Below are 57,671 nucleotides of genomic sequence, written 5' to 3' on the forward strand. Positions count from 1 at the left end.
ATACAGCACTTATCGGTCTCATATATTATGAGGCTCCTGAAGAGGAGAGGAATTTCAACACTCTTGTTGAGATGATCAATTCCATGGAGATAAGGGAAGATGATGAATCATTTAAAAATGCAGTGGATATCTTGTTTGAAAAACTTGCTGAGAAAAATCCGGATCACTTTGCGGTAAGGCAGTATGCAAAATATCGCCTTGCAGCAGGCAAGACCGCGAAATCCATCCTTGTGAGCTGCGGTGCGAGACTTGCTCCTTTTGATATTCCGCAGGTCAGGGAGATTATGGAATATGATGAGCTGGAGCTTGATACGATAGGAGATAAGAAGACAATTCTGTTCCTTATCATGTCAGATACGGACCCAACGTTTAACTTCATGGTGTCGATGATCTATTCACAGCTTTTCAATATCTTATGTGAAAAGGCGGATGACGTATATCATGGAAGATTACCGGTTCATGTCCGCTGCCTTATAGATGAGGCAGCGAATATTGGTCAGATCCCTAACCTGGAGAAACTCATGGCGACTATCAGAAGCCGTGAGATATCAGCAGCGCTGGTACTTCAGGCAAAGTCACAGCTTAAGGCAATATACAAGGATAACGCAGAGACAATCTGTGCTAACTGTGATTCGCAGATATTCCTAGGTGGTACTGAGCAGTCAACTCTTAAGGATCTGAATGCCCTTCTTGGCAAGGAAACCATCGATATGTACAACACCGGTGAATCCCGCGGTACATCGCAGAGCTACAACATGAACTACCAGAAGCTGGGGCATGATCTCATGAGCATAGATGAGCTTGCAGTTATGGATGGTTCCAAATGTATCGTGCAGGTGAGAGGCGTAAGACCTTTCCTGTCAGACAAATACGACCTTACACAGCATCCGAATTTCAAATATACAGCGGATGCAGATAAGAAGAACTGGTTTGATGTTGAGAAATTCTTAGACCACAAGCTGGTTCTGAAGGAAGATGATGAGTATGAAGTCATCGAAGTAGAAGAATAATATTTGGTAAGAGGCTTGCGGAAATGTCAATAAAAGGCATATCCATAGAGCTTTTTATATTGCCCCCAAAATGGGCAGACATGGCCATGTATCCGGAGTCAGTCGACGGGCTTCGGAAAGTAACTATCAACCGGCACCTCAGTAACACGAGAGGTGTCGCTACCTAAAAACAATTATTAGAAAGGAGAAGAATCCGGTTAACGGTATTTAGGTAATAAATACACGATATCAGATTCAAGAGTTATCATGGGATTTTTTCAGAGCTCAGTGAGCACATTAGAGACTATCGTTGTTGCCCTTGGCGCAGGCCTTGGTGTATGGGGAGGTATTAACCTTCTTGAAGGATATGGCAATGACAATCCCGGGGCCAAGTCACAGGGAATGAAGCAGCTGATGGCAGGTGGAGGTGTTGCCCTCATCGGTACAACAGTTGTTCCGCTTCTTGCCAACCTTCTCTAATCAGCACCGGAGAAAATTACAACTTCATATAGTAACCATAAGGGACTGGCATGAGACTTTTTCATGACCAGTCCCTGTTATAACAAAGAGAATAATACAGGAGAAGGATATTGGAAGCAGTACTTGAACAGATTGAGGAGCATTTAAAGGAGCTGATAATTCCGTACCTTATGCAGTGTCTGTCAGAAATGTTTAACTGTGTGAATACCACAGTCGGAGGCATTGCTGCGGATGTTGGGCAGACGCCTTCAGCATTTTCGCCCTCAGTTTTTAGCATGATCAAAACTATATCCGAAACTGTCATAATGCCCATTGCGGGCATAATCCTGACTTTTGTGGCCTGTTATGAACTTGTGCAGCTGATCATCAGCTACAACAACCTGGCAAATTTCGAGACCTGGTTCATATTCAAATGGGTGTTCAAGACAGCAATTGCTGTAGAGCTTATCACCCACACATGGGATTTTTCCATGGCGGTATTTGATGTGGCGCAGCATGTTGTGGCGGGTGCCGGTGGAGTGATCGGTGCTTCAACAGCAATAGATGCATCAGCACTTGCAGGGATGCAGTCAACCATTGAGGCTATGGATATCATGAGCATCCTTGGGTTATTCATCCAGATAGCAATAGTGAACCTGTTTACACAGCTTTCAGCAGAGATCATAAATATCATAGTGATAGCGAGAATGATCGAGATATACATGTATGTTTCAATGGCACCTATTCCGTTTGCAACCTTTGGAAACAAGGAACACGGCAGCATCGGAATACATTATGTAAAGAGTCTGTTTGCGCTTGGTTTCCAGGGATTCCTCATCATGATATGTGTTGGAATTTATGCAGTGCTCATCACATCGGTGGCATTTACAACTGATATCGTCGGATCGATCTGGATGGCACTTGGATACACACTGCTTCTTGGATTTTCATTATTCAAGACAAGCACAGTAAGCAAAGCAATACTTAATGCGATTTAAACAGGCAGGGAAGAAGGGAGACATATGGCAGCTTCATATATCAGTGTCCCGAGGGACTTAACAAAGGTAAAGAGTAAGATCATTTTCAATCTTACAAAACGACAGCTCATATGCTTTTTGGTGGCGGCGCTCATAGGAGTCCCGTCATTTTTTCTTATAAAAAGCGTGGCTGAGGTAAATGTGGCAGTGATGGGGATGATGGTGATAATGATGCCTATCTTCTTCTTTGCCATGTATGAAAAGAACGGACGGCCTTTGGAAGTATACCTGGGGCATTTTATACAGGCTATTTTCATAAGGCCTAAGAAACGTCCGTATAAAACGGATAATTATTATGCAGCCCTGATGAGGCAGGCAGAAGCAGAAAGGAAGGTGGAAGAGATTGTTCGTACTTCCATGGAAAAATAAAAAAGAGACCAGGGAGTTTGACATGCCGGAAGGCCTGTCAAAACGTGAGCAGAAAGAGATAAAGCAGATCATAAAGAACGCGCAGAAAAATGATGGGACGCCAAGGACAGCGCAGCAGACGCTTCCTTTTGAGAGGATGTTCCAGGACGGGATATGCAGAGTCGGAAGTGATTATTACACCAAGACGATACAGTTCCAGGATATCAACTATCAGCTTGCACAGCAGGAGGATAAGACAGAAATCTTCGAGGAGTGGTGCAGCTTTCTGAATTTCTTCGACAGTTCCGTGCATTTCGAGCTTTCATTTATGAATTTTGCAACAGAGATTGGGGATTTTGAAAAGAAGATCCGCATAGAGCATCAGGAGGACAGATTCAATGATGTCCGTGATGAGTATTCGGGTATCCTGCTTAAAAACATGGAAGCGGGTAATAATGGTCTGACCAAGACAAAGTACATTACTTTCGGAATCCATGCTGATTCAATGAAATCTGCAAAGCCAAGACTGGTGCATATCGAGATGGATATCCTTAATAACTTCAAGAGACTGGGTGTCCTGGCACATACCATGAATGGATATGAGAGACTTGAGCTCATGCATAAGCAGCTCCATATTGGGGATAATGCAAAATTCCACTTCGACTGGAAATACCTTGTGAAGTCAGGGCTTTCAGTAAAGGATTTCATAGCACCGAGTTCATTTGAGTTTCCCACCGGCAGGTATTTTAAGATGGGAGATACCTGGTGTGCCATGAGCTTTTTGTCTGTGGATGCATCGGATATCAGTGACAGGATGCTGGCAGATTTCCTGGGAATGGAATCAAGTCAGATCGTTACCATGCACCTTCATTCAGTGGATCAGAATGAAGCGATTAAAACTGTAAAACACACGATCACAGAGCTTGACCGTTCCAAAATTGAGGAGCAGAAGAAGGCAGTAAGAGCAGGTTATGACATGGATGTGCTACCGTCAGACCTTGTGACTTATGGCAGGGATGCAAAGGAACTTCTTAAGGAACTTCAGCAGCAGAACGAGAGAATGTTCCTCATGACTTTCCTTATCATGAATACGGGAAAAACGAAGCAGGAATTGGAAAACAATATATTCCAGACATCATCCATAGCTCAGAAACACAGCTGTAACCTGGTGCGTCTGGACTATCAGCAGGAGCAGGGGCTTGTGAGTACATTGCCTCTTGCCTACAACGAGGTGGATATCCAGCGTGGTATGACAACTTCAAGTACAGCTATCTTCGTGCCATTCACAACGCAGGAGCTTTTCCAGGATCACAGGGGTGCCTTGTATTATGGCTTAAATGCGCTTTCCAACAACCTTATCATGGTTGACAGAAAGCTCCTGAAGAACCCTAATGGCTTGATACTTGGTACACCCGGTTCCGGTAAGTCTTTTGCAGCAAAGAGGGAGATTGCAAACTCATTCATGGTTACGGATGATGACATAATCATCTGTGATCCTGAGTCCGAGTACCGGGCAATGGTGGAATACCTTGGAGGTCAGGTCATCAGAATAAGCCCGACATCGGACCAGTATATAAATCCAATGGATATCAACATGAACTATTCCGAGGATGATAACCCTATCATGCTGAAGGCGGACTTTATCCTGTCGCTTTGCGAGCTCATCATGGGTTCAAAGGATGGACTTAAGCCTGCAGAGAAAACGGTCATCGACAGATGTGTGCGCATTGTCTACAGGAAATATCTTGAGGATCCCTGCGAGGAGAACATTCCTATATTGGAGGATCTCTATAATGAACTCTTAAAGCAGGATGAGCCTGAAGCTAAGTTTGTGGCAACTGCACTTGAAATCTATGTAAGTGGTTCACTCAATGTTTTTAATCACCGCACAAATGTTGATATCAATAACAGAATCGTCTGCTTTGATATCAAGGATCTTGGTAAGCAGCTTAAGAAGATAGGAATGCTTATCGTAGAGGACCAGGTATGGGGCAGAGTTTCCGGAAACAGGGCGATGGGAAGATCCACCAGATATTATATTGATGAGATGCATCTGCTCCTACGTGAAGAACAGACAGCCGCTTATACAGTTGAGATCTGGAAGCGATTCAGAAAGTGGGGCGGTATGCCGACAGGTATAACCCAGAACATCAAGGATCTGCTTGCTTCACGCGAAGTTGAGAATATCTTTGAGAATTCAGATTTTATCCTTATGCTGAACCAGGCGGTGGGTGACAGATCGATACTTGCAAGACAGCTGAACATAAGTCCGCATCAGCTCTCGTATGTAACACATTCGGGAGAAGGTGAAGGGCTTATTTTTTATGGAAACGTGATACTGCCCTTCGTGGACAGATTCCCGAAGGAGAGCATGCTCTATAAGGTCATCAGTACCAAATTCATAGAGAGTGCAGAGAACAAGGCTGATACGGAGAAAGTATCAGCCTGATCAGATGGAGAAGAGCGATGAATGAAAGCATATATGGATCAGGAGATTCCAAGAATACGGGGACAACCCAATACGGAGATGATACCGGCAGAACAAAATCCCTTGGGAGCAAGCTGAAAAACAAGGATACAGCAAGGAAATATTACGGTGAGATGCTCCGGGGAGAGAGAACTACCAAGGAACTGGAACCTGAGGAAGCAAGACGAAGGGCGAAGATACGAGCTAAGCACCATAAAAAAGTGAAGCAGCAGACTGTGAGCGCTGAGAAGGAAAGGCAGACGAACACAGCAAAAAGAGAATCCCAGCAGCAGGATGTGAGGGATACGATCAGAAGTGAAGAACTGAAATCCACAAGGATACAGAATAAGAAAGCGGCTGAGAATTCGGAGTACAGTTTTCGGAATAGCTCAGCGCTATCCGGAGTTGCTGATACGGCAAACGTCATATCCAAAGGTGCCGGTATCGGAGCATACATGACCGGAGTAGCAGGGAATGATCAGGATGAAGGTTATGTTGCTGAGGAAGCACTTGAGACAGGCGGATATGTTGCCAGCGGTGCTGTGAGTTCAGTAACGCAGAAGGTTAAGAGCAGTAAATACGGAAATAAACTCCATCAGAGAGAACTTAGTGGTGGCGGATCCGAGGCAGAGGTTAAGGAAAGACTTCGAAAAGAAATGCAGAAGAGAGCAGCGGCAAAGCGTGCAGCAGCTGCAGAGAATTCAGGCTTTTTTGGAAAACGGCTGACGGATGAATCAACTGACCTTACAGGACTTCTGGCAGAAAGAACCAGGGAGATGGCTGAAGAACATCCCATCATAGCTATAATCATCCTGCTTCTTCTTATAGTAGTGCTCATGTTTGCAGTGCTTGCAGGAACCTTCGGAATGATAGGTGGAAACAACGGAGATATAGCAGTTATCACAACCTACACAGCGGAGGATGAGGAAATACTTGCCGTGGAAGATGACTACAAAGAACTGGAAGCAGGACTTCAGGATAATCTGAATAACTTGGATACTACCGGTTATGATGAGGTCAATTACTATGTTGATGAAGTTGGGCATAATCCATACCAGCTTGCAGCGATACTCACTGTTATGTTTGAGAATTATACCAGGGAAGAGGTTCAGGGTATGCTGCAGACCATCTTCAACCTTCAGTATGAGTTTTACACGGAAGAAGTCGAAGAGACCAGGCAGCATGAAGTCGAGTATTCCGGAGTTACATGGGTCGAGGATTCATCGCACGAGGATGGAGGTTACTGGCAGCCATACAGCTATACCGTAACTGAGGACTATCAGTATTACATCCTGAATGTGTATCTGATAAACCATACCCTTGATGAAGTTGTTGAGGAGCTTGGTTTTACTGAGGACGAGATGATCAGGTACAAGGTTCTCCTTGAGACCTTCGGAAACAAAAAGTATCTTTTCGGTGAGGATGACTATTATAACACTCCCGATGATCATCCAGGCGATGATGACCATTATCATGTCCCAGGAGAATACCTTACCGATGAACAGTTTGCGAGGATGCTCCATGAAGCGGAGAGTCATCTGGGAACTCCTTATGTCTGGGGAGGTTACAGTCCATCAGGATTTGACTGCTCAGGATTTGTAAGCTGGGTAATCAATCACTGCGGTAATGGATGGAATGTCGGAAGACAGACTGCGAACGGCCTTCGAGCCATAACAGATTATGTTTCACCGGCGGATGCAAAGCCCGGAGACCTTATCTTTTTCCATGGAACTTATGATACTGCTGGCTGCAGTCATGTAGGGATTTATGTAGGGAACGGGATGATGATCCATGCAGGTAATCCTGTTAAGTATTCATCCATCAACACACCATACTGGCAGGCACATTTTGATTCGTTTGGAAGGATCAGGTAATGAAGATTATCAGGAGGATTTTATGTTTGAGAGATTGAACCGTTTCAGGGCAGAGCGTGAGAGGATATTGCCCAAATATGAGGAGTACAAAAGGAAGCTTGAGGATGTTGATGCCAGGATCCATGAAGAGGAAGTGACCGAGATCCTTGGAATAGTAAACAGGGTTGAGATGACACCTGAACAGCTTGCAGAATTCCTTGGCGTTAAGGATGACGATAAGAAGCCTGTGCCAAAGAGTAAGAAGGCGGAAGCATCAAAGGATACTAAAGCTGAAAAGGAAGCTGGCGACAGATCAAAGGATGATGCTACGGAGAGCTTATCAGCAGAAAAAGAAAACAAATATACGGAGGATGTGTTAAATGAGATTTTTTAATTCAATAGGTACAAGGGTAAAGGCTCTTGGAATTTCGGTGGCTCTCTGCGGGTCACTTTTTTGTTGCAGTCCTGTGACAGCATTTGCAGGAGGTCCTGACTGTTCATGTGAGACAAAGTGCACGGAGGATCATATTGATCCTGACTGCCCTATCTGCCAGGCGGATTATCGAAACTGCCAGGGCAAAGATCCTGAGGTAGAGGAAAAGTGGGGACCGCTCACACCTGATGGCAACATGGAACTCGTTGATGACTACGGCAGCATCGAAGCTGGTGGTAAGCAGTTCATCACAGTCATGACAAAGAACGGCAACTATTTTTATATCATCATCGACCGTGATGATGATGGCAACGAAAAGGTCCATTTCCTGAATATGGTTGATGAGTCAGATCTGTTATCGCTCATGGATGAGGATCAGGTCAGCGAGTATATCAAAGTAACAGGGATTGGGTCAAAGGAAGAGAAGGTAGAGGAGCCTGCACCGGTTGTGACTCCTGAGTCGGAACCTGTAGAGGAACCTGAACCGGAGCCTGAAGTAGAGGAAAAGAAGCCTGTAAATGTAAATGGGATCATGGCACTTATACTGATCGTTGCACTCGGAGGTGCTGCAGGATTCATGTATTACACATCAACAAAGAATTCAAAGAAGAAAAGCACATTGCCTGACCCTGATGAGGATTACGAGGATGAGGATTATCTGAGCAGCTTTGATGACGACGATGTGGTAAGTCTCGATGATGAAGACGAGGGCATCCGTGAGGAGCTGCCAGTGACAGATAAGGAAGATAAGGAGGAAGTGTGATGGTAAGAAAAGAAGCTTTTTCTAAGGAATCTTTGAAGAAGATCTTAAAAGACCTGTTCGGCCTCATTGAATATGACCAGTGGATGAACGGATTTAGTGATGAGGAGTATGACAAATATCTTGAGGAAGATGATGATGTGATCATCAATGCACTTTCCGACAGATATGTGGATGCCATGTATCCCAAAATCAACAAATGCTGTGAGGAATATATTCCGGATATGGAGGGACACATTGCAGACATGGAGCTTTCCGGAACAGAGCTTTTCTATTGCCCTGCCATAAAAGTGTATGACGATGTCGAGGCTTATTACTACGATAGTGGCATGGAACTCTGGGATATAAACGAAGTATATCTCCTGGCTGACGGGGATGTTGTACTTGTGCAGAGCATAAAAATCGAGATCGGTAACTTCGAGCTGGTCTACAGAAATGAGAGGGCGACTCTGAAAAACAGAGAAGACTTCTATTTTGATGAGGTCAGCTTATTTGAGAATCTGGAAGCTATAGGCGAAGGAACTGTAATGGAGGAGAACGAGTGATGGCACGTAAATCCAGATATATTGCTTATGTGAAAAAGGCAAAGGAAGTAAAGAGAAAGGAGCCTGCAAAGGCTCCTGGAATCCGTAAGGGCGAGGAAAATTGATGAATGAAAATAATAATTCCAGCAGGGAAGATCAGCGAAATATTGCTGAAGAGAAACTAAAGGAGCTGACAGACAAGCTTGAAGATGGTGTCAAGGCAGTCAGGAACAGTGATGAATTCAAAAGCCTTATCACAACCATGGCGAAGTTCCCACACTACTCACTGAACAACTGCATGCTCATAGCTATGCAGAGGCCGGATGCAACTTTATGTCAGAGCTATGGAGCCTGGAAGAAGATGGGGCGTTATGTCCGTAAGGGCGAAAAGGGAATCCGTGTCATAGCACCTGCACCATATACCATTGAGAAGGAAGTGGATAAGCTCGATGCCAATGGAAAGGTGATTCTTGATAAGGATGGCGAACCTGTTAAGGAAAAGAAGGAACTGAACCTTATGAGCTTCAAGGCAGAGAGCACTTTTGATATCTCGCAGACTGAAGGTAAAGACCTTCCGAGGCTCGGAGTTGATGAGCTTGTTGGGGAAGTCGATAAGTATGAAATGCTGATGGGAGTACTGAGGGAGATAAGCCCTGTGCCAATAGGATTTGAAAACATCCAGAGCGGTGCTAAGGGATATTACCATGTGGAGGATAAAAGGATTGCAATCCAGGTAGGAATGAGCGAACTGCAGACACTTAAGACCTGCCTGCATGAAGTTACTCATGCAATGCTCCATGCGGAGGCTGGTAATGATATCAGTAGAAAACGTAAGGAGCTGGAAGCTGAAGGAACAGCAGCAGTAGTCCTGAGTTTCTTTAACTATGATACGAGCGATTACAGTCATCCGTATCTGGCTTCATATACTACTGATGACACATTAAAAGAGTTCAAGGAATCCCTTGGAACAATCAGGAAGACTTCAGCAAAAATCATAAGGGCTGTTGAAGAAAAACTTAAGGAACATGAACAGTCCATGGAAAAGGAACAGCCCGTGGAAAAGATGCAGGAGCAGAATGCTGAGGATATCGTTGCTGATGACTCACAGGAATATGCCAACGTCGGCAGAAGGATACTTGGGACTGTGAGGATACTTCCGGACGGTGAAGGCGGAAGCAGACCATCACTTTTGGATAAGCTCCGGATTGAAAGAGACAGGCTTAGCAAGAGCAGTTTTGGAAATAATGCAGTTAATGAAAAGGGGGTAAGGATCTAAATGGGAATAGCAGATGACGATGGATGGATTAACTCCGAAGATTATGATGGCGATATTCCATTTTTAAGTGATGAGGAAAATGCAGAGAACGCAAGAAAGAGAGCCGAAAAAGCAAAGGAATCAGCTTATAACGATGAGCTTCCATTCCCCTGTGATTTTGAAGATGACGGAGAACCGATCGATGTTCCAAAGACAGCGGATGTGATAGGTGATTGTCCTGTATGTGGCAGCCATATTGTTGACAGAGAGAAAGCATACTCCTGCAGCAATTATGACTGCCGCTTTGCATTATGGAAGGACAACAAGTTTTTCCAGGCAATCGGAAAAGAAATGACAAAGGCCATTGCTGAGGAGCTTCTCACCTGTGGAACAGTGAAGCTTGATCATTGTAAGTCCAGAAAGACAGGTAACTCTTTTAACTGCTATGTGGATATAACGGCAGATGAGGAAGGCAGGGCACAGTATGTAATCCGATTTCCCGAAAGGAAGCGCGGAGGGGAGTGATGATGCTATGGAAAAAGTAACAGGAACACCTATTGAGAAGTGGAATGATGTCACCGGTACGCATGAAAGATTTCCACAGGAACTTGATCCCAATACAGTTGGGAATGTCAGAAGAGGTCTGGAGGATCAGATTGAGCAGAATGATAACAGTCTCGATGGCATCATCAACAATGTAAAAAATGAGGAAAATCATCCTGAGAGGTTTCGTGATGATAACGGTAACGGAATACCAGATGAAGAGGAGAAGAAATCCCTATTGGAAAAGCTCCATGAATGCAAGCCGGAAGAAGAGGAAAGAGTCCGCAGGTTCATCGCTCCGGAGCTGATGCTGTGATATGAAGAAAACTGACACGCAGATCCTGATAAAGATATCAAAAAGCGATAAGGAAAAGATCAGGGAACGAATGGAATCCATGGGAGTAAGGAATCTCAGCGCATTCATGAGGAAGATGGCAATTGATGGATACATCATAAACCTCGACCTTTCGGATGTGAAGGAAGTGGTCCGTCTCCTTAAGATCAACAGCAATAACCTCAACCAGTATGCGAAGAAAGCAAACCAGACCGGGAACATATATCTTGAGAACATAAAGGAACTTCAGAGACAGCAGGATGAAATCTGGGAAGCGGTGAAGGCAATCCTTGTGAGATTATCAAATATTTATTGAGGTATCTATGGCAGCGACAAGACTTATTCCAATGCATATCAGTAAGGGCTGGTCACTAAAGGACAGTATCAAGGCCAAGACTGATTATGCAGAGAATCCTGAAAAAACAAATGACAAAGAATATGTTTCATCATATGCATGTTCTCCTCAGGCAGCAGCCGAGGAATTTCTTTTGTCCTATACGGAATATGAAAAGCATGCCCGGAGAAAATATGACCATGAGGTAATCGCTTATCAGATAAGACAGTCCTTTAAACCTGGTGAGATAACTCCTGAAGAAGCAAACAGGGTTGGATATGAGACTGCCATGAGATTTACAAAAGGCAAACATGCTTTTATTGTTGCAACTCATACTGACAGGGCTCATATCCATAACCATGTGGTGTTCTGCGCATCGGATATCTCAAATACAAAGAAGTTCAAAAACTTTTTCCTCTCAGCATTTGCTCTGCAGAGGGTGAGTGACTTGGTATGCCTGGAGCACGGATTGTCTGTTATAAAACCAAGACCATATAGCGAGAGGGAGAAGCGCACAGTTTATCCTAAAAGAGAATCCTTCAGGGATGACATCCGCATGGCAATAGATGTAGCTCTCTCAAAGAGACCCAAAGATTTTGACGAATTCCTGTTGGAATTACAGAAACAGGGATATGAAATTAAGCGCGGTAAGCATACTGCAGTCAGAGGGAAAAATCAGAAGAGGTTCATAAGGCTTAGGTCTCTTGGAGATGGTTATACAGAAAAATCCATAAGGGAAAAACTTGGCGGTATTGAAAAAGGAAAAGCTCCTTCATATAAGGATGAAGATTTTGATCTTCTCCTGAATCTTCAGGACGTTGTTGCAAAGGGCAAAGGCCCGGGCTATGAGATGTGGGCCAAGAAGTTCAATGTGAAAAACGTCATGAAGGCGATTCTGTTTTTACAGGAAAATGGAGTCAGGTCCTATGAAGAGCTTGCGGAAAAAACTGAGACTGCTGCAAAAAGATTTGATGATATAAATTCGGAGATCAAAGGCGCAGAGAAAAGAATGCAGGAGATCACGGATTTAAGGAATCATATATTCAACTATTCCAAGACCAAAGAGACTTATGTGAACTACCGGAAGAGCGGCTACAGCAAAAAATACTTTGCAGAGCACAGGGAAGATATCATGAAGCATAAGGAGGCAAAGGAAGCATTTGAAAAACTTGGCTCAAAGAAACTTCCGACAGTGCAGGAGTTGAATACAGAATTTCAGGAGCTTCTTACAAAAAAGAAAGCTGCCTATAAAGAATACAATGAAGCAAAGGACAGCATGACGAAGTACCAGATAGCAAAATACGATATCGATAAGATCCTGGGTATCGGAGAAGAAAATCAGAAGGATCATAATAAAGAAAAAACACGATAAGTGTTTAATCCAAACGGGGTACCATTATCAAATAGTGGTGCCCCTCTTTTTTTATTTCTTGGAATTTCTATGCCATATTCTTGGCAACATTTCATTTAGCGCCCGAAGGGTGCGTGGCCAGATTGAAAATCTGTCAAAGGGGGATTGGGGAACGCCCCAACAAGCCGCCTCGGTATATACTGAGGCATTGCTTGCGAACTAGTGAACTCCCCGAAGGGGGATGGGGGGGAAGAAGAACATTGTAAAAAGGGTTTGTGCTATCATGTATTAAAAAATTCAGAAGTTAGACAGAATGTTTTCGGATGATGACAAGGGGAATTGCTTATGATTACTTTTATTATGAATAATTGGCTTCTGTTTCTTGCAGCAGGAACAATCATCCTGCCGGTGTTCACACTTACAGGTGTGCGCTTGAACATGCCAATGTACAGAAAGATCCAATACTATGGAATCATATTTGCAATCTGGGTTATTGTATCTGGGATTGGACTTACAGGTGCGATACTCATTGCAGTAAGGTTCGGAATGAGAAAGCCACTTTTGATTTCGGTGCTGGTTATAGCGGTAACACTTTTTGTGATTATTTGGATTCTTAGTTATGCCAGAAGGAAAAGCGGTCATGAGAATAAAAGCATTTTGAAAAAGGGTATGGAGTCAGGCTGCTTCCAGGAACTGATGATGATGTGCAGTGAAAAGAAAGTAGATAGGGAGTCTGATGCCTTCAAGAAACTGAAACTCACCGAGAAGGAAATCGCATACATTGAAGCACATGGTCCAAGAGTTGTTGAAGCATTTATGGATCTGCAGAGGATGGCGATGCATATGTCAGAAGAGGATATAGCGCATATAAGAGAGCGGAAGAATAAAAAGAAATGATAGATATAAATTACCGGAGAGGTGTGATGAAAATACATCGACCTTTTCGGTTTTTTTGTTTCTTGCATAGGTTTCATGCATATTTTTATTTGTTTATTTGTTTAAAATAGCTGTCATTTTTATGGGACTCGTGATATGGCATTATAGGTTATAGCAGTATAAATAGGATTCAGAAAGTGGCTAAAAAAATATGTACGGCTAATGTACGAATGTTTGCTGAATGTGTAGTACGTGTACGAATTTACGGTTTATAAATTTCACTTTACGGTAGTGATGTTTATGATGGCTAAGATTGAATTAATGTATAAAAAGTTCATCTTTAACTATCTAAAGATGAACGTGACTATGACTTGTGCTAGTGATATAATGAAACTCGGCATGAAATTGAACTAAAGTTCGGATGAGTATTACTAGCGATACATTAATAATTGACATAGTGAAAGGCAAAAAAATGGCTATTTCGTACAATGGATTATGGAAATTACTAATTGACAAAAATATGTATAAGAAAGATTTAGCGGCAGAGTTAAATATTAGTTCAGCGACTATGGCAAAAATGGGAAAAGGAGAAAATGTCTCCTTAGAAGTATTGCAGAAAATATGCGAATACTTGGATTGCAATATAGGAGACATTATGAGCTTTGAAAAAGACAATAAGGAAGGTAATAACTAATGGTTATAAACAAACATGGCAGTTTTTACTTGAGAAGTGGTTGGGGAACAAAAATAATCGATTCTGTATCCGAACATCCAGGAATATTTTCTCCTGCTAATGAACAAGCAGCTATAGATAACATTGGGCTTGGACGAATAATGATTAAAGCACTTCGGTACTGGGCCGGTGCTACTGGTTTATGTACAGAGACAAAAGTAAACTCAGAGATAATTCTTCAGCCTACAAAAGAATTTGAAACAATAGAAAAGAATGACAAGTACTTTCAAAGAAATCAATCATTATTATTGTTGCATCGAAATTTGGCAAAGAATGTTGATGAAGCAACAGCATGGTATTGGCTTTTTAACGAGTGGAAGCAGGATGAAATAGATAAAGAGACGTTCGTTGATGCATTCCATCCTTTCTTATCAATAAATGGTATGTCTGTTAAGCAAAATGCGGTTGAGAAGGAATATAACTGCTTAAGGAGTACATATATTACAGATAAGACTTTTGATTTACAGACAATAATGGATGAGGATACGTATCCATTTTTTGGCCCGCTTCATATTCTTCAGCAAGATGGAAAAAAGATTAAAAAGAGACATCTTTCAAAGGCGGATATTTCTGCAGAATTGCTTATATATTCGATTGCTATGGATAACACAGAAGATGGCATAATAAGCGGAAAGCAGATCAGTATTGATAAACTTGTTGAGGAAAAGAAACAGGTGGGCAAGTATTACACTTTGAGTTATTCAAAGATGATAGAGATTCTTTTGGAGGCCGAAAACAAAGGATACATCCGGTTATATAACAATTTCGGTAATAGGATAGTAGAATTTTTGAACTTAACATGTGATGAGTTATTAGACAGACTATACGAGAGTAGGTAAATATACAATGAAATATTCAAAATTGGTAACGCGCCAAAAGAAATATAAATACTCTGCAAATATATGCTTTGATATGAAAAACGATGAAAGGCTTGCAGGGTTTATTCCAAATCAGACAACTACAGAAATACTTGCAGAATATTTGTATGGGATAGTAGAGAATACTGACGGAGTGCACTCTAGGATTTTATACGGCTCTTACGGAACAGGAAAGTCTCATCTGCTAACAGTATTAGCACTGCTTCTTGGCCATACTAATACAGATGGAGAGGCATTTGGAAAGTTTATTGATGCAATAAAACGATATAATCCTTCGCTAGCGGAATTTATCAGTGCATACAATGCTGAAGAAAAGCCATATTTAGTAGTGCCCGTATATTCTGATTTTGATTCTTTTGATCAGTGCATTTCATATTCCCTGAAGAAAGAATTAACCAATCAAGGATATGATATTCATTTTGATAATTATTTCAGTGAAGCTCAAAACCTTATTAACACTTGGGAATCTAAGGAAGATTCTCAAAGACGTTTGGATGAAGTATGTAGTGATAAAAATATAGATCTTAATGCTATAAAAAGAATGCTAAACGAAATGGATTCTCGCGTAGAGGCTGTGTTTAGTGAGCTTTTCGGGGGGATGTCCTATGGAGCATCTTTTGTAAGTGGATTTGGAAATCTAATAGAAAACATAAATAAAGCCAATCAGGCAATAAGTGATCAAAGACGAGGAATAGTTTTCATCTTTGATGAGTTTGGACGATACTTAGAGGATCAGGGAGAAAGCTTAAAAGTAAAAACGGTCCAAGATTTGGCTGAATTATGTGATCATGGAGATTATAACAATCATGTGATATTGGTTTCTCATAAGCAGCTGTCTCTGTATACCGACAAAATGCGTAAAGAATTGAGTGATGAGTGGAAGAAGGTGGAAGGTAGGTTTGTGTCTACCTCTATTAATCCCAAGTATGATCAATGCTTATCACTGATTCCAAGCATTATTCCAAAAACCAAAGAATGGAATGCTTTTAGAAAGAAGTACAGTGAGGAATTAAATGCTGTTTCAGAAATAGCATGGAGATTTAAGGGTTTTACGTTACCTGATGATACAAAAGAGGATCCATTTATTGGAGGATTTCCTCTTAATCCTATTACCCTTTTTTCGCTTGATAAATTATCAAAAAAAGTGGCTCAGAATGAGAGAACATTTTTTACTTATTTAGCTAGTGAAGAGGCAAACTCGCTTTTTGATCAACTTGAGCGACTTGATACAAATGAGTTTCATTTTATTGGTTTAGATGCACTATTTGATTATTTTGAACCGAATATTATGGCATATAGATCACCTGAAGTAGCTGAACCATATAAGAAATATCAGATGGCAAAGAGCAAGATAGGGGGACTAGACAACAATTCTATTGAGCATAAATTATTAAAAGCTATGGCAGTAATTTCTATCATAGGAGATATGGATACTTTATGCTCCAATGATAATACACTGACATATGTAATTGATGAGAAAAATGATGATATTCTTTCTGCTATAGATAGATTACAAGCTAATAAAGTAATTAGGTTGATGCGTCAGTATGGGTACTATGATTTTCTGGATGGGAGTATCTATGATTTTGAATCTATGATAGAAGCTCAAGAAGGAGCAGTTTCTATAGATGCCGCAGTAAACGCGCTTAACGAGGGATTTAGAGATTTTGTTATCTATCCACATAAACATAATCAGAAATACCATACAAATAGAATTTTCATTCCTATTTTTGTAAAAAAGGAAGATCTACAAAAGAAAAGTCTCAAGAGAATTCTGCCAAACTTTTACGATGGTATTCTTGCATTTGTTATAGATACGGATTATGACGAAAAGTTTTATGAAGAATTAACGAATCTTCCGGATAGATGCATCTGTGTGATTAACTGGGAGTCAGATGAAATATTAAGTGAAGTAAAGAGATATATAGCTGTTCAGTATCTGGTTTCTAAAAAAGATGAGTATAGTGCCAATGACCCTACAGCAGAGGCTGAGTTGTTGTTATATCTTGAAGAACAGAGAACTGTAGTTGAGGGCCTTATTTCTAAATGGAGAAATTTAAGTCTGGAGAAGACAGAGGTATGTATTGATCGACATATTAGTGATATCAAGACAGTAATGGAGTTATCTGATGCTGCGTCTCAGATGATGAATGCTGCATTTCCAAATACGTTTATTGTTAATAATGACTTGATAAATAAAAACAATGTTTCAGGAGCAATGAGACAGGCAAGGGAAAAGGCGCTGAATCTAATTATTGATAAAGAGGACTTTATTTCTGCATGTAGTAAATTGTCTCCCGAGCATTCAATTATTAGGGCCGTATTATCGAAGAATGGATTATGTCATGAGGATGATATTTCTGAGGATATGATTAATCCTAGAGCCGAGAAACCTGTAGATGTGTTACTGAGAAAGAAAATAAAGAAAAGTATTAAAGCACAAGTATCAGTACTTGATATTTATGAACAATTGAAGATGCCACCTTATGGACTGAGAGATGGATTTATCCCGATTCTATTTGCTAATGAATTGAGAAAGTATGAAAATGTATCATTCTATTTTCACGATGTTGAGAAGGACTATTCTGCAGAAACGTTGCTGGAAGCATTAGCTAAACCGGCGGAATACAATCTCTATATATGTGATTGGGATCAGACCCAGAAGATTTTTATAAGTAATCTTGAAGGGCTGTTTGTTGAACATGTTAATCCGTCCTCGAGAAATAGACTTAGAGAGCTGTATAATGCAATGAATCGTCATTATACGATGATTTCAAAAAGCGCACGTACAACAGAGAAATATGTATCTGCAATGACAAAGAAGTATAGAGAAATCATGAGTACTTCACATAGTGATTATAATGCGTTTTTCTTTGAATGTTTGTTTGCATTAGGTGCTGACTATGATGAAGTATTTAATTCCATTAGGAATGCTAAGAAAGATCTTGAAAGTGTAGTTGAAAAACAGGTAGCATCTATTGCATCGTTGACAAGACAAGCATTAGAAGTAAGTAAAAATGCTACGTGGGCTGCAATAAAAGAAAAGTATGGTCCTGAATGGGAGGCAAAGAAGCATAAAGTATTAGATTATCAAGCTACAGCTTTCTTTGATGTGGTTACAAATGAAACAAGTGAAGATAATTACACTTGGGCTAATAGAATAGCGAACGCTGTAACTGGATTCGAGATTGAGTATTGGAATGATAATAAAGAATCAGAATTGTTAGACTGTCTGACAAAAATACGAGAACAAATTGAGGAAATAGCTGGAGATGCTGGCGTTTCTGAGAATGAGATTAGAGTTGTTCTTGAAGGAGACGGGGAACCCAAAATTGCTCAATTTGGAAAAACTGAGCTATCTCAGAATAGTCAGGTTATGTTTAATAAAATGAAATCTACTATAGATCATTTCGGCGGGGCACTTTCACCAGAAGAAAAGATGCAAGTGCTCACAAAACTATTAGCAGAAATCATGTGAGTTTGGAGAAAAGTTTTGATTTATTGGTGCAAAAAATGCAATGAGCCCGTGTTTAATGAAGAAATGCATCGGTGCTTTTGCAACGGAGAGCTTAAGAAAATTTCAGAAGGAACCATCTTTAATCCGGTTTTCCTGCAGGAAAGAAAACTCTTGGGAAAGATTGTTGGTGAAGATTTTTCTGAAAAAAAAATGTGGTACATGGGAGCAAGCCGTTATTTTTACGATGGTGAAGCGCATCTTATTCCTTATGTGAATTGGTATAAGGAAAAGAAACACTTAGAAGTTGCAAATGAATTGCATGACGCTGTTACTATAGAAAAGGATTATTCTGAGTATATGGGGATGGTTGAAGCAAATCTTATGTATATCCAGGGTATAGTCTATGAGGCTGAAAAGTATATTTGCGATACATACGCAAAATATAAGCCTTTGAACTATCAGCCAACAGTATCTTTTTCCGGAGGAAAAGATTCTACAGTTGTTGGTAGACTTGTGAGAGATGCATTACAAGATAATTCCGTAATACACTTTTTTGGAGATACTACGTTAGAGTTTCCAGAAACATACGATTACGTTGGGTGTGGCTTTAGAAAAGAAAACCCATCTGTGCCAATGATTCCAAGCGAGACCGAGAATGATTTCTTTAAATTGTGTAAAGTTTTCGGACCGCCTAGTCAGCATGAAAGATGGTGTTGTACCATCTTTAAAACCAGTAACTTAAATAAAGAGTTAGAGAATCTTCCAGGGAATAGTCTGTCTTTTATTGGAATTAGGCATAGTGAATCTGTAGCTAGAAGCAAATACGAAAGGACACAGGAACACTCAAAAATATCCAGTCAGATAAATGCAATGCCGATTATAGAGTGGACAGATTATGATGTGTGGCTTTATATACTCTACAAGAAGATCCAAGTGAATGCATGCTATCAGCTGGGATATAAGAGAGTAGGATGCTGGTGTTGCCCTAATAATTCCGACTGGTCCATGATGCTTACAGAAATATATCATCCTGACTTAATGAAAAAATGGAAGGATATGGTATACGAATTTGCAGTAAAAACTGGGAAGACGAATCCGGATGAGTATTATGAGGAAGGAAAATGGAAGGTTCGTAGAGGCGCAAGCGGTCTAGATGTGAAGAACGTTTCTATTGTTGATACTGCTTGTAATCTATCTGATCGTGCTAGGAATATTATTAGTAATAAAAAAATACAAAAAGATTTTATTGAGTTACTCAAGCCTCTTGGAGATATAAAAACTATTGAAAAGACAGACGCTTCTTATATGTCTTTCTATGATCATGATAAATCCGGAGAATATAGAAAATGTTTTGAACTCATTATTTCTTTTGGAACAAATGTAATAAAGGTATTACCGGAAGAACGAATAGATATAACAAATCTTGTAAACAGAATAAAGTGCCAATTAAGGAAGTATCAGTTTTGTATTAGATGTTCGGCTTGTGATTCGGTTTGCCCGCATGGAGCAATTGATACGATTCACGGAGTATACAAGATTGATGAGACCAAGTGTGTTCACTGCAAGAAATGTATAGCTAAGTTCTATAACGGATGTATTATCTGTGACAAAGTAGCGGGAAAGAAGGGGCAATAATTGATTTATTTCGATAACGCAGCCACAACACGAGAAAAACCTAAAGAAGTATTAGATGCATTTGTATACTATGTTACGCAAATAGGTGTAAGCCCTGGGCGTGGTAGCTATAGCCTTGGCATTGAAGCTTCCAGGATGCTTTATAAATCAAGGGTTACTGTGGCTGAATATTTTGGCATAAATGAACCTAATGTTATTTTTACAAAGAACTCTACGGAAGCAATCAATCTGTTTTTTAGAGGCTTTTTAAATAAAGGCGACCATGTTGTCATATCGCCATATGAGCATAATGCAGTGCTGAGACCACTTGAGATGATGCGTAAAGAAGGATTGATAGATTATAGCGTCATTGAAAGGGATGATCTTTCTGAGTCTAATGAATTCATTCTTGATAAGTACACTAGGGAAAATACTAAGGTTATAGCATTGACATTAGCAAGTAATCTTACAGGGAGGATTATTTTCAGATCGAGCTTATTTAATGCTGCAAGGCAGAGAGGTATAAAGACATTTGTGGATGCTTCTCAAGGAGCAGGAAAGATAAAGCTGAATATGTTTGCTGATGGTATTGATTATCTAGCGTTTACAGGACATAAAGATTTAAAAGCTTTGCCTGGGGTTGGGGGGTTATGTAGTAGAGAAACGTTGGACTTTAACCCACTTATTCAGGGTGGTACGGGCGTTCATGGACATGAAAAAACAAATCCTCACATTTTTCCAGAAGGGTATGAGTCAGGAACATTGAACATGCCAGCAATATGGGCTCTTAAAACAGCAATTGAGATAGTTAGTAAAGATTTTCAGGAACGCAGTGTAAGGACAAAAGCACTTACGGAAGAATTAATGTCACAGTTGTTATCACTTGAAAATGTGACTGTTTATGATAAGGATTTTGAACGAGTAGATACAATAGGCTTTAATATTGACGGCTATTCTTCAAATGAAATGGTGGGGATCCTTGATAAGAACAATATATGTACACGCGGAGGAATTCATTGTGCCATTCTTGCTCATGAGGCATTGGGGACTGTAGATAAAGGTGTTGTTAGAGTTAGTTTAAGTGAAAAGAATACTGAAGAAGAAATACAAGAGTTGATTGGAGTTATTAAGAGCTTAGGGGAGAAGTAATGTATATAGTTTTTTTTAGTACAAGCAATGTTTTTAAGGCAGAAGAATTACTGAACAGAGCTAATGTAGCCTGTGATGTTGTTCCGACCCCGGCAACGGATAGAGCATATTGCGGAGTGTGTTTACAAGTTGAAAAAGACTGTGATTTGAGTACAATTTCTAGCATTGAATTTGAAAGAATTGAGGAATAATTATGTGTGATTTCATAAACACAATGGAAAAACTAAAAAGCTCTTCAAGTAGTTCTGTAGCGAATGAGATATTTACTGATTTTAATGAGTATATGCACACGGCATCAAAGATGGATGATAGATTGACGCATGTGATTCAAAAAGCAGCGCAATATCAGAAGTCATTAGTATTGGTGTGCGGGAATTCTGGTGATGGAAAATCTCATCTAATAGCCAGTTTAAAGGGAAGTGGCGTAATAGATGATGGATTTAGTGTATACATTGATGCAACTTCTGCTGATAAAAAAGGTATGAAGGCAAATGATAAACTAAGAGAAAAACTTATGCCTTTATCAGATAGTGAAATGCATGATGGAAAGACGTTTAGATTGATTGTGGCAATCAACTTGGGAATACTAAATGATTTTTTGAAGAATTATGAAAATGAGTTCTCTGTTCTTAAGAAATATGTGGATGAGCAAGGATTGTTTGAGAACATACCTGCGTGGAAATATGAAAAGATGCACAAGGAAAAGGTGACTCATGAAGATTGTTATATTGGACATGTGGATTTTACATCTTTTCATAGATATGAAATTACGCCAAGAGGATTAAACCTTGATTTTATTCGAGGTTTGCTAGATAGAATTATCACGAATGATCCTAGGAATGTAATGCGTTTATCGTTTGATAATGGTTGTGAAAATTGCCATAAGCGTAGTAATTGTCCAGTGTACTGGAATTATAAAAGAATAGTCCAAGACGAAGAATATAGAGAATATATTGTGGATGTATTAGCTGAGGCAATAATAAAGCATAATGTTGCTCCTTCAGTTAGGGAAATTAACAACTTCTTTTATGAGATTATAATAGGAAATACTTTTGATGAAGCACTAATAAATGCAAATTCCACAGGAAGATTGGTGCATTTTATAAATAATCTTTCATTGAATTTACTTTATGAAAGCAAGGATGGTCTGTTAAAGCTTGTAGCGGAGCAAGATGTATTGAATAGTAAAGACAGGAAATACGATAAAGAATTAGTTGCGTTGAATCTCAAGCCATCTTTTGAAAAATGGTTAAAAGAAGAAGCACACAAGTGCAATAATGAGCTTCTTCAAGTAGATGCTGATTTGGTTTTTTGTCAGGCAAATTATGCTAGAGAATACAAAAGCTTAGAAGCAGAGATTAAACGAAGTATTTTTAAGTACTATATTCGTTATATGGATTCGCAGAACAGGGAATACGATCAAAAGTACATACAGTTTTTGCAATATCTATATGCGTATAACACAGGAAATGAGCAGAAATGTAAGAATCTGATAAATTTAATAAAGGAATGTGTTTACACATGGAATGGACGGCTTGGAGACCAATCAGGTAGTACTATTAAAAATGCAATAATATATGGCAAAGGAACGGATAGATATTATTTGTACAAGGTTGTAGATATCGCGTTTCAAGTTGATAAATCTATTGAGAAAATAGATGAGACAGGTGAATTCCCTAATTTTGCTTCATCATTAAAATTCAGCTTTGCATTAAAGGATAAACCATCGATACGTATATCCATAGATGTAGATTACGAGCTGTATGATTTATTGAGAGAAATGAATGAGGGATATATTCCTACAGATAATGATAGGAAACAGAATGTGAATTTTGATTCTTTTGTTAGAACGCTATTAGCAGAATCAGAGAGTGACATATACATATATTCTAGATATGAAGAGGGAAAAACATACAGGATAACAAAAGATGAGTTCGGATCATATGCTTTTGAGAATGAGGGATAATATGGGCAGTTTTGTATTTGATAAGGATATTTTCCAAAAGAAGTTTATTATGGGCTCAAATTTTAAAAACAGAGCCAAGAGTACCGCTCCTAATTGTGACAGCGTATGCCCTAATAATAGTGATAATGGAAATGCATTTAAGGGATATTTAAGTCAAGAACTACTATCTGATACAGTTCATTATCTTAAAGGAGAAGTGGTAACTGATAAAAAGATTGATAATCTTGAGGATAGGCTTGAAGCTGAAATAGAGAAACAAGTAACGTTTGAAAACGAAGAATTGCAAGGTGTTTTTAGAGATGTAATCACTTCATTCTATTTTGAAAAAAATGAAACTAATGATAGAGAAAGCGTTTCATTACTAAGATATCAACCAGCAAGTAAAGCAAAAGATTTTGGAAAATTTATTGCGGACGTTTTTCTTGAAGAAGAGACAAAAGCAAAATTTCTGGATGTATTTGACAATGACAAGAATCCTTTGGATGAAATTGTAAGCAAGTCTTATATGAGTCTACAAATATTAAAATCTTTAAAAAACGATAAAGAGTATGCACGTATTTTTTCTGAGGATTTGGATGGATTGTTTACGATCATGAATAAAGACTTCCAAGCTGCATTAGATGGTAGAAATGATATTGTCGGAGATATGGAATTTTTGCTGACATATTATTTGTTAATCTATTTATCACAGATTGCATTAAGGCTAGATAATGACCTAGATGGAAGAGAAAAGGATGAATGTATAGTATTTTTTAAGTCGGCTAAAGAACCTGTTTCTGAGGATCGAGATTGTGTTATTCAGGGTTGGAAAAAGGTCGAAAGAAAGACAAGCAAGATTTTCAAACATTTAATAGTATTGAATATGCTTAATTGCCATGACAATAAAATTCCGTATTTGACATATTCAGGTATTTACAAGGAATATGAGGATAATGTTGACGAAAGATCTGATATGAATGCTGCAGTAGATTACATTATTGATCAGTATACAAAAGTATATATCCATGATACAGATACCCCAGGCATTTGCGTGGATTTTTCGAATATAGATATGCCTGAAAATGATATGTCAATTGATTCATTCAAGAAAAAAGTCCAGTACATTTTCAATTGTGTTTCATATCAGCTGGATAGTAAAAATTATAGACAGAATGTAGTTTCATACGTTGCGAGCAATTATAACCATATTTTAAAGATGAGATTTGTGAAGAGCTGGGGACAGCTTGGTCATATGTTAATCATTAATAACGAAGACTTAATACGTATGATACAAATATGTCAGCGCAGTTCTGACCGCATGGATGAAGAACGTGGAATTCAAATTAGTGATTTGTTTGCAGAGTTTGCCAGTAGAAGGCTCTACTTAGATGGGAAAACAAAGCAATATATTATTGATTATCTTGTCAATATCAATTTGATTGATAGTAAATGTGATAGTGAGGAGGCGCAATATGTCAAACGAATCCAGTAATATGGAACAGTTGCAAAAATATATTGCCAGGAACATAATAAGTTATTTTTCAAATGCTTCAGAAGCGATAACAAGTCGATATGTATTATACTTTGACAGCCTTGAAAACATAGTTTCTTTTGGAAATGAAATCAAGAAGATGCTATTAGATCATAATGCTAAAGATGATTTGATGGCAAGACTAGGTGGAGATGCAAGCTTCGAAATATCACTTGAAACCCCGTTTGCATTCAGAAATGACGAAGGCGGTCTTGAGTATGAAGCTACTCAGATTAGAGTCAAAAATAGTGCAATAGAAAGAAGAATTGTATTTGTTCCTGATTGTGATGAGAATGAAGTGCTTCTTGGAGATGCATTTAAAAATGGTATACGAAATAAATTTGTAGATGAGAAACAAGATGGAGTACTTTTCTACCTATCAGTGCAAAATATAGCCAGTGTTTCAAAAACTACAGAGAATTTTCAGAGACAAGGAATGCCCTTGTCTATTCCAAATGTTTATGAGAATTTGAAGTCGCAAATTGCTATTATTCCAGGCGAGAATCAACAAAAAGTAGTTTTATATGCTCTTAATAAGATTAAGGCAAATAAACCGCAAAGTGATACATCTTTATTGGAGTTTGCACCAATAATAAGAATAATTGAATCTAAAAGTCTTTCACAAGATGATTTCCATGATTTGCATATGTTTAAAATGACGTTAGCAGATTTAGGAAAGAAGGATTGCTTATTAGCTGAGAACTATAAATTATACCGGGATGTCTCTCTTGCTCTTTCAGATCAAGAGCTTGATAACACTTTATCTTCTTATGAGCCCAAAATTATTCAGGAGATAAAGAAAGCTTACGATGATGATGAGAATGAATGGGATAATGATATAAGCTTTGAACATATACAGAAATATAAGAAAGTAAATCAGAAGAAGTTTAAACTGGAAAGCCCAATAATGATACAGGATGCTGATGGAAATGAGCTAGAACATGATTATTACTTGGACTTTGTAAAAAGTAACACTGCTTCATTTGTGATAATGACTAAAAGCTTTACTAGAAAAAAGAAATTTGGAATTGTTGTTAGATTTACTCAAAAAGCAAATGTTAAGTCAGAGGACTTTGTTGTTGAGCAGTTAAATGTTAGGGGGAATGCTCATAAGATAATAATTGAAGGAGATCAATATTACAAGAATGGTACAGTTATATTTGAAGGTGGTAAAGAGGGTAAATTTACAGTAATAGTTGCAGTTATAGATGTGGCGCAAGATTTTTTTGCTGATACCTGTGTTGGATTTACCAAAAAGAGTTCAAAGTACATGTACCAGCTTACTGCACATGATTATGTTGTGAGTCTAGGAAATGGGCAGGAAGATGTAAATATAGAAGTAGAGTTTCGTCCTGATTTAGCGCCTATCCCGGTCAATAGTGAGAAGAAGACGGACATTAAATTTTGTTTTTCAGAAGGAGAAGTAGCTAAAGAACACGCTGTAAAACTTAATTTGGATGACAATTCTGCTCTATTAGATGCATCAATTAGATTTGAAGAAACAAAACTTAGGGTCATGGAACTATTCAAGCTTTTCAATCAATGTATGTTGAATAGTGATTCTTTTTATGTTAAGGAAGGACTCTTATATAACAAGCATAAGCACAGTGAAAAGTATACAACAGAAGAGTTTGATGTAGCAGGAAAAAAATATGGCGTATCAGACCTTCTTGAGTTGGAAAGAGAGATAGTACAAAACGGATATAAATGTATTGAAACAGCAGGATTAAAGGTTTCAAAAGAGATTGAATGTAATGTTCCGGAAGATGTCTCGACTTGTTATAAAAATATATGTAATTATTATAAAAGGATTGGAACTACACCATCGATTAGTACTGTGAATAACGATCTCTTAAAGCTTTATTCAGAGTATATTGGTGCTGTTTTGAAGTATGTTAATTATTCAAGTGATGTATTTAAAGATAAGCAGAACTTACCATCGGAGGTGTTTAAGCTTTTTTCTTTAGGCTTAGTAAAAGATACGGATGGTCTTATTTGGTTAAGTGCATTAAGTCCATTGAGTATTGCATATCAGATGGAGTTACGAAATGGCAAGAATAGTTGGGTGGATTTAGATTCTTATTTATATGAGAGTCTAGGTTTTGGCAATATGCTGCCATTTATTACAGATAGCGAAGATACCGTTTTTCAGGCTATTAAAGGCAACTACCCTATTCAATGGGCTTGTTATTGCGATGCATCGCAATCGATAAAAGGAGATGCTAATACTTATTATCAGAAGATAGAAGATTACTTGCTAAAATTCGAGTATTTGTTTGATGGAATAGCCAATAAAGCCTTTATTATAAATATCATAGGAATCCAGCATACATCTGAAATAATTAAGGCTATTCTTAAATTATTTGTATCCAAAAAAATAGACTCAAATAACTTCTACCTTGATATTAATTATTATTTCAAGCAGACAGGGAAGAATGATTTCGAGAATATGACGGAATACAACTATATTTATACTATTGCACAGCAGTATTATGGCACGAAGAATGCAGAAACTGTTGAAGAATTTTGCGACTGGTACATTGATCATGTTAGGTATTATGCAAAATATGATTCAGGAAAGTATAAATATGCGCATATTTCATTTTGCGCATTTCAGAATGAGAAAAATTCCTCGCTTAGCAATACAATTTCAGCTTCTAAATCGGGAATTATGCTAAAAGGAGTGATTTCTGACATACCGTCATCTCTAGATAAAGAGAGTGGAATATATAAATATGGTTTTGGAGCACAATATATAAATGGGTTAGCTGATTCTTCTCAATTAATGCAATTGGCATATTCATATAATGAGTTGGCTAAATGTAAAGAAGGAAGTCCGGCTAGTAGAGATACAAGTATTGCGCAAGGGGTTCAAAATACTAAATCGGATAGGTTAGACGCGATATATAAAGCATCAAATTGGGTTGTATTTGTAGAGCCTAAGATAGATTTGGATTTTTTTATTGAACAGGATAACAATAATAAAGATGATTTAATAATTATACATTATCCTGATAAAAATGTTACATCTGCTGGATATACATCAATTACAGTAACACAAAAATCTGATCAGTATATTAATGTTATAAGGGAATACCTTCAGGTAAAATTACCGTTTGTGTCAGATGATGTCGATGTAAAAGGTGTAATCAAAAATTTTAATGCATATAGTGGTGAATGGCTGATGAATTTCATTAACAATAAGCAGGTAGAAGAAAAGATCAGCTTGGTTTCTGCTATAGGTTTTTGTAGGAAGTATTTTGAAGAGATATATCCTGATTACACATGGATTCCGATTGCACTTGATGAAGTTCTTAGGGTTACAGGATCTATTGGTGGAACGCTTACTAATGTTCTGTTCTCAAAAAAAGTTCTTATAAATAGAGGAATAATACAGTCTCAGAATGCTACATCTGATGATTTATTATTCGCTGGTGTAAAAAAACATGATGGAATTGTTTCTGTTACATATATACCAGTGGAAGTAAAACACGGAAATTGTGATGCAAAGACAAAGAATGATGCACACAATCAAGTATGTAATACTGCACAGCTTTTAAGAAGTTCGTTCCTAGATTCGGAAGAAAAGCATGCTCAGATTGATAAAATGATTTATAGGAACTATATGGTTCAACATTTGGTCTCTAATGCAGAAAAAATGTTGGCATATAGAATTGTGAATACGGATAACTATAAAGAAATAGTCGATTCAAATGTTAGAATTGATTTATTTAATGACGATTATCAGTTAGAAATCAGTAAACAGACAGACTTGTACGCTTTTTATTTTGTTGAAGGCCAAGCAGCGGTATCAAAAGCTCGAAATAGTGTTGATGGAGTAGTTGAAATTGCAGTGCCAATTACAGATATGTATAGATATTTGATTGATGATGCTGTTATAGCAGCCGATGCACATGCTTTATCAGAGCAGATTATGGGTACAGATACTACTTCGTATGAAATAAATATTCCTGAAGAAGAGTACTATTTATCTGAAGATGAAGCAGAAGAAGGCGATAAAGTATCGGATGAGCTTTCTAGCGAATTGGCAGGATTGACACCGCTTACATCAGTTTCTAATGATGATAATATGCTGGCGCCAGATACAGCAGCTGATAAAACCGATGAAAAGGATGTTTCACCAGAGAAGCAGGAAACACGAGTTTTAATTGGCAAGGATTTAGCCAAGAATAGAATATATTGGGAATTTGGAAATAAGCTTCTCGCCAATAGACATCTTTTGATAACAGGAACATCCGGGCAAGGAAAAACATATAGCATACAGACTATGCTGTATGAACTGACACAAGCAGGAATATCTTCAGTAATATTTGATTATACTGAAGGCTTTATGAAAAATCAGTTAGAAAAACCGTTTGTTGATAAGTTGGGTGGTAAGATAAATGAGAGAATTGTATATAGCACAGGAGTACCAATAAATCCATTTGTGAGTCATGAGATAGATATTGCGGGAACTATTGTTAAAGAAAAGCCAGCGTTGGTTGCTTCTAGATTGGCAGATATTTTCGCACATGTCTATGATTTTGGAGAACAGCAGTATTCTGCAATCTTTTCTGCGGTTTTAAATGGAATCAATAAATATGGTGAGAATATGTCTATGGCGCACTTTCAACAGGAATTGGATGAAATACAAGATTCTAATAAGGCTGCAAAGACAGTTATTTCGAAAATGGAACCGTTTTTCCAGACTATTTCATTTGAAGGGAGTAGTGATTTTGACTGGGGAGAGGTTCTATACAATGAAGAATCGCAAGTCAACATTTTTCAGTTGACCCTCATTAATCGTGAGATGCAAGTTATTATTACAGAATTGATGTTATGGGATGCGTGGTATTATACAAAGAAATTTGGTAACAAAGATAAACCATTTGTTGTTGTGCTTGATGAGGCGCAAAATTTGTCGCATAAGTCTAATTCACCAAGTGCAGCTATCCTAACTGAGGGCAGGAAATTTGGATGGTCAGCATGGTTTGCTACTCAATCACTAAAGGTTTTAAAAGATGAGGAAGTAGTTAGGTTATCGCAAGCTGCTTTCAAACTATACTTTAAGCCAACAGATGATGAAATACCCAAAATTGCTAAACTTTTGGACCCTGCGGGGGAGACTAATTGGACTGCAGATGTAAAAGGACTTCAGAAAGGACAATGCATAGTTATTGGTAGCCGTACAAATAGTAAAGGAGTATTTGGTGCAACACAACCAACAGTAGTGTCAGTTAGCTCGTTTGAAGAAAGATAATATGGAAGGAGATGTATATATGCCAGGATATAATCTGAAAGAAGGCTTCTACCGTGAAGAACATGTCTCAGATGATGAATTGTGGGCAGCATTTACATCTCTTTTCTCATCTCAGGCAACGATGGTTTCAAGCTATAAATATGGATTTCTCAAAGCTATTATTGATAATCTTTATAATACGGACGAGGAATTGCAATTATCTTTTAAGCAATTGTTTTCAAAATTTGCTGAAATATATTGGAACTTGATTCTTAAATACCATCTTAAGCAACAGTCCAAAAAGAAAACATATCTAGAGCAAATAATACATGATTCTGTTCATAAATATGCATTACCTGACGGAATACCATATGAAAGTTTAACAGATGACATGATGGATGATGTTTCATATCAAGTTAAGCAAAAATGCAAAAAATATGTTATTGGGGCTTTGTTTGAAGATACTAAGAGATTATTTTATTCTTTTTCTAAGAAAGAAGAGAAGATTAAGATCAAACCAGAAATGTACACTTTTATATGTAAACATAAGGTGGCGATAGAAAAATTAAATTATTACGAGTGGGCAAGATTTCTAGAGCGCATAAATGAGAGTGGTGAAGCAGATCATTTGCTTAGTAAAATTGATGAAAGCGCTAAAAGAAGTAACCTGTCTTTCTACAGAGATATTCTTTTTCAGGAATTTGAGAATAAATGTTTTTATTGCGGAAGGCCAGTTACGAAGGATTATGTTGAAGTGGATCATTTTATTCCGTGGTCATTTATCAAGGATGATCAGATATGGAATTTTGTGCTTGCCTGTCCAGAATGTAATAGCAAAAAAAGAGATAAGCTAGCACAAGTGGGGTTTCTTAATAAGATATGTGAACGAAATGAGATTATGGTAGGGAAGAAACAAATTGATAGTCCGGATATCTCGAAACGTATAAAAATGATTTATAACTGGGCACAGAAGAATGGATACGACAAGATTTGGACTCCAAGGAAAGTGGCTCTTTTAAATGATAGATAATAACGTGGAATACTATAACAAAAATGCTGATCTTTTTTTTGAAAGTTCAATAGATGCAGATATGTCAGATATGAGGGATCGCTTTCTTAAATTTATTCCTGACGGGGGTAAACTTTTAGATGCAGGATGTGGATGTGGAAGAGATAGCAAGGCATTCCATGATGCAGGATATGAGGTGATTGCATTTGATGCTTCAGAAGAGATGTGTAAAATGGCATCAGCTTATATTGGTCGGAGTGTAAGAAACTTACGCTTTGAAGAGATTGATTATGATGGAATCTTTGATGGCGTTTGGGCATGCGCTTCTTTACTCCATGTTACTGAAGGTAATCTTCCTAATGTTATGGAAAGAATATATAGATCTTTAAAGCCAGGTGGGGTTCTATATGCTTCCTTTAAGTATGGTGAAGGGGTGTGTATACGCGGCGATAGATCATTTATTGATTTTGATGAGAAAAGCATAATTTCGTTACTTGTAAATGCAGGTTTTGCGGTACTGAGTGTGGAAATAGGGAATGATTCCAGAGTGGGAAGAGAGCAAGAAAAATGGGTGAATGCTATAGGGAAAAAGAAAATTGATGCAGCAATGAAAGATAATTAGGAACAGGTAATATAATTTGATGAAGAGTAGGAGTAAGGAATAGCAAAAAATGATGCAGGATATAGCAATTGTGACGTTGAAGCAATTTGTTAAGTCTTGTATAATATTTACAGTGTTCAGTATGAGATAGTTTTTTATGGGAATGCGGCATAGCTGCAATAATATATGCGAAAAGCATGATTGTTGAAGGATAATAAACATCAGAATGGCTGAAAGCTGTTTTGGTGTTTTTTATTTTGCTTGTGTAAAGTATGGTTTTTAGCCTTTTGGTTAATGATTTATTGGGATTGGAGGGTGGTGTTATGTCACTTAGCAATTCAAATTATCTCATAAGAGATTATGAGAATATTCGAGCAATCCTGCGCGATATCTATATCTATGGGTGTTTTTCCAAGGATGACTTTGTAGAAAAACTTGGCATCAGCAGTAGAAAGTATGATAAAGAGCAGCAGAGGATAAGTGCTTATTTGCCTGAAAACTTCATACAGAAAAGGCGAGTAGATAAGAAAGCAGTTCTCTATTGCACCTATCATGGTATGGAGGATAGCAGGAACTATCTTGCAGATACTTATAGAAACAAATCATTTACTGCGCTTGATATTATGGCATTCTTCTTTGTTCAGCAGCTGTTGGCTGAAACTGAGGAGATGACTGCAGGAGAAATCTTGGAAGCACTCCCTTCATTAAATGATGATGCTGTATTTACTAAGGATAATTTAAGAGTAAAGCTTGATGAGTTGGTGGAAAAAGGCTTTATAACAACTACAAAGCGAGGAAGAAGCGTAAAGTACAGGCTGTGTAAGGACATCTGGGAAGACTTTTCTGATGAGGAGCTTTTAGATATTTTTAATTATCTTGAGTTTATGAAAAATGTTTCTCCTATCGGAATGCCATATTTCTTCCTGCAGGATAAGCTGAAACTTTACCTAAAGAGTAGTAGGGATATAGATTCCTCTGATTACAAGGTGTTTAGTTTCAAGCATAATCATCTATATAACATACTGGATAATGATGTTTTACTTGAAATACTGAAAGCAAAGCAGAAAAAAAGGCTTCTAAAGGTTACTTACAATAATAAGCAGAAGGAAAACACTATTATTGTCGGAGAGATAATCCATGACAGCGTATATGGAAGGCAATATCTGCATTGCTATTTGCTTGAATCTAAGCGGACATCAGTAATCAGAATTGATAGAATAGATGAAGCATCTGATATCGGGGATCTGGATGATAACGAAATCAGGATACAAGATGGGATGAGAAATTTTTCTGATTATTGTTGGTGTACTTCGTCAACGGAGTCGGGTCCTTCTGAGATTGTCATCCATTTTATGTTTGATGAAGAAAATGAGGGATATATCAAGAATAGAATCCTGAATGAAGGCCATGGAGGAGTGCTCACAAAAATAAGAGATGGTATTTATGAATATAGACTCAATATTGGAGATCCTGATGAAATGATTCCATGGATTAGGAGCTTTGGTCAGAGAGCAAAAGTTATTTCTAGTGGGGAGAGGAAAACAGAAGAAAAACTTAAAGATGATTGGAAGAGGGCGTTAGAAAAATATGATTCTCTTTGATGAAACAGAAAGTAAATATTATGAGTTGATAGCATACTTGCTTAGTGAAGGTGGTTCTCTTACGCATAATGATATAGCATGTATGATAGAGCAATGCTGTCCTGGAGAGACGGATTTTGAAGTGACAGAGGCTCTTTTCTCCAATACTGAAGGAGAAGAGATGATTTACATTAAGGAAGATGATGAATTTGTTCCAGCATTGGATAGCGCATTTCCTGTGCGTAACAACAAGATTGAGCTGGAAACAACTGCATCGTTAGTGAACAGTCCTTATGTAAATCATTTTTTGTCTGCGAAAACAATTGAGAAGCTTCGAAAAGCTACTGCTACTATTGCTGCAGATTGGAGCCCTAATGATATCACTGTTAAGAATACATTTCTAGGTGGGGCTGCTTCATCTATTAAGTCCTATAGCAGCATTATATCATCGATTGCTAAGGCTATCCGTGAGAAAAAGGGAATCCAATACGATTATATTCGTCCAGGTCGTATGCTTAAGAATAATGCGGTTGTATTTCCCGTTAAAATAGAATTCTCGCTTGTAAACGATAGATTCAGGGTCTGTGGCTATAATGAAGATGAGAAGCGATATGTGAAAATGAATTTGGATAGCATGCAGAACATAATGCTCTTAGATAAGCATCCAGATATTGATGTAACTGAAGGCTATTCGGAATTCATACATCATGAGACAAAGAAGATATTATTGGATGTGGATCCAGTGCCGCATGTTATTGAGCGTTGCTTTAGGGTGTTCTCATATTATGATCGCAAGGCACGCTATGATAAGACAGGAAATAAATATAGGCTTGGAATATCATACCTTAAGGCCGATGAGAATGAGGTTATTAAGAATATTCTCTCTATGGGAAGTTATGTTGTAGTTCTGGAGCCAAGGACTATACAAAGGGAAGTTTATAACAGAATACAAGCAGCAAGTAAGCTGTATGAATAACAAAAGGATATTTTGCAGATGGGAAAGAAAAATAAAGCTACAAAAACGGCGGACGTCAGTAAGAATAAAAAAAAGAATGTTTCTATAGTAATAAGTGGCAACACTAAAATTAGTAATTTTCTACCTGATTTTATAGATAGAAAAGCAGGGTATATTTATAGCATATTAAATGGAAGAAAGATGGCACCTGAAAAATGTCCAGTATGTCAAAAAGATACAGAAAAATATGCTTTTGAAGGAATAGTTGCAAAAAAGATTGTAAAGGTAAAAGGAGTAAAATGCCAACATTGTTTGACTTGTTATTTCGAGTATAAGACCTATCTGCAGTATTTTGGAGCGTTTAGAAAATTAGAAATAGTATATCCAGAGAGTTTGAAAGAGAAGAAAGAAGAATTACAGATATTACATAGTAAAGAGGTAAATTCCAATAGAAAAACAAGTAATGTGAGATCAGAAATGCAGGATGAAATGTTGGAAAAGATAAAAGAAGGAGAGATTTCGCTACAAATTATACAAAGTATTTCATCGTATCCATCACTAATCCGTGAGCCATGGATTCAGGAAAAAATTCTTGAAAATGCTAAAAAAGATGCAAGTTTTTCTGTATATTTTCCTTTTGTAGATTTAAACCAGGAAAATGCCAGAAGTTTTTTGAATTCATTAACTGATGTGGCTGTAGTTTTTAGAATTATAAATAATAATCTCTGGGGTGTTGATGAAGGCGCAAAATATGAATTTAGTTACGAAGTGGAGGAAGTTCTGAAGTTAAAGAAGATGGGAAATGAATACAAAAATTCAAGATTGTATTCTTTTTTCAATTCACTGATTAACTTTCCATATAGTGCTTCTGATAAGGAAAAATTATTTTCTGGTTACTGGGATATGGTGCTGGAATTAGCTGATTTTTACAGAGGAAAGGATTTAGTTAATAAAATTATCATATCACTAAAGAGGCATGGGTATGACATAAGAAGGTATGCAGCAAAACTGGAAGATAATCGTGAAATTAACGGGGACAGGATAAATGAAATTACGCATATTCTTTGCGATATACCTAAAAGCAATTATGCAAATCTCATTAAAGAAAAATACCAAGAAAGATTCGATATAAAAGCGGACATAACTAAGAAAGAAGAGCGTGAAATTGAAAATGTCAATCCAGAAGATATATATATTGATGATTTTGGAAAGGAATTCGATTTTTCAGAACTTAAAGGATTTTTGGAACTGTGATGTGATAAGTTCGCACAGTTTTTTTACTGTCAACAAAAATGGTTTTTGATAGATTATAAACAGAAATATTACGAGCGAGGTGCAGCATGGGGTTAAAGGATGTTGTTATAAAGGAAGCGAGACCATTACCGGTTCTGCTGTTAGTAGATAATAGTGGAAGTATGGCAAATGAAAAGATAAACACTGTAAATGTGGCTCTTAAGGAGATGATTGCTGAGTTTAATGGCATCAAGAATGCAAAGGGGAAGATCAGTGTTGGAATTATTACATTTGGTAATACGGTTGAAATAGTTCAGCCAATAAAAAAGATTGAGGAGACAATCGTTCCAGAATTCCAGGCGGCTGGAAAGACATGGATGGGAGAGGCAATTGACAAGGCTATTGATATGCTTGAAGACAGAAATCAGGTTCCTGAAAGAGCATATACTCCTACAATAATCTTGCTTAGTGATGGATTGCCGTCTGATTGTCCAGGGAGGACTGATCCAAAGAACTATGATTTTTCACAGTGGGAGCCATTACAGAGGTTGCACTCAAGTGAAAGATTAAAGAAGTGTCCTAAACTGGCGCTTGGTATAGGTGATGGAACAAATTACAGAATGCTTAATGCGTTTATAAATAATCCTGAGGTTCCGGTAATAAAAGCAAATGACTTGGCGACAATCACAAAGTTTTTCCAATGGGTTACATATTCTATCAGTAAGAGATCTGTTAGTAGTAATCCAAATGAGCCAGTCATCGGAGATCCAAAGGAAATGTTTGGGGCAGATGAGGTGGAATACCTGCTCAGTTTGTAAGAATAGGATAAGTAAGGAATGAATCAAGATGTGAAATCTGTGGCGCTTGGAGATTATCAGATTGATATCGGTGGGTTATCACAGATAGGAGTTTATAAAAAAGTAAATCAGGATGCTTTTGCCATTGGAGTAGTACCTGAAAAACAGCTGGCATACGTTATTGTCGCTGATGGACTGGGTTCCTGCAAACATTCGGATAAGGGTTCTGCGAGGATTGTTGAAATTGTAGAGAATTGGATTGTCTATAAGCTACCAGAGTACGCTTTTATGAGTAATAATGTGGCAAATATATTAGCAAAGCGAATGGTACAGGAATGGAATGCTTCGTATGACGTGGAAGAAATAAGTGATTATGATTCGACAGTGCATTTTGCGGTTTTCTATAATGGAAGCCTTCTTATAGGTGGTGTCGGAGATGGAATGGCATTACTTAGTTATGACTCATTTGTATGTAAGGACATCGTGAGCGGAGATGATCTTTTTAGTAATGTGACAAATTCTATGTGTTCAATAAATATCTCAGAATTGCTTTCTACAGAAGTTGTAGATAAGGACAATATTAAATCCAAAGCAATTATGATTTTAGCAACAGATGGAATAGCTGATGACCTTATTCCAGAGAAGAAACTGACATTGCCAGGATATTTTCAAGAGACTATTGAAAATGATGGAGTAAAGGCATTGCAAAATGAGCTTGAGGAGTGGATAGGAGACTGGGCTACAGAAAACCATAGTGATGACAAGACTATTTGTTATCTGTCTATAGAAAAGAGGATTTGATGGGTAGTGATAATGATCTTATTGGTCAGGTAATAAGAGATACGTGTGGCAGAGAATATCATATTACCGCTGTATTAAGTAAAGGCGGTCAGGGCGTTGTTTACAGAACATCTGAAGATTACCTGATCAAAATAAACACATCGATGGATAAAGATAAATACGCTGAAAGGTATCGCTGGCTACAGAAAAAAGGCTCACAGCTTCCAAAGGAAACAAGAATTGCATTTCCGATTGCAATTTTGGAAGAACCATATGTTGGTTATGTTATGAAAGAAGCCAAAGGGCATGTTTCTCTTAATGATTATGTAGAGAAGCCTGAAGAAATAGAAGATTTGTGGGATTGGTATTTTAATGCAACAGGAGGACTGACTAAGAGATTGCAGATTGGTGGTCTTTTAGCAAAGAGCCTTAGATATTTGCATATTAATGGATATGCATATGTTGATATCTCACCTAGTAATATCTTTGTTTCAAGAGATAAAAACAGCCTGGCTATAATTGATTCCGACAATATAACCTCTGGCGTTTACAATCCTTTGATTGATGGAACTAATTTTTATATGGCACCGGAAATTGCTAATAAAGCAGCGATTGCCAATTCTGTAACTGATACATATTCGTATGCTGTTTTGCTTTTTAAGATGCTAACAACTTGTCATCCATTCATTGGAGACGAAGCTGAGGATGCTAATCCGGAGTGGGTTCAGGACTCAGTAGACAGGGGGAAGCTTGAATATATCGGTAATCCGAATAGCGATAAGAACAAGAACAGTAATTTTGAAAATACAAAAGTTTTTCTGACAGATGAGCTGTTGGAGCTTTTCAGGAGGACATTTGTAGATGGTAAGCTCGAAAGCTCAAGAAGACCTACACTTTTTGAGTTTATGAGGGCATGTGCTCATGCAAGAAACCATGTTATCCAGTGTGATAATCAGGATTGTGATGCAGAATACTATTACACAGGAAAAGACTGTAACTGTCCACTATGTGATGAACATATAAAAAAAGTATATTTGATTACAAGCAGGAATATGGTTAAAACACATGGAAAGATACTCATTCCTATAGATGCAGCTCCAGAGATGAAACCATTGGATGTTTACGATGATACAGTAGGAAGTATGGAAATCACTAAACAGATGAAGTATATAAATCGGAGTTTTTTTGACGAAAATATTCCGTTAGAGTCAGATAATACATTAGCTGCTTTGGCAAGAACAAACGATGGAAAACTTGCAGTTATCAATCTCTCTAATACAAAGATAAAATTGATTGATTCAACTATGACGAAATCTATAGAAGTAGTGCCATACAAAAAAGGAGTGAATAGCCCACCGATTATAGAGGATGTTCCTGATAAACATTATTTGGTGCTGGATAAGAATATTGATATTACTACGGATGCTGAGTTTATTGACACAAAGCAAATAGAGAAATTTTATGGAACAACAGAAATTAGTAAACTCATTTTAATCAAGCAGGAGGATCAATGAGAAGTAATAAGATAAAATTTGCGAATGAGTTTTGCTTCATGGCAAATCTTGAAAACGCGGATGAAATAATAAAGGTAGGATTAGTCGATTATCAGATTCCGCAGGATGATCTTTTTATTAAAGATGTGAATGGTATCTTTGTTCGTGTTGGGATTACTGCTGAGAAGCAGACCGTTGTAGCGAGACTACATTCTTCATATGGGAGAGGGCTTCTTAGAGCGGATTTAATAGATGGAGCTAATATTTCATTCACACTCATGGAATTTTCTGATGCTGTAAATTATGAAGAGGAAAATCCTCTTAGAATTGTGATTGACCAGGCAATTGCTGCAGATCTTATGGCTAATGATATTGAGATGGAAAAAGCAGCGCGTGAGATGAGAAAGCAGTTGATTGTTGATGAGGGAGGAAAGTTTCTTTTTGCATATAAAAATGAAAATGAAGAAGGAAAACTTCATCTAATTGGAGAAAAGTATACTGTAACAATTGCAGAGACACCTCAGCATTATCTTCATGTGATACAGATGATGAAGAGAACCAACAAAAGCAGGATAGATTCTCCAATAATGTTGGTAAAAGGGAACATAGAGATTGTTGATGAAATAAATGATGCAGCGATGCTGACAGCCAGAGCAGATGAACAGTATGCTCAAATGATCAGTTCTGATAATGAGTTTATCAGTTTGTGGAATATATATAACGACCTAGAAACGGAAAGTATAAGGCAAGAAGCATCAGATATGGGATTCCTGAAATACAAAGGCTTTAGATATGCTAATGGTGTTATTGTATTCTCCCTTGATAAATGCTATACAAGACGAGAGTTTTGCGCTGACAATATGTATTATGTTGCCATTCAGAACATAAATCCTCAGGATCCACTTGGATATAATTTTAAATCAGTGACTGTTTTGGGCTCTGAGATAGATTATAGCTGTGTTAATACTAACGAATTCAGGATAAAGGAAGATATGGATACGACTCGTATCATACCTTCTTCAGGTTATCTTCTTCCGAGCTTGACTGGATCTGAAATACAAAGAAAGCGTCGACTGAAAGCTCAGAGGAATATTCTTTCTAACAAATGCAGATTGCCTGGATTGAAAAGTGTAATTCAAGGCGGTGCACAGGTTGGAGTAATAGGTCGAAGATATCAGCCTATTTCTGCAGACCTTGAGCAGGCTGTATTTGAAAATAAGGAAGACCACTTTACTGAAAAGCAAAAGCATGCGATAGATGTGGCTATTAATACACCGGACATTGCAGTTATTCAAGGTCCGCCAGGAACCGGTAAAACATCCGTTATAAAAGCTATTGTAAAAAGAATTGATGAACTTTGGAACAGTAAGGCTAAGATTCTTATAACCTCTACGCAGCATGATGCTGTAGATAACGCTGTTAAAGAGGTTAATTATGGGGGAGTTCCAGTTAATCGAATTGCTGTGCGTAAAGGAAGAGAAGAAGGTAATTATCTTATTTATGATTGGATTGATAAGATGATTGATTCATGCGAAGGATGGCTTGAAAAGCAGGAAGATAATTCTAGAAGTAAGGTAAGAGAATTGTTTGAAAAGCTCGTTCTTATTGAGGATACCATTGATTATAAGGCAATTAAAGCTCGTCTGGAAGAATGTAACAACTTGGCTGCTGATATGGAATTAAGTCCAGAACTTCATAAACAATATGCTCTGGTTATTTCTGAACTAGCGTCAATTTGTAATGGTTCAGAAAGTGATGACAATCCGCTTCCTGGTTTGATAAATGGTCAGAGACTAAGTAAAGAAGCCTTTTTGGATGACGGAGCAATTCAGTTAAAACAACTAGAACTCCACTTGAAGTTTGATAGTGATCTTGAATATGAAATACCTGACTATTGGAAAAAACTTGAGAAGATAACAGAGGACTGCCCTGAATTAGAAGAATACTTAGGAAAGCTAAAGGCTGATTGCGAAAAGCTGGAAGCGTTATGCCCTGAAATGACAGCGGTAAATAATGAGCTTCTTGATAAGGATATTCAGGATTTGATTAGAGGATATCGTCTTGAATTAGTTTCTAAGGGAAATGATGATGCCTCGTTGACGAATATTATATGGGAGTTTAAGCAGGAGCTTACTAATAGCAATAATGTTGATAGATTGATAAAGAAGTATTCAAAGATAAATGCTGCAACTTGTCAGCAGTCAGCAAATCCTAATTTGAGTCCATCTATGGAAGGATTTGATGATGAGTATGACTTTGTGATTGTGGATGAGGCGGCAAGATCAAATCCTTTAGATTTGCTTATCCCGATGTCTATGGGTAAAAAGATTATTTTGGTTGGTGACCATAAGCAGCTTCCACATATGGTCGAAAGGGACATTGTAGAGGCAGTGGCAAGTAAGATGGAAGGAAAGAATGTCGAATCAGTATTGGAAGAATCGCTGTTTATGAGATTAAATGCATTACTTGGCTCTGAAGATAAAAAGCTTGGAATAAACAGAACTGCTATGCTGACAGAACAGTACAGAATGCATCCTGATATATGTGATCTTGTTAATGTGTTTTATGATGGCAAACTGGATACGATGTGTAAGCCTGAGAATAAGAAGCATAATCTTGGATTATATGATGATAGTGCGCTGGTTTGGATAGATATGCCTATTTCGGAAAAGTTCCCGGCAGAAGTAAAGAAACAAAGTGCTAGCAGGAAATGCGAGGTCGATTTGATACAGAGGGAGCTGGCAAAAATCCTTTCAAAAAATGCTGAATACGAAATTGGCATTATTACATTCTATAGCAAGCAGGCGGAATTACTTAATGATATGGTTCGAGACAACTTCCCAAGTGACATTCATAGAATTCAGGTTGGCACTGTCGATGCTTTCCAGGGAAAGGAATTTGATGTGGTTTTACTTTCTGTTGTTCGAGCTAACAGTGAGAAAGACATGAAAAACAGGGTTGGATTCCTAAATAATGATAATCGACTTTGTGTAGCATTTAGTAGAGCAAAACGACTGCTTATTGCAGTCGGGGATTCGAAAACAGTAGCGTCCGATGGTGAGCGCGAATATGTAAAACCATTACTTGAAATGTACAAGAAAAGTAATGTTATAAAGGAGTTGTAATATGGCCAAATTGTATGATTTTGGTGCTGATTATAGAAATGTCAGTGCCAATGAAAGAAGAGCTTTAGCATGGCCTGTAGCAGTATGGACATGTTATATACCTGAGAGTGAAATTCAGAATATCAATATCTTGGAACATTTGATATTACAGCTTGTTAATAAAGGCATAAATAATCCAAAGGCTGTACTCTGCTCGCAAATAGGCTTTAATAAGGATTTGATAGATGCAGCAATTGAATCATGTAGAAATGAAGGCTATTTTGACGAAAGATATAAGGAACTTAAGCTTAGCAATGATGGAAAAAGTATTGTGGCTAAATATGACAATCCTTATCTTAGTGATTTGGAAGCATCAAAGAAAAACAAAAAGATATACATGATTCAGGACATGGTAACAAAAAGTGTTATACCGGTTTTTGATATCACAAAACTGCCGGATTATTACTTGGATGATCCCAGTGCCATTGAAGTAAAGTATGAAAATAATTACGGGAAAAAGCCCAAAAGCGCAGCAATGCGTACTGCTTTGAGATACTGGGCTAAGCTTTGCAATAATAGGAGACTTGGTATAGAGATAGGCTCTAATACCATCGACTGTTCAGAAACTCCTGTTGATAAAGATGAGATGGATGGTTATATTCCATTTGAAGATGAGATTGATTGGGAGACTGTTCAGGAAGACGGAAGTGTAGTTGAAGAGGTAAAAACACTTGCTGATAAGGAAGAGGAAGATAAACAGAAGCAGGAATTAGATCAGGTTACAAACCTAACGATTTTGGACGATTCTCCAGAGTATTATTTGGCTAGAGGTTTTATTGCAATCAACAGAAATGCTCCTGATGAAATAATTATTATTTCACCTTTCGGTGAGATTCTGGATGATTGGTTCAGAACTGTTATAAACAGAATGAGAGCATGCGATAAGGGGTTTGAAGAAGATATTCAGCTATTCCTGATGGAGAAAAAGGAAGAACTAAAAGATTCAATTGCTTTCGGTAACGATTTGGATATAGACCTTTTTGATAAGTATCCATATGTATGCAATGATCCTGAGTATAAAGCAGTAAAGAGGACCATTGAGCTACTGACTAAGAGTAGGTATCGTTTTGAAAATGGAGAGGATGAATCAGCAGAATTTGCACATAATATGAGGAAAGCATATGAGGCAAGTTTGAGGTTGTTGGTTAAGCATAATAAGTATTTGTATGATTGCCAAAAGTTGGAGTTTTGGGAGTATAGTCAAAAACTTAATACTTTAGTGAAGTCGTACTCCTTTTTATCTGAGGACATAATCAAAGAATACAAAGGTGTATATAATAACATGCTGAAATGTAATGATGACGACGGTAATGCACCTGGATATATGGCTATGATTTTAATTGATGCATGGGAGAACAAAAATGGGATATCTATGGAGCTTTTGAGAAGCCTTTCTTCGTTGCCATTATCAATAAAAGAGTACACATCAAATTTAAAGGCATATAAGGGGGGAAGGAGAAAAGGAGCAGGAAACATTGCATCACATGGTGGAGACGAGTTGGCAGATTTGTCGTTCTCACTAACTGAAATAGAAAGACAATATAGAGAGTTTGAAGAAAACTTTGCAGCTCTTTATAACAGATATATGGAGGCCGAATAAATGGGTAAAAAGGGTAAAAATACCGTATTTGGGAATCAGAAAAATGACAGCCAGAAGTCTAAAGTTGATAGGAAAAATGATTTGATACAGATTCAAAAGGAAAAAATGGATGCTGAATTGGCTAAAGATGAGAGAGTGGCTAAGAAACTTGAAGAATTGGAAGCTAAGGAAAAGAATCTAGAAAAGGAATATACAGAAAACGAGTCAAACCTAAAGGCTGATTACGAAAAAAGGCAATCTGCTCTTGATTTAAGAGAAAGGATGCTAAATGAGCAGGAAGATAAGCAGGAGAAGAAAGCTAAAGAACTTTTGGATATTCAAGCGCAGGTTAAGAAAACTTGTGAATCAGCAGTTTCAGATGAGATAGCGCGAATTAAAGCGGATGAAAGGGCTATCAGAGAAAAAGAGAAGAAAGTTTTTTTTGCGGAATGGGAGGCTGAGAAAGCAAGAGAAAAGAAGAAATTGGAAGACTTTATCGCTGAATGCCGTAAAAAGGCTGAAGATGAACTTGATAAAGCTCATGATGAACGAACTTCAGCTGAAGAGATTAGATTGATAAAAATACGAGAGGCAAACAAAGTTATTGAAGAGGAACGCGAAAAGCTTTCTGAGGAATATAAGGAGAAAATAGCAGAGCTTTCATCAAGAAAAGTGGAATTAGATAGAAAGATGGAAGATATAGCAGAACAAGAAGCTGAGTTAAAAGAAGAGTCAGAATATTTAAAGACGCTTAAAGCAAAGTATAATCAGTACAATGAAAAAGAAGTGATTAAGCTCACTTTAGAAAAAGAGCATTTTGAGCAACAACTGGAAGCATATGCTGAAAGAATAAAAGAGTTAGATGCTAGCGTTGCTCAATCGTCAACATTTTTGCTTGATGATAATGGCGAATCAATGGTGTCGAAAATACATGAGCTAGAAGAACAACTCAAAGAGGCACAGAACAGAAATGATGAATTAGCTAACATGCCATCCAAGGAAGAAGTTGAGAGACTTCGAGCAAATACTAAGGAACTGGAGTCTGTAAAAATTTCTCTTGATGATGAAAAACAAAAGAGAACAGAGGCTGAAGCAAAAATAAGCGCTTATGCAATGAGTACACGTGAACTTGAGAATGCTCGTGTTGCTGCGGCTTCATTAGAATCTCTAAATAATCAGCTTCAGATGAAGCTTAAATATATAAGCGAGCAATATAAAAGTACGCAGGAAAGCAAGTTTAAGGTTCTGCTTGATATTGATAAAGAGATAGAAAATCAGAAAATATTCAATCCATCCGGATTCAAGGGCTCTTTAGATGAGCTCTGTGAATACATAAGAAATTATGGTGCGACCAAGAAAGGGCTTTATTATTCCATCGATACTATTAGGGTATTCATGGCTTCTCTTGCTGCATCAGAAGGGGCATCAAGGCTTCTAATTCTACAGGGGCTGAGTGGAACCGGAAAATCCAGTCTTCCAAGACTTGTTGCAGAGGCGCTTGGAACAGAGTGTAAGTTTGTGCCTGTACAGCCTTCATGGAGAGATAATAGAGAATTACTTGGATATGATAATGACTTTACGAATAGATTCAAGGAAACGGAGTTTACCAAATTCCTGTATGAAGCATCTGCTCTTGAGAATAGGAACAAGATGTATTTTATAGTACTGGATGAAATGAATCTAGCCAGAATTGAGTATTACTTTGCAGATTTCTTATCTGTTCTGGAAAAACCTAATCAGAGTGAATGGATTGTGCCTCTTGTGTCAGGATATTCAGAATTAGCAGAGGATCAGAAGCCTAAGTATCTGGATTACTCAAATGAAGCAGCAAATGTCATCGTGAGCAATAATATATGGTTTGTAGGAACAGCTAATAATGATGACTCAACATCAATCATAACTGACAAGGTGTATGACCGTGCGCAGGTATTGGATATGGATAGTCGTGTTGATCCGTTTAAGGCGGAGTGCAAAAAGAAGTATTCTGTTGATATGGATGAGGTGTTAGGCCTCTTTACTGCTGCTAAATCCACCACAAAGTACAAGCTTAACAAGTCTGACAAAGAAAAGATTGAGCTGGTAGATGATCTTCTAAAAGATATGGATATTACTTTTGGTAATAGAATAATGAGTCAGATGGAAGAATTTGTTCCTGTATATATTGCTTGTGGCGGAACAAAGGAAGCAGCTGTGGATTATCTTTTGACGCATAAGATTCTCAGAAAACTAGATGAAAGGTATGAGCCATATCTTTTGAATAGGCTTGAGACCTTGGAAAATGGTTTGAATACAATATATGGAAATGGCGTGTTTAAGCAGAGTATCAATAAAATAGAAAAGCTACGTGAAAAGATTTCAGGGTAATGTATAATGCAGATATTTGTTAAGAATTCCATTGGCATGGAAAAACTGCCTGAAGAAAACTGCAAAATGGATTTGCTTTTATATGATAACACTCTTCTTATTAGGCTTGAAGATGAAGAAAGTGTGAAAATAGCATCGAACTATTGTGAGGAAGAGTTTATTGGTTCTGGGCAATATGCATTTCCTATACTTTTTGATAAGCAAAATCGCTGTAATATTACTGTGTGGCATAATTCTGACTATTTCAAATATTCTTTTATCTTACAGAACACGATATCTTTGGATGAGGAGGATATAATTAATCTCTTTAAATTTAAAGAGCAGATGAAGGAAGCATTTGATGCCGGCAAAGAATATCCGGTAGAAGCGTTATATGATGCAATTAAAGATAACAGAGTGCCTCTTATCATTGAGAAAACACCATATGCAGGGTATGATGATCATTCTTTGTTAAAGAAAATTGCAGAAGTAGTCCCGATGGTAATGGATATATGTTCGCATCCGAAGAAAAGCCTGAAAAGCGAGGAGGCTGTATTGGATGTCAATATAGTTAAAGGAATCAATTCCAGAACTATGGATCATCTTGCATCCCATTCAGAACATTGGAAAGCCAGAACGCTAAACGGATTGGTGCCTAACAGACTGAGAACAGACGTATATGAAGATGAAATAAACATATATGAAAACCTGTTTTTCAGGATTGCTGTGGACGATGTGCTTAGATATGTCCATAGGCAGGTAGTCAGTCTTGAAAAGACTATACAACAGAATGATAATGCCATAGACTGGAATGCATATGGCGAGACTCTATCAGATTATAAACGAGTAAGAATTTTTGAACAGCTACTACCAGATTATGATGTTGTGGAAAAGACTGAAGAAAATGGTACATTGAAGGATCTTCTGGGGCAATGGCAAAAGCTCGAGCGAAGTTTTTCTACTGTAGAAGCGTCGAAATTTTATAGGAGTATTGATAAAAAGAAAAGAATCAGCAGGAATATTCAGCCAACAAATATTCTAAAAAAGGATTCCAGATATAATGCTTTATACAGACTTTGGGGTGAAATCCAAAGGCAGATTGTCCAGATTCATCAAGACGATAAGGGAGTTCAAGAATCTATTGATTTAAGCTATAACAATTGTTACCAGATGTATATTACAGTGCTTCTTCTGTATGTCTTTAAGTTGCTTGAATATAACTGCGATTCAGGTTCAAAGATTAAGATGAGTCAAGGCGGCATACTGAGTGTTGACGCATCATTTTCATCAGAAACAGTGATATGTCATTTGAAGACAATTTCGGAAGCTGATAGTGATGAGAGATTATACCTGGAGTTTATAGAAAAAAAATCAGTAGAATATTTGATTCCTGCGAAGGCTGTTGGGAAATTGGATGACATAAAGGCGGCACTTCCTAATGGAGCAATGATAGATAAATCTGAAAAAAAAATCATTTTTACTTCAAAGCCAAATGCAACAGAACAGAAAAAAATGAAAAATCTGTTCCACTTTAGTAAGTCAGAGGAAAAGGGGCTAACACAACAAGAAAAACGTTTATTAGATGAAGTAGATAAAGTTTGGAGAATTGGGCTTGAAGAATTGTTTTCATCCAATGGGTTCAAGGAACAAAGAAAAGAGTCCTTACGCATAGTTCCTCAGTTTGCAAGAATTGAAAATACAGAAGCTGCTGTGGATAAGTTTACACAGACCGCGCTTGATTCAATAAAGGATAGAGTAGTATTTATGTTTCCTATCGATTTAGTGGATTATAGGAAAAGCATTAAATCGGACAAACTTATTTCACGACTTTTGAACTATGGAGAGAAGTATTGTGATGAAGATGCAGAGCGATGGGGCGATTATAAGGCTGGAATAATACCTGCCGCTCAATCTGAAATAAACTCAGCTCAAAGACTTATGAAACTTGTTTCAATGCATTCTGCAAGATTGCAGATAAAATGGAGTAGCGAAAATATTAGATGCCCTATCTGTGGCTCGAAGGGTTGTCAGGATGAGGGCAAAGATAACTGGATGTGTAATAATCCGGAGTGTGGCGTATTCTTTGGTAAAACCAAGCATGCTGATGGTTGTGGAATGAGCTACGAATGGGTCAGACCATTTGTAGAGATAAAACGAGATGATATTAGGAATATGGATTACTTCGATTTAATGCTTAAGAAAGAAATTATTTTTGACAGGCTCACAATAACGGATTTTGAGTTTGAAGAACAACCAGATCATAGAATTAAATACATTCCTATTTGTCCGAAGTGTGGGAAAAGGATAAAACACTGAGTGTAAAAAACGGTGCGAACTTGAGAAATCATTTTCGCATCGTTTTTTTAATTAGTAAAAAAGCTGATTGCCGTATCATCAAATCATAACAAAGATATGTTGTAAACAAAACGGAGGTGCTAAGGACATGGCAAAGGTGAGAAAAAAGTCAAATGTAAACGGTAGACGTTCAGCTGGAGACAGATGTATGAGTTGCGGAGCTCCATGTTGGCGATGCGATGTTTGGTATTGCTGGGAATGTTACAAGTATCAGTACTATGAGTCAAAGTGAGAAAGGGGCAAGAAAAATGAAAAAAATAATATTAGAAGAAAAGGTAAAGCTGGTTGGAATAAAGAATTTTTCAGGCAAGGATAAACTTATAGATTATTTTTTGGTAATGCCTGGACAGGAAGAAATATATGCATTCAGTAGGAGATATACGCAAAGGACATATGACTTGTGTAAATCAGGTATCAGAGTGAATGAAATATCAACTAGAAGGTCAAGAGACCACGGAGTTATGGGGCTTGTAAACTACCTGAATGTCATGCTTCCGTATCTTTCGGAATACTATGATTTGAAAGTTGCTGCATGAGAGGGAGGTGTGAAATGAACGGAGTAGTTAATTTGCCAAATATAAATATGCCAGTTACTGGCGGCAATGTCGTAGCTTTAGCAGCGATAGGTGCTATAGAGTTTCTGATCTTTGTAGCTATTATGAACGAATATAGCATTGAGGTATCTGCTGAAACTACAAAGAACGGAGTAAAAGGAAACCTGAAGTTTTACGCTGAATAGGAGGAAAGCATAATGTTTGTTAATTCATTGGAAGATATAGTTTTTGATTCTTGTCTGGATGGAATTCTTGTAGCAAATCAGGGAGACTTTTTTATCAATGATCCTGAATGCGAAATAGAGGTTGACTTTGAAGATTACGAAAACGAGCAGGAAAGGCCGGAGGACTTGATAGATGATGTTTTTTCTTATGCCGGAATTAATAGAGCTTATTTGGAACATGTGGATTCTGGCTTGAGAAGAGCAATTTTGGAGGATGCCGGTTTAGATGCAGATGAATTCGATTATGAATACTGATGCCGGTTTATGGGGATGAAAAAAGTTGGGGGCTGTTTCTTAGTAATTATGTTGTTGATGCAGCTTTGCTGTTAAGGAAGGAGACTCCAATATGAGTGAAAATGCTATCAGCCAGTTTACGGCTAATGACTTCTCCAGGATTATGCATTTTAGTGGAACGAACTTTTTTAAGTCATTTGAGCCAAAGGAAATAGATCTGGGAGTTTTCCTTGTATATGGCCCGGATGATACTAATCTCTTTTACCGGGAGATAGAGAATCTTAGGGTTGGTGATGAGGTTTTTCTTAGGGAAGGTGGCATTCCATATAAGCTAAATATGAGCGGCAGATCAATTCTGGTTTGTAAAGAATCCGGTGGGAGTATTGGAATGCTTGATAAAGAGCCGGATAAGCTGTGTGCGTCTCTTATCCATAACGGATACAAGCTTGTTGCTCATGTGAATATGATAAATACTTCTATTCCTATGAATGAGTACAGATCCTGGAAGCCTTTTAACATAAGAGTAACGTTGGTTGATGACAGAAAATTGTCTCCATTAGGTGCTTTGAGAGCTGGCAGGGTTGCGGTCAGAAATACTAAGTCAAAAGAAATGCTTTTGCTTAGAGACAAGATTGACGTTGCATACATTGATAGAAGCAAGATATTGCTGCTTAATCAGCAAAAGATAGGTGACAATCTTAGATTTGTTCACAAGGCTGATGAGCATAAAGATGGAAAATACACGGTTCAGATAATAACAGCGGATAAGCAGACGATTGGCTATGTTAATGGACGGATTACAGGGATGATTTCTAAGATGTTGGATTCGGGAATGTCCATCCGTGCGGTGCTAAGGAGTACCGCAAAGTTTAGGAAGACTGAGCAGGGAACTATATTTATGGCAGAAAGTCCTGAAATCGACATAGTTATGGATGATTATTCCTATGATATGAGCTCTGATTATTATGATCAGGAACCGGATGAGATAGATGCGTTATTCAAGGAGTGGCTTAATCATGAATGCGCAAAGCCAGAGGTTGATGTTGAGGAGGTACACCTTGGCTGTGCCAGAATCTTTGGACTTCGTGATGAACTGAGGCTTAAGAAAATATTATGTGGGCTGAGAATAGGGGATCCAATAAAACTGGCTTATACAAAGAAGAGAGTGTCTGTGACCGATGACAACACAGGTGAGACTCGCATGGAGGATGATGAGTCTATAAGAGTGGATGCTTATGATGGAGAATGCATGGGTTTCATGCAATCAAGAGAAGACATGCTGGTTATAAAGCTGCTGAAGCTTGGAATGAATGTCAGGGCAGAGGTAAAAGAAATAAATCTGGTAGAACCATTTAACAGACGAAATGCGCTGGTGCTGGATTTGTACTTATCAGGTGAAATAAGAGAAATGATAGGCAGTGATTCCCAGATTCTGCTTGGAGAGGGCGACGATCCTAATATAGATGAGCATGATGATAATGTTGGCACAAGGTTTGATATCGGTTTTGCCAATGATTTGAAAAAGATGGAAGATGCGTCAGAAAAACTATCAAGGATAAGACCTGGTGACAAACTGAAGTTTGTAAGAGAACCAGACAATCAAGATGATCCGAATGCAGTGATGGTATACACAATGGATGATGTGTCGCTCGGATACCTGTATCACTATAATTGTGAGTTTATTCCTAATTTGATGGATGCGGGGAATCTTGTATATGGAGTTGTAAGAAGTGTACATGATGAAGGAAAACCTATATTTGCTTCTATGGACTTCTTTATATATGTGCTTTTTTAAGATGGATAAGGAGCATCAGAGGTAAGGGCCTATGGATAATAACGCTAATAAAATCATTCTAACAAAAAGCGAATATGAAAGATTGGTAGAAAAGGTGCAGGAGCTGAAGGGTATAGTTGCTGCACTTTCGGCAGAAAGAGATGATCTTAAGCTTCATATATGCAGAGAAATCCAAGCTGATTATGATCATAAAGTCGGGAATCTTGAGTATCAGATCATGATGTATAACCTGGAAATAGAGAGGCTGAGACTGATTATCAGTTTTCTGCAGACCGCAATTAATACAGCCGGAGAAGCATCGTATGAGGAAGCTGAACAAAGGGCGGATGATGAACTGTCTGAGTTTTATGAGGAGCTGAATCAGAAGGCTGAGGATATTAAGAATGATGAAGAATATGCTCAGAGAAGAGCTGAGCAAGATAAGGAGAATGAAAGACAGGCAGAAGCAAGGGAAGAGACAAAGAACCAGGGTACAGAGCGGGAAGATTCTGTTGATACAGAAGGAAATGATGAGACTAATTCAGACAATGATGGAGATGGAAAGGAATCTGAAGAGGAAAGCAGCGACTATACTTCGAGAGAGGATGAAGAACGAGATGATAGAGCTGGCAAAAAGAAAGAATCTCCAGACAAGGAGCTGAAGAGACTTTACAGATATATAAATAAAAAGCTACATCCTGACAGTAATCCAAATCAGACAGAAGAGGAAAAACAGCTATTCTATGATGCTCAGACTGCTTTTCAGGAAGGAAACCTAAATAGGCTAAGAGAAATTGTTGATATTATCGATGGCTCAGATGTTTCAGAAAAATATAAGAACAGTGCAGAAGGCATAGCGGAGCTTAAAGCATTATTGGGAAGGCTTATAGTGCAGAGGGACTTTTTGGTATCTGAGATTAGTGAAATCAAGAATAGTTTCCCGTACAACGCAAAGGACTTTCTCGACGATGATGAAGCAGTAAAGAAAAAGCAGGAAGAACTTAGAAGCATTATAAATGATCTTTTGGCAACTATTGAGGAGCTTAACAAGCGTATAGACGAATTGGATCAAGAACTAAAGGAAGCTGAAAAGATGTCTCAATGTGGGTAATGGAGGTGACGTGATATGGAAGGATATTCTGTAAAGACGTATGTCGATAAGGTGTCGGAGCTGGCAATGATGATATTTGAAAAGGGAGGTGCACCATTAGAATCCGATCGTGGTATCAGAGTAGAGATTGCGCTTTTTCTAATGTATCTCGCTACGGCTGATGATGAAATTGACTGGGACGAAATGCGTGAGATTGGCTATGACTGTGGGATTGAGATAACAAAATGGAATATAGATGAGTACCTTGCTGGCGGAGGTGTTAAGTCTGGGAAATATGGAAGTTCTGTCCCGTATACTTTTCAGTTAATGGTAGAAGCAGATAAAGCGCTTTCAGGCACAGAAACAGATCTTAACTGTGCAGAAAGCATGCTTGATATATACAGGTTTCTGGCAGATTCTTCTATCAATAAGGCAAAGATAGTTAACAGTCAGCGAATAACGCGTGCTAAGGATTATTTAGGCATGATTGAGAGGTATTGGGTTAACAACAGACCATGTAAAGCATCTATGTCACGCAAAGGAATGATGCAAACAATCATTGCCTCAAAGAAGGGAGTAGCAGCTCCTAAGAAGTGCTAAAGTTAGAAACGTTTTCTGTGAAAGAGAGGAAACAAGAATGAATAAAGAGTTAAAGAAAGCAATAAAGCAGTTATTTGAATTATGTGACCCTAATTCAGCAGCATCAGGTGCGATTGAATCTGGTAGCTTGGAGAAGAATACCCTAAAGACAGAGTTTGTTGATTTCATATCCTATATTTCGGCGTCTGATGGAACTATATCTGAGAGTGAGGCTGATTTTTTACAGGAATACTTTAATCTGCATTATTCCCCGGAAGAATTAAGGAAGTACATTGATCAGAACAGGACATACTCTACAGACTATGAAAGTACTCCTCCGGCTACACTAATAAGGCTTGTGGATCAGGATAATGCGGTATTTAGAGATAAACTGGATGTTTCATATTCTGTAGCTCAGTCATTTATAGATGTATTTGATTGCCTCGGGAAGGAATTCATTGTATGTGATGGGGATGCTGACAGGCAGGAGATTGAGGACTTTTCGACTTACATGTCCATGCTGAAGAATTATAAAAGAGAGCATGCAGCTTTTTCTGATCAGGTTGAGGGTGTGGTTGATGTCAGCGATGTTCATCCTGGAGAAATTCTGCCAAAGTTCAATGAATCTGGAGATAAGGAGAAGAGTTTACCGGAGCTATTGGATGAATTGAATAGTCTTATTGGACTTGAGAGTGTTAAAAAAGATGTTAATACACTTATTCATATGCAGGAAATAAGGAAAATCCGTAGGGAACGTGGCCTTAAAGATATTCCTGTCTCGAATCATCTTGTGTTTTATGGAAATCCGGGTACAGGAAAAACCACAGTGGCTAGATTACTGGCACAAATATACCATGCTATGGGAATACTTTCTAAGGGACAGTTTGTCGAGACGGATAGATCCGGGCTTGTCGCAGGGTATGTTGGTCAGACTGCGTTAAAGGTTCAGGAAACTGTTGAGAAAGCGCTTGGTGGAGTTCTATTCATTGATGAGGCATATTCTCTTACATATTCTGATAGTGGGAATGACTATGGGCAGGAAGCTGTTGATACATTACTGAAGCAGATGGAGGACCATAGGGAAGATCTGATTGTTATAGTTGCGGGTTATCCAGAGCTGATGGCTGGATTTATTGACTCAAATCCTGGGCTTCGTTCCAGATTTAATAAGTACATTAACTTTGAGGACTACAACGACATACAGCTTCTTGAGATATTCAAGCTTATGTGCAAAAACTCAGGGTATGTTCCTACTGGTGAAGTGATCCAGCACTGTTCATCTGTGTTTGAAAAGATGTATCAGAATCATGGAAAGAACTTTGCAAATGCTAGAGAGGTAAGGAATTTCTTTGAGACAGCAATGATGAACCAGGCGGACAGATTGTTCGATGAGACTGATTTGAGTAATGAAAAGCTCTCTACGCTGGTTCTGTCAGATGTGCAGGGAATAGCATCCTGAGATGTAAAAAACTATGCGGACTTTGGGTATTATGTTCGCATAGTTTTTTTAATTAGGAAAAAATAATTAAACAGTAAAATTAAATCAGAATAAAGAACGACCGGTGTTCTTAGATGAAAAGTAGTAGGAGAGGAGGCTTGCCATGAGTAATCAGAGAATTTATAAAACCAGAGATTTTATAACAGTTCTTAATAAGAATGGATTTAATTTGGTTCGGATTAGAGGAGATCATGGCATCTTCTCTAATGGGAAAAAATCTATAGCAATCACAATAAAGGGAAAGGAGATAAATCGGATGATTGCTAGGAGGCTTATCAAAGAAAATGGATTTGTTATGTAGCATCTGAAAAGTTGGAGGGAGAAAATCAATGAAAAACGTAGATGATAGTTTACTTGTTTCAATGGTTAGAGATCTTGAGAATACTCGTAGTAAATACAATGGCTACTCATATGTTACAACAATAAGAAACATTTTGGTGGGAAAGGAATCAGCCTACATTGCTCCGTTCTTTGTAACAAAACCTTATTATGGGATGTATGTAAGTCTATCAAAGGATGAAACACGAAGATTGATGGATAGTTTAATTTCAAACGGGCAGCTTGATTACATTATTTCTAATAAGGGAAAGAAACTATATTGTACTCATGAGTATTATAACCAGCTGTGCAGGTAAGAGAATTACCAAAACGATGTTGCGTAGAGGAAGATAGAATGTTGCTTTTTACTGAGAGATTGATCATATTGCAAATTAGTAAAAAAGAAGCAAGTAAATGCTATGAAAATTGGGGAAAGGGTGGTTCTCTGGAGGAGTATTTGCCTGGATTTCCGCTTAAAAATGTAGATGAGATGACACAGTTTTGTGATGATATGTCAAAGAAAATCAATAATTACAGTATCTGCTTGCGGAAGGATAAAACGCCAATAGGATATGTGTGTTTGGATATTCCATGCAGTGAGCAAAAATACGGAGAACTTGGATATGTTATAGGCGAAAAGTTTAGAGGAAAAGGATACGCCTATGAAGCTGTAAATGCAGTTATGAGAAAAGGGTTTGGGAACGATGATCTCTATATAATTGAGGCAAAAGTCGCAGAAACAAACGAAGCATCAAGAGGGATGCTGGAAAAGATAGGTTTTTCTGAAGAAACAAGATTAAGAAAACGCTTCTATAATCGCAAAAGTGATGATAGAGAAAACATCATAGTATATTCTATGACGCGTGATGAGTATGAAAAATTAGGGAGTGTGGCCGATGCAAGGATATAAAATCTTTGAATACTTGGAACAGTTTCAGGATGAGCAAGAAAACTGGCATTATAAAAGCATTTGCGAAATGAAGATGCATATTCTGCTTCCTCCAAATCCATCTGACAAGGAAATCATGGAGGCAATAGATAATGCTGGTTATATTTTCGAGCTTGTCGGATTTAAAAGAAGAGGTGAAGACATTGAAATGATATATAAAAAGGGTGATGTGCCAATAGGGATATGGAAAAGGGTTTCTTGACATTATTGCTACAGACGATTGAATCTTGTGAAAGGCGGTGTATATATGGGATTATTCGGATTTTTTTCAAGTGATGATGAACATGATGTAAGGTTAACAGACCATGAAATAGAAAAACTCACAAAGAATATGTCGCGTTCTGAAAAGAAAGAATTCTACCGTAGGCAGGAAGAACTTGAGCGTGATAGGGAAGATAGAGAAGCGTGGCATTGGGCTATGGGAGATTGGGATGAAGATGTTTAGGAGGGAGTCATAATGTTTGGTTTTTATATCGTGTTTTTGAATTCTGATTTACTATACTATTTTAATATATTCATGGAGAATCTTTTTGCAATGGCAGGGATGCGCTGGGAATTCTTCCTTAGTCTATTAGAAACATATATGGAATTTTCACTCTTGGTCCATATTGTTAAATTCAGAATTGAGATGCGAAAGGAAAAACCAAAGATACCTTTCATTCAGACTGATATTTAGTTGGCTACCCTCGCGATTAGTCCAGTTGCGATTGAGAAACAAACAGGAATTCGACTATACAGGTATAGTTATAGGACAGCATATTAAGTAAACTGTAGTCAGTAGCAGCAATGATAATGATGCATAAGAAAATCTACTGGAGTGTTAAGAGGAAATATATATGAAATATGCAGTTATAGATCTTGAAATGTGTATGGTTCCTAAGGCTTATAGGAAAATAGGCTATAACTATCGTCAGGAAACCATTCAGATTGGCGCAGTCCTTCTTGATGAGGATTATGAGATTATCGATGAGTTCAATACGTATGTTAAGCCTGAATTTGGTTACATAGATAGCTTTATCGAGAATTTGACTGGTATTTCTCAGAGAGATGTTGAGAATGCTCCTTGTTTTGAAGATGCTTTGGAATCCTTTTTGGATTGGCTGCCGGCAGATGATGTCAGATGTGTATCCTGGAGCAATTCTGATCCCAAGCAGATTATCCGTGAAACATTTGAAAAGGGTATCGAGGATGATCGCCTTGAGATTATCTTTGCAAACTGGATTGATTGTCAGAAGACCTTCGGACGGAAGATGGATAGAAGAATGGCATATAGCCTTGAGGAGGCACTTTTCATATCTAACATAGCACCTGACGGAAGAGCACATGATGGTCTGGTGGATGCTGCCAATACAGCAGTTCTTTTTACAAAGCTAGAGACAGATCCTGATTACAGGCTCAATGAGCTGTATGAGACTGCTAGAAAAGAAGATGTTGATCATCTTAGTTTCTGTATGGGAGATTTGTTTGCAGGATTAGCGTTGGCATAATAGTAGGAGGGACAGAATTATGGCAATCGAGAGAACAATACGTATCACCGGTAAAGGAAATCTTAAAGTAAGGCCTGATATGACCAGAATTACTATTACTCTGGAAGGCGTGAAAAAGGAATATTCCAGTACGTTGAAGCAGTCATCGGAGGATACAGAAGAATTAAAAAAAATACTGAAGAAGCATGATTTTTCAAGTGAAGATGTTAAGACTCTTTCTTTTAATGTTGAGGTTGAGAATGAGAGTTATCATGACAAAAATGGCGATTGGAAAAGTAGATTCGTCGGATATAGATTCAGGCATGTTCTTAAGGTTGAGTTTGAGTCTGATAATGACAGGCTCGGAAAGATTTTATATTCCCTTGCGAATGCATTGATAATACGTCCTGAGTTCAGAATCAGTTTCTTTGTGAAGGATGAGACAGCTGCTAAGAACGAACTGCTTGGTAAAGCTGTTAAGGATTCAAGGGATAAAGCTGAAATACTGACCGCAGCTGCAGGAGTAAAGCTTGGAGATATACAGACTATTGATTATTCCTGGGGGCAGATCAATATGGAAATCGCTCCTATGCACATGGATATGCTCTGTTGTGAAACTGCAAAATGCAGTACTGATGGCTATGATATGGATATTGAGCCAGATGATATCGATATAACTGATACAGTTACGGTTGTATGGGGAATATGCTAAAGATTGATGAGGGGAGTGCAGAATGGAATATATTGATTTTGTATTAAGAAGTTTTATAGGAAGTCATTCTGATATTATTGTGTTTTGGATTGGATATATTGAACTGACAGCCTTTTTATCGGTGCTATTGCATATAGTGCTTTTCAAGAACGAGCTTAAGAAGGATTATCCGGATATTCCTTATAATCAGGATACGGGATGGCTTCATGGAGAGTAACATGATATAGAAATAAAGGCATGTATTTTGCTTAAGTGGATATGTAACTGGCAACCCA

The 57,671-nt window shown here is 37.8% G+C and carries 52 protein-coding genes; all 52 read left to right on the forward strand.

Features of this window, described 5'->3' with window-relative positions; translation table 11 throughout:
• Positions 1-1,010, forward strand: a 1,010-nt coding sequence (locus G586_RS22620) for a VirD4-like conjugal transfer protein, CD1115 family (protein ID WP_035773053.1), incomplete at its 5' end; no start/stop codon positions are given.
• A gap of 246 nt (positions 1,011-1,256) precedes the next feature.
• Complete coding sequence (locus G586_RS0110695) at positions 1,257-1,469, forward strand: Maff2 family mobile element protein (protein ID WP_026527757.1); 213 nt, start codon at positions 1,257-1,259, stop codon at positions 1,467-1,469.
• A 110-nt stretch (positions 1,470-1,579) separates the two neighbouring features.
• Positions 1,580-2,446: a VirB6/TrbL-like conjugal transfer protein, CD1112 family gene (locus G586_RS0110700; protein ID WP_026527758.1), complete on the forward strand. Its 867-nt coding sequence runs from the start codon at positions 1,580-1,582 to the stop codon at positions 2,444-2,446.
• Positions 2,447-2,470: 24 nt separating this feature from the next.
• A complete protein-coding gene (locus G586_RS0110705; protein WP_026527759.1) occupies positions 2,471-2,854 on the forward strand; it encodes a PrgI family protein in 384 nt (127 codons plus the stop codon).
• Positions 2,855-2,876: 22 nt separating this feature from the next.
• Positions 2,877-5,282 (forward strand): VirB4-like conjugal transfer ATPase, CD1110 family, encoded by a 2,406-nt coding sequence (locus tag G586_RS0110710; protein WP_026527760.1) that lies wholly within the window; start codon positions 2,877-2,879, stop codon positions 5,280-5,282.
• A 17-nt stretch (positions 5,283-5,299) separates the two neighbouring features.
• Positions 5,300-7,174: a C40 family peptidase gene (locus tag G586_RS24925; protein WP_051204725.1), complete on the forward strand. Its 1,875-nt coding sequence runs from the start codon at positions 5,300-5,302 to the stop codon at positions 7,172-7,174.
• Positions 7,175-7,196: 22 nt separating this feature from the next.
• The gene (locus G586_RS0110720) at positions 7,197-7,547 is read left to right on the forward strand and encodes a DUF4315 family protein (RefSeq protein WP_026527761.1); all 351 of its coding nucleotides are present in this window, start codon (positions 7,197-7,199) and stop codon (positions 7,545-7,547) included.
• The gene (locus G586_RS22630) at positions 7,534-8,349 is read left to right on the forward strand and encodes a DUF4366 domain-containing protein (RefSeq protein ID WP_051204726.1); all 816 of its coding nucleotides are present in this window, start codon (positions 7,534-7,536) and stop codon (positions 8,347-8,349) included. The genes G586_RS0110720 and G586_RS22630 overlap by 14 nt, the downstream gene beginning before the upstream one ends.
• Entirely contained in the window at positions 8,349-8,891 is a 543-nt protein-coding gene (locus G586_RS0110730; RefSeq protein ID WP_026527762.1) for a hypothetical protein, read from the forward strand. Before G586_RS22630 ends, G586_RS0110730 begins: the two co-directional genes overlap by 1 nt.
• Before the next feature lie 103 nt (positions 8,892-8,994).
• Positions 8,995-10,146, forward strand: coding sequence for an ArdC-like ssDNA-binding domain-containing protein (locus G586_RS22635; protein WP_051204727.1), 1,152 nt, complete (start codon positions 8,995-8,997; stop codon positions 10,144-10,146).
• Complete coding sequence (locus tag G586_RS0110745; RefSeq protein ID WP_026527763.1) at positions 10,147-10,650, forward strand: topoisomerase DNA-binding C4 zinc finger domain-containing protein; 504 nt, start codon at positions 10,147-10,149, stop codon at positions 10,648-10,650. It abuts the gene before it with no gap.
• A gap of 7 nt (positions 10,651-10,657) precedes the next feature.
• Positions 10,658-10,984 (forward strand): hypothetical protein, encoded by a 327-nt coding sequence (locus G586_RS0110750; RefSeq protein ID WP_026527764.1) that lies wholly within the window; start codon positions 10,658-10,660, stop codon positions 10,982-10,984.
• A 1-nt stretch (position 10,985) separates the two neighbouring features.
• Positions 10,986-11,318 carry a plasmid mobilization protein gene (locus tag G586_RS0110755; protein ID WP_026527765.1) on the forward strand — a complete coding sequence of 111 codons (333 nt, stop codon included), beginning with the start codon at positions 10,986-10,988 and terminating at the stop codon, positions 11,316-11,318.
• A gap of 7 nt (positions 11,319-11,325) precedes the next feature.
• Complete coding sequence (locus G586_RS0110760; protein ID WP_026527766.1) at positions 11,326-12,708, forward strand: relaxase/mobilization nuclease domain-containing protein; 1,383 nt, start codon at positions 11,326-11,328, stop codon at positions 12,706-12,708.
• A gap of 324 nt (positions 12,709-13,032) precedes the next feature.
• Positions 13,033-13,584: a hypothetical protein gene (locus G586_RS0110765; protein ID WP_026527767.1), complete on the forward strand. Its 552-nt coding sequence runs from the start codon at positions 13,033-13,035 to the stop codon at positions 13,582-13,584.
• A 451-nt stretch (positions 13,585-14,035) separates the two neighbouring features.
• Positions 14,036-14,257, forward strand: coding sequence for a helix-turn-helix domain-containing protein (locus G586_RS0110770; RefSeq protein WP_026527768.1), 222 nt, complete (start codon positions 14,036-14,038; stop codon positions 14,255-14,257).
• Complete coding sequence (locus G586_RS0110775) at positions 14,257-15,135, forward strand: DUF4007 family protein (RefSeq protein ID WP_026527769.1); 879 nt, start codon at positions 14,257-14,259, stop codon at positions 15,133-15,135. The genes G586_RS0110770 and G586_RS0110775 overlap by 1 nt, the downstream gene beginning before the upstream one ends.
• Positions 15,136-15,208: 73 nt before the next feature.
• The gene (locus G586_RS0110780) at positions 15,209-18,652 is read left to right on the forward strand and encodes a hypothetical protein (RefSeq protein ID WP_155834098.1); all 3,444 of its coding nucleotides are present in this window, start codon (positions 15,209-15,211) and stop codon (positions 18,650-18,652) included.
• Between the two features lie 48 nt (positions 18,653-18,700).
• Positions 18,701-20,266: a phosphoadenosine phosphosulfate reductase domain-containing protein gene (locus G586_RS0110785; RefSeq protein ID WP_155834100.1), complete on the forward strand. Its 1,566-nt coding sequence runs from the start codon at positions 18,701-18,703 to the stop codon at positions 20,264-20,266.
• Complete coding sequence (locus G586_RS0110790; protein ID WP_026527772.1) at positions 20,267-21,394, forward strand: aminotransferase class V-fold PLP-dependent enzyme; 1,128 nt, start codon at positions 20,267-20,269, stop codon at positions 21,392-21,394.
• A complete protein-coding gene (locus G586_RS27630) occupies positions 21,394-21,585 on the forward strand; it encodes a DUF3343 domain-containing protein (RefSeq protein ID WP_026527773.1) in 192 nt (63 codons plus the stop codon). Before G586_RS0110790 ends, G586_RS27630 begins: the two co-directional genes overlap by 1 nt.
• Before the next feature lie 23 nt (positions 21,586-21,608).
• Complete coding sequence (dptF, locus tag G586_RS0110800; RefSeq protein ID WP_196811585.1) at positions 21,609-23,360, forward strand: DNA phosphorothioation-dependent restriction protein DptF; 1,752 nt, start codon at positions 21,609-21,611, stop codon at positions 23,358-23,360.
• A gap of 1 nt (position 23,361) precedes the next feature.
• Positions 23,362-24,831, forward strand: a complete 1,470-nt coding sequence (dptG, locus tag G586_RS0110805) for a DNA phosphorothioation-dependent restriction protein DptG (RefSeq protein WP_026527775.1) — start codon at positions 23,362-23,364, stop codon at positions 24,829-24,831.
• The gene (locus G586_RS0110810) at positions 24,812-30,130 is read left to right on the forward strand and encodes a helicase HerA domain-containing protein (RefSeq protein ID WP_026527776.1); all 5,319 of its coding nucleotides are present in this window, start codon (positions 24,812-24,814) and stop codon (positions 30,128-30,130) included. Before dptG ends, G586_RS0110810 begins: the two co-directional genes overlap by 20 nt.
• Positions 30,117-31,139 carry an HNH endonuclease gene (locus G586_RS0110815; protein WP_155834102.1) on the forward strand — a complete coding sequence of 341 codons (1,023 nt, stop codon included), beginning with the start codon at positions 30,117-30,119 and terminating at the stop codon, positions 31,137-31,139. The genes G586_RS0110810 and G586_RS0110815 overlap by 14 nt, the downstream gene beginning before the upstream one ends.
• Positions 31,129-31,740, forward strand: a complete 612-nt coding sequence (locus tag G586_RS0110820) for a class I SAM-dependent methyltransferase (RefSeq protein WP_051204728.1) — start codon at positions 31,129-31,131, stop codon at positions 31,738-31,740. Before G586_RS0110815 ends, G586_RS0110820 begins: the two co-directional genes overlap by 11 nt.
• 302 nt (positions 31,741-32,042) lie before the next feature.
• Positions 32,043-33,320, forward strand: a complete 1,278-nt coding sequence (locus tag G586_RS0110825; RefSeq protein ID WP_026527779.1) for a helix-turn-helix transcriptional regulator — start codon at positions 32,043-32,045, stop codon at positions 33,318-33,320.
• Positions 33,307-34,275, forward strand: a complete 969-nt coding sequence (locus G586_RS0110830; protein WP_026527780.1) for a WYL domain-containing protein — start codon at positions 33,307-33,309, stop codon at positions 34,273-34,275. Before G586_RS0110825 ends, G586_RS0110830 begins: the two co-directional genes overlap by 14 nt.
• Positions 34,276-34,293: 18 nt before the next feature.
• Positions 34,294-35,508: a hypothetical protein gene (locus G586_RS0110835; RefSeq protein WP_026527781.1), complete on the forward strand. Its 1,215-nt coding sequence runs from the start codon at positions 34,294-34,296 to the stop codon at positions 35,506-35,508.
• An 86-nt stretch (positions 35,509-35,594) separates the two neighbouring features.
• Positions 35,595-36,305 (forward strand): vWA domain-containing protein, encoded by a 711-nt coding sequence (locus G586_RS22640; RefSeq protein WP_051204729.1) that lies wholly within the window; start codon positions 35,595-35,597, stop codon positions 36,303-36,305.
• 18 nt (positions 36,306-36,323) lie between these two features.
• Positions 36,324-37,085 carry a protein phosphatase 2C domain-containing protein gene (locus G586_RS0110845; RefSeq protein ID WP_026527782.1) on the forward strand — a complete coding sequence of 254 codons (762 nt, stop codon included), beginning with the start codon at positions 36,324-36,326 and terminating at the stop codon, positions 37,083-37,085.
• A gap of 143 nt (positions 37,086-37,228) precedes the next feature.
• On the forward strand, positions 37,229-38,578 hold the full coding sequence (locus tag G586_RS0110850) for a protein kinase domain-containing protein (RefSeq protein ID WP_196811586.1): 1,350 nt from the start codon (positions 37,229-37,231) through the stop codon (positions 38,576-38,578).
• Positions 38,575-41,682 carry a DEAD/DEAH box helicase gene (locus G586_RS0110855; RefSeq protein WP_026527784.1) on the forward strand — a complete coding sequence of 1,036 codons (3,108 nt, stop codon included), beginning with the start codon at positions 38,575-38,577 and terminating at the stop codon, positions 41,680-41,682. The genes G586_RS0110850 and G586_RS0110855 overlap by 4 nt, the downstream gene beginning before the upstream one ends.
• 217 nt (positions 41,683-41,899) lie before the next feature.
• The gene (locus tag G586_RS0110860) at positions 41,900-43,321 is read left to right on the forward strand and encodes a hypothetical protein (protein WP_155834104.1); all 1,422 of its coding nucleotides are present in this window, start codon (positions 41,900-41,902) and stop codon (positions 43,319-43,321) included.
• Positions 43,322-45,664: a hypothetical protein gene (locus tag G586_RS0110865; RefSeq protein WP_026527786.1), complete on the forward strand. Its 2,343-nt coding sequence runs from the start codon at positions 43,322-43,324 to the stop codon at positions 45,662-45,664.
• 6 nt (positions 45,665-45,670) lie between these two features.
• Positions 45,671-47,959, forward strand: a complete 2,289-nt coding sequence (locus G586_RS0110870) for a DUF2357 domain-containing protein (protein ID WP_026527787.1) — start codon at positions 45,671-45,673, stop codon at positions 47,957-47,959.
• A gap of 127 nt (positions 47,960-48,086) precedes the next feature.
• Entirely contained in the window at positions 48,087-48,230 is a 144-nt protein-coding gene (locus tag G586_RS26095; RefSeq protein WP_155834105.1) for a hypothetical protein, read from the forward strand.
• A 16-nt stretch (positions 48,231-48,246) separates the two neighbouring features.
• Positions 48,247-48,534: a hypothetical protein gene (locus tag G586_RS0110875; protein ID WP_155834107.1), complete on the forward strand. Its 288-nt coding sequence runs from the start codon at positions 48,247-48,249 to the stop codon at positions 48,532-48,534.
• A 14-nt stretch (positions 48,535-48,548) separates the two neighbouring features.
• Positions 48,549-48,737 (forward strand): hypothetical protein, encoded by a 189-nt coding sequence (locus G586_RS0110880; protein ID WP_026527789.1) that lies wholly within the window; start codon positions 48,549-48,551, stop codon positions 48,735-48,737.
• A 12-nt stretch (positions 48,738-48,749) separates the two neighbouring features.
• Entirely contained in the window at positions 48,750-49,031 is a 282-nt protein-coding gene (locus tag G586_RS22645) for a hypothetical protein (protein WP_035773055.1), read from the forward strand.
• A gap of 91 nt (positions 49,032-49,122) precedes the next feature.
• Positions 49,123-50,805, forward strand: a complete 1,683-nt coding sequence (locus tag G586_RS22650; RefSeq protein ID WP_035773057.1) for an HIRAN domain-containing protein — start codon at positions 49,123-49,125, stop codon at positions 50,803-50,805.
• A 31-nt stretch (positions 50,806-50,836) separates the two neighbouring features.
• A complete protein-coding gene (locus G586_RS0110895) occupies positions 50,837-51,895 on the forward strand; it encodes a hypothetical protein (RefSeq protein ID WP_026527790.1) in 1,059 nt (352 codons plus the stop codon).
• Between the two features lie 15 nt (positions 51,896-51,910).
• Positions 51,911-52,474: a hypothetical protein gene (locus G586_RS0110900; RefSeq protein ID WP_026527791.1), complete on the forward strand. Its 564-nt coding sequence runs from the start codon at positions 51,911-51,913 to the stop codon at positions 52,472-52,474.
• A 37-nt stretch (positions 52,475-52,511) separates the two neighbouring features.
• Positions 52,512-53,912: an AAA family ATPase gene (locus tag G586_RS22655; RefSeq protein WP_035773059.1), complete on the forward strand. Its 1,401-nt coding sequence runs from the start codon at positions 52,512-52,514 to the stop codon at positions 53,910-53,912.
• Between the two features lie 142 nt (positions 53,913-54,054).
• Entirely contained in the window at positions 54,055-54,252 is a 198-nt protein-coding gene (locus G586_RS0110910; RefSeq protein ID WP_026527792.1) for a type II toxin-antitoxin system HicA family toxin, read from the forward strand.
• A 28-nt stretch (positions 54,253-54,280) separates the two neighbouring features.
• On the forward strand, positions 54,281-54,586 hold the full coding sequence (locus tag G586_RS0110915) for a hypothetical protein (protein WP_026527793.1): 306 nt from the start codon (positions 54,281-54,283) through the stop codon (positions 54,584-54,586).
• Positions 54,577-55,179, forward strand: a complete 603-nt coding sequence (locus G586_RS24930) for a GNAT family N-acetyltransferase (protein WP_196811587.1) — start codon at positions 54,577-54,579, stop codon at positions 55,177-55,179. Before G586_RS0110915 ends, G586_RS24930 begins: the two co-directional genes overlap by 10 nt.
• Positions 55,166-55,420 carry a hypothetical protein gene (locus G586_RS0110925; protein WP_026527794.1) on the forward strand — a complete coding sequence of 85 codons (255 nt, stop codon included), beginning with the start codon at positions 55,166-55,168 and terminating at the stop codon, positions 55,418-55,420. Before G586_RS24930 ends, G586_RS0110925 begins: the two co-directional genes overlap by 14 nt.
• Before the next feature lie 45 nt (positions 55,421-55,465).
• On the forward strand, positions 55,466-55,663 hold the full coding sequence (locus G586_RS0110930) for a hypothetical protein (RefSeq protein ID WP_026527795.1): 198 nt from the start codon (positions 55,466-55,468) through the stop codon (positions 55,661-55,663).
• A 391-nt stretch (positions 55,664-56,054) separates the two neighbouring features.
• Positions 56,055-56,705, forward strand: a complete 651-nt coding sequence (locus G586_RS0110940) for a 3'-5' exonuclease (RefSeq protein ID WP_026527797.1) — start codon at positions 56,055-56,057, stop codon at positions 56,703-56,705.
• A 19-nt stretch (positions 56,706-56,724) separates the two neighbouring features.
• Entirely contained in the window at positions 56,725-57,396 is a 672-nt protein-coding gene (locus tag G586_RS0110945; RefSeq protein ID WP_242832003.1) for an SIMPL domain-containing protein, read from the forward strand.
• A gap of 22 nt (positions 57,397-57,418) precedes the next feature.
• Positions 57,419-57,613 carry a hypothetical protein gene (locus tag G586_RS0110950; protein WP_022763328.1) on the forward strand — a complete coding sequence of 65 codons (195 nt, stop codon included), beginning with the start codon at positions 57,419-57,421 and terminating at the stop codon, positions 57,611-57,613.
• The last annotated feature ends 58 nt before the right edge of the window (positions 57,614-57,671 follow it).

Origin of the sequence: Butyrivibrio sp. VCD2006 (genome assembly GCF_000423925.1) — a bacterium.
Taxonomy (GTDB): Bacteria; Bacillota; Clostridia; order Lachnospirales; family Lachnospiraceae; genus Butyrivibrio.

Coding starts and splice junctions, on each gene's coding strand:
- G586_RS0110865 (WP_026527786.1), top strand. CDS start 43,322: ATGGGTAAAAAGGGTAAAAATACCGTATTTGGGAATCAGAAAAATGAC.
- G586_RS0110750 (WP_026527764.1), top strand. CDS start 10,658: ATGGAAAAAGTAACAGGAACACCTATTGAGAAGTGGAATGATGTCACC.
- G586_RS0110760 (WP_026527766.1), top strand. CDS start 11,326: ATGGCAGCGACAAGACTTATTCCAATGCATATCAGTAAGGGCTGGTCA.
- G586_RS27630 (WP_026527773.1), top strand. CDS start 21,394: ATGTATATAGTTTTTTTTAGTACAAGCAATGTTTTTAAGGCAGAAGAA.
- G586_RS0110825 (WP_026527779.1), top strand. CDS start 32,043: ATGTCACTTAGCAATTCAAATTATCTCATAAGAGATTATGAGAATATT.
- G586_RS0110765 (WP_026527767.1), top strand. CDS start 13,033: ATGATTACTTTTATTATGAATAATTGGCTTCTGTTTCTTGCAGCAGGA.
- G586_RS0110910 (WP_026527792.1), top strand. CDS start 54,055: ATGAGTAATCAGAGAATTTATAAAACCAGAGATTTTATAACAGTTCTT.
- G586_RS0110710 (WP_026527760.1), top strand. CDS start 2,877: ATGCCGGAAGGCCTGTCAAAACGTGAGCAGAAAGAGATAAAGCAGATC.
- G586_RS0110745 (WP_026527763.1), top strand. CDS start 10,147: ATGGGAATAGCAGATGACGATGGATGGATTAACTCCGAAGATTATGAT.
- G586_RS24925 (WP_051204725.1), top strand. CDS start 5,300: ATGAATGAAAGCATATATGGATCAGGAGATTCCAAGAATACGGGGACA.
- G586_RS22655 (WP_035773059.1), top strand. CDS start 52,512: ATGAATAAAGAGTTAAAGAAAGCAATAAAGCAGTTATTTGAATTATGT.
- G586_RS0110835 (WP_026527781.1), top strand. CDS start 34,294: ATGGGAAAGAAAAATAAAGCTACAAAAACGGCGGACGTCAGTAAGAAT.
- G586_RS0110895 (WP_026527790.1), top strand. CDS start 50,837: ATGGATAATAACGCTAATAAAATCATTCTAACAAAAAGCGAATATGAA.
- G586_RS22630 (WP_051204726.1), top strand. CDS start 7,534: ATGAGATTTTTTAATTCAATAGGTACAAGGGTAAAGGCTCTTGGAATT.
- G586_RS0110855 (WP_026527784.1), top strand. CDS start 38,575: ATGAGAAGTAATAAGATAAAATTTGCGAATGAGTTTTGCTTCATGGCA.
- G586_RS0110695 (WP_026527757.1), top strand. CDS start 1,257: ATGGGATTTTTTCAGAGCTCAGTGAGCACATTAGAGACTATCGTTGTT.
- dptF (WP_196811585.1), top strand. CDS start 21,609: ATGGAAAAACTAAAAAGCTCTTCAAGTAGTTCTGTAGCGAATGAGATA.
- G586_RS0110810 (WP_026527776.1), top strand. CDS start 24,812: ATGTCAAACGAATCCAGTAATATGGAACAGTTGCAAAAATATATTGCC.
- G586_RS22635 (WP_051204727.1), top strand. CDS start 8,995: ATGAATGAAAATAATAATTCCAGCAGGGAAGATCAGCGAAATATTGCT.
- G586_RS0110775 (WP_026527769.1), top strand. CDS start 14,257: ATGGTTATAAACAAACATGGCAGTTTTTACTTGAGAAGTGGTTGGGGA.
- G586_RS0110945 (WP_242832003.1), top strand. CDS start 56,725: ATGGCAATCGAGAGAACAATACGTATCACCGGTAAAGGAAATCTTAAA.
- G586_RS0110780 (WP_155834098.1), top strand. CDS start 15,209: ATGAAAAACGATGAAAGGCTTGCAGGGTTTATTCCAAATCAGACAACT.
- G586_RS22645 (WP_035773055.1), top strand. CDS start 48,750: ATGTTTGTTAATTCATTGGAAGATATAGTTTTTGATTCTTGTCTGGAT.
- G586_RS0110770 (WP_026527768.1), top strand. CDS start 14,036: ATGGCTATTTCGTACAATGGATTATGGAAATTACTAATTGACAAAAAT.
- G586_RS26095 (WP_155834105.1), top strand. CDS start 48,087: ATGGCAAAGGTGAGAAAAAAGTCAAATGTAAACGGTAGACGTTCAGCT.
- G586_RS0110830 (WP_026527780.1), top strand. CDS start 33,307: ATGATTCTCTTTGATGAAACAGAAAGTAAATATTATGAGTTGATAGCA.
- G586_RS0110845 (WP_026527782.1), top strand. CDS start 36,324: ATGAATCAAGATGTGAAATCTGTGGCGCTTGGAGATTATCAGATTGAT.
- G586_RS0110930 (WP_026527795.1), top strand. CDS start 55,466: ATGGGATTATTCGGATTTTTTTCAAGTGATGATGAACATGATGTAAGG.
- G586_RS0110925 (WP_026527794.1), top strand. CDS start 55,166: ATGCAAGGATATAAAATCTTTGAATACTTGGAACAGTTTCAGGATGAG.
- G586_RS0110755 (WP_026527765.1), top strand. CDS start 10,986: ATGAAGAAAACTGACACGCAGATCCTGATAAAGATATCAAAAAGCGAT.
- G586_RS0110705 (WP_026527759.1), top strand. CDS start 2,471: ATGGCAGCTTCATATATCAGTGTCCCGAGGGACTTAACAAAGGTAAAG.
- G586_RS0110720 (WP_026527761.1), top strand. CDS start 7,197: ATGTTTGAGAGATTGAACCGTTTCAGGGCAGAGCGTGAGAGGATATTG.
- G586_RS0110915 (WP_026527793.1), top strand. CDS start 54,281: ATGAAAAACGTAGATGATAGTTTACTTGTTTCAATGGTTAGAGATCTT.
- G586_RS0110875 (WP_155834107.1), top strand. CDS start 48,247: ATGAAAAAAATAATATTAGAAGAAAAGGTAAAGCTGGTTGGAATAAAG.
- G586_RS22650 (WP_035773057.1), top strand. CDS start 49,123: ATGAGTGAAAATGCTATCAGCCAGTTTACGGCTAATGACTTCTCCAGG.
- G586_RS22640 (WP_051204729.1), top strand. CDS start 35,595: ATGGGGTTAAAGGATGTTGTTATAAAGGAAGCGAGACCATTACCGGTT.
- dptG (WP_026527775.1), top strand. CDS start 23,362: ATGGGCAGTTTTGTATTTGATAAGGATATTTTCCAAAAGAAGTTTATT.
- G586_RS0110940 (WP_026527797.1), top strand. CDS start 56,055: ATGAAATATGCAGTTATAGATCTTGAAATGTGTATGGTTCCTAAGGCT.
- G586_RS0110880 (WP_026527789.1), top strand. CDS start 48,549: ATGAACGGAGTAGTTAATTTGCCAAATATAAATATGCCAGTTACTGGC.
- G586_RS0110900 (WP_026527791.1), top strand. CDS start 51,911: ATGGAAGGATATTCTGTAAAGACGTATGTCGATAAGGTGTCGGAGCTG.
- G586_RS0110870 (WP_026527787.1), top strand. CDS start 45,671: ATGCAGATATTTGTTAAGAATTCCATTGGCATGGAAAAACTGCCTGAA.
- G586_RS0110850 (WP_196811586.1), top strand. CDS start 37,229: ATGGATAAAGATAAATACGCTGAAAGGTATCGCTGGCTACAGAAAAAA.
- G586_RS0110820 (WP_051204728.1), top strand. CDS start 31,129: ATGATAGATAATAACGTGGAATACTATAACAAAAATGCTGATCTTTTT.
- G586_RS0110950 (WP_022763328.1), top strand. CDS start 57,419: ATGGAATATATTGATTTTGTATTAAGAAGTTTTATAGGAAGTCATTCT.
- G586_RS0110730 (WP_026527762.1), top strand. CDS start 8,349: ATGGTAAGAAAAGAAGCTTTTTCTAAGGAATCTTTGAAGAAGATCTTA.